General features: G+C 59.7%; 51 protein-coding genes and 1 pseudogene (2 of these 52 cut by a window edge). 19 read left to right on the top strand and 33 right to left on the bottom strand.

Annotated elements, in window-relative coordinates:
- Positions 1 to 639, top strand: the 3' end of a protein-coding gene (locus ACA061_RS11595; RefSeq protein ID WP_497301616.1) for an Orn/Lys/Arg family decarboxylase. Its footprint begins 1617 nt before the window's first position; the window shows 639 of its 2256 coding nt (coding positions 1618-2256); its start codon lies beyond the left edge, outside the window; the stop codon is at positions 637 to 639.
- 14 nt (positions 640 to 653) lie between these two features.
- Positions 654 to 1268 (top strand): GNAT family N-acetyltransferase, encoded by a 615-nt coding sequence (locus ACA061_RS11600; RefSeq protein WP_150595431.1) that lies wholly within the window; start codon positions 654 to 656, stop codon positions 1266 to 1268.
- Here the strand turns inward: ACA061_RS11600 and ACA061_RS11605 are convergent.
- The gene (locus ACA061_RS11605) at positions 1234 to 2127 is read right to left on the bottom strand and encodes a LysR family transcriptional regulator (RefSeq protein WP_150604969.1); all 894 of its coding nucleotides are present in this window, start codon (positions 2125 to 2127) and stop codon (positions 1234 to 1236) included. The genes ACA061_RS11600 and ACA061_RS11605 overlap by 35 nt on opposite strands.
- Positions 2128 to 2212: 85 nt before the next feature.
- Positions 2213 to 2449, bottom strand: a complete 237-nt coding sequence (locus ACA061_RS11610) for a hypothetical protein (RefSeq protein WP_150618188.1) — start codon at positions 2447 to 2449, stop codon at positions 2213 to 2215.
- A 181-nt stretch (positions 2450 to 2630) separates the two neighbouring features.
- Between ACA061_RS11610 and ACA061_RS11615 the strand changes: the two genes are divergently transcribed.
- Positions 2631 to 3188, top strand: a complete 558-nt coding sequence (locus ACA061_RS11615; protein WP_150604971.1) for an NADPH-dependent FMN reductase — start codon at positions 2631 to 2633, stop codon at positions 3186 to 3188.
- A 257-nt stretch (positions 3189 to 3445) separates the two neighbouring features.
- A complete protein-coding gene (locus ACA061_RS11620; RefSeq protein ID WP_210555175.1) occupies positions 3446 to 4729 on the top strand; it encodes an arsenic transporter in 1284 nt (427 codons plus the stop codon).
- Between the two features lie 109 nt (positions 4730 to 4838).
- Here ACA061_RS11620 and ACA061_RS11625 read toward each other — a convergent pair whose 3' ends face one another.
- Positions 4839 to 5789 (bottom strand): DUF1853 family protein, encoded by a 951-nt coding sequence (locus ACA061_RS11625; protein ID WP_497301618.1) that lies wholly within the window; start codon positions 5787 to 5789, stop codon positions 4839 to 4841.
- Positions 5790 to 5904: 115 nt separating this feature from the next.
- Between ACA061_RS11625 and ACA061_RS11630 the strand changes: the two genes are divergently transcribed.
- From ACA061_RS11630 to pepN, 6 genes are read left to right on the top strand one after another with little or no spacing between them, the layout of a single operon-like run.
- Positions 5905 to 6795 carry an NAD(+) kinase gene (locus ACA061_RS11630; RefSeq protein WP_042558815.1) on the top strand — a complete coding sequence of 297 codons (891 nt, stop codon included), beginning with the start codon at positions 5905 to 5907 and terminating at the stop codon, positions 6793 to 6795.
- Entirely contained in the window at positions 6792 to 7766 is a 975-nt protein-coding gene (locus tag ACA061_RS11635) for a metallophosphoesterase (RefSeq protein ID WP_191626503.1), read from the top strand. The genes ACA061_RS11630 and ACA061_RS11635 overlap by 4 nt, the downstream gene beginning before the upstream one ends.
- On the top strand, positions 7763 to 8632 hold the full coding sequence (locus tag ACA061_RS11640) for a rhomboid family intramembrane serine protease (RefSeq protein ID WP_150604976.1): 870 nt from the start codon (positions 7763 to 7765) through the stop codon (positions 8630 to 8632). The genes ACA061_RS11635 and ACA061_RS11640 overlap by 4 nt, the downstream gene beginning before the upstream one ends.
- 34 nt (positions 8633 to 8666) lie before the next feature.
- A complete protein-coding gene (locus ACA061_RS11645; RefSeq protein WP_042558818.1) occupies positions 8667 to 8927 on the top strand; it encodes a YeaC family protein in 261 nt (86 codons plus the stop codon).
- On the top strand, positions 8924 to 9754 hold the full coding sequence (locus ACA061_RS11650; protein ID WP_497301621.1) for a DUF2797 domain-containing protein: 831 nt from the start codon (positions 8924 to 8926) through the stop codon (positions 9752 to 9754). The genes ACA061_RS11645 and ACA061_RS11650 overlap by 4 nt, the downstream gene beginning before the upstream one ends.
- A gap of 10 nt (positions 9755 to 9764) precedes the next feature.
- The gene (gene pepN, locus ACA061_RS11655; protein ID WP_497301622.1) at positions 9765 to 12422 is read left to right on the top strand and encodes an aminopeptidase N; all 2658 of its coding nucleotides are present in this window, start codon (positions 9765 to 9767) and stop codon (positions 12420 to 12422) included.
- Between the two features lie 141 nt (positions 12423 to 12563).
- Here the strand turns inward: pepN and katG are convergent, their stop codons facing one another.
- The 7 genes from katG to ACA061_RS11690 form a co-directional block, all read right to left on the bottom strand.
- Complete coding sequence (katG, locus tag ACA061_RS11660; protein ID WP_497301623.1) at positions 12564 to 14834, bottom strand: catalase/peroxidase HPI; 2271 nt, start codon at positions 14832 to 14834, stop codon at positions 12564 to 12566.
- 271 nt (positions 14835 to 15105) lie between these two features.
- Positions 15106 to 17316, bottom strand: a complete 2211-nt coding sequence (locus ACA061_RS11665; RefSeq protein ID WP_497301624.1) for an LTA synthase family protein — start codon at positions 17314 to 17316, stop codon at positions 15106 to 15108.
- Between the two features lie 254 nt (positions 17317 to 17570).
- Positions 17571 to 17768, bottom strand: a complete 198-nt coding sequence (locus ACA061_RS11670) for a helix-turn-helix transcriptional regulator (protein ID WP_150595422.1) — start codon at positions 17766 to 17768, stop codon at positions 17571 to 17573.
- Positions 17765 to 18139 (bottom strand): hypothetical protein, encoded by a 375-nt coding sequence (locus tag ACA061_RS11675; RefSeq protein ID WP_210555182.1) that lies wholly within the window; start codon positions 18137 to 18139, stop codon positions 17765 to 17767. The genes ACA061_RS11670 and ACA061_RS11675 overlap by 4 nt, the downstream gene beginning before the upstream one ends.
- Positions 18140 to 18290: 151 nt before the next feature.
- Positions 18291 to 18770 carry a copper chaperone PCu(A)C gene (locus ACA061_RS11680; RefSeq protein WP_210555183.1) on the bottom strand — a complete coding sequence of 160 codons (480 nt, stop codon included), beginning with the start codon at positions 18768 to 18770 and terminating at the stop codon, positions 18291 to 18293.
- On the bottom strand, positions 18770 to 19375 hold the full coding sequence (locus tag ACA061_RS11685; protein ID WP_210555184.1) for an SCO family protein: 606 nt from the start codon (positions 19373 to 19375) through the stop codon (positions 18770 to 18772). The genes ACA061_RS11680 and ACA061_RS11685 overlap by 1 nt, the downstream gene beginning before the upstream one ends.
- A gap of 173 nt (positions 19376 to 19548) precedes the next feature.
- Positions 19549 to 21108 (bottom strand): sensor domain-containing diguanylate cyclase, encoded by a 1560-nt coding sequence (locus ACA061_RS11690; protein ID WP_210555185.1) that lies wholly within the window; start codon positions 21106 to 21108, stop codon positions 19549 to 19551.
- Positions 21109 to 21333: 225 nt separating this feature from the next.
- Here ACA061_RS11690 and ycaC point away from each other — a divergent pair, with 225 nt between their 5' ends.
- Positions 21334 to 21966 carry an isochorismate family cysteine hydrolase YcaC gene (ycaC, locus tag ACA061_RS11695; protein WP_042558826.1) on the top strand — a complete coding sequence of 211 codons (633 nt, stop codon included), beginning with the start codon at positions 21334 to 21336 and terminating at the stop codon, positions 21964 to 21966.
- Between the two features lie 363 nt (positions 21967 to 22329).
- Here the strand turns inward: ycaC and ACA061_RS11700 are convergent, their stop codons facing one another.
- The 3 genes from ACA061_RS11700 to ACA061_RS11710 are packed head-to-tail and all read right to left on the bottom strand — an operon-like array spanning position 22330 to position 25872.
- The gene (locus ACA061_RS11700) at positions 22330 to 23568 is read right to left on the bottom strand and encodes a nucleoside permease (protein ID WP_497301625.1); all 1239 of its coding nucleotides are present in this window, start codon (positions 23566 to 23568) and stop codon (positions 22330 to 22332) included.
- A 41-nt stretch (positions 23569 to 23609) separates the two neighbouring features.
- Positions 23610 to 24692 carry a sugar phosphate isomerase/epimerase family protein gene (locus tag ACA061_RS11705; protein WP_497301626.1) on the bottom strand — a complete coding sequence of 361 codons (1083 nt, stop codon included), beginning with the start codon at positions 24690 to 24692 and terminating at the stop codon, positions 23610 to 23612.
- Positions 24682 to 25872, bottom strand: coding sequence for a Gfo/Idh/MocA family protein (locus ACA061_RS11710; RefSeq protein WP_497301628.1), 1191 nt, complete (start codon positions 25870 to 25872; stop codon positions 24682 to 24684). Before ACA061_RS11710 ends, ACA061_RS11705 begins: the two co-directional genes overlap by 11 nt.
- 178 nt (positions 25873 to 26050) lie before the next feature.
- On the opposite strand from ACA061_RS11710, the gene ACA061_RS11715 reads away from it, so the two are divergent.
- Positions 26051 to 27055, top strand: a complete 1005-nt coding sequence (locus ACA061_RS11715; RefSeq protein WP_497301629.1) for a LacI family DNA-binding transcriptional regulator — start codon at positions 26051 to 26053, stop codon at positions 27053 to 27055.
- Here the strand turns inward: ACA061_RS11715 and ACA061_RS11720 are convergent.
- From ACA061_RS11720 to ACA061_RS11740, 5 genes are all read right to left on the bottom strand, one after another.
- The gene (locus ACA061_RS11720; protein ID WP_497301630.1) at positions 27052 to 27375 is read right to left on the bottom strand and encodes a hypothetical protein; all 324 of its coding nucleotides are present in this window, start codon (positions 27373 to 27375) and stop codon (positions 27052 to 27054) included. The genes ACA061_RS11715 and ACA061_RS11720 overlap by 4 nt on opposite strands.
- A 484-nt stretch (positions 27376 to 27859) precedes the next feature.
- Complete coding sequence (locus tag ACA061_RS11725) at positions 27860 to 30775, bottom strand: PAS domain-containing hybrid sensor histidine kinase/response regulator (protein ID WP_497301927.1); 2916 nt, start codon at positions 30773 to 30775, stop codon at positions 27860 to 27862.
- A gap of 173 nt (positions 30776 to 30948) precedes the next feature.
- Positions 30949 to 32487 carry a cryptochrome/photolyase family protein gene (locus tag ACA061_RS11730; RefSeq protein WP_497301632.1) on the bottom strand — a complete coding sequence of 513 codons (1539 nt, stop codon included), beginning with the start codon at positions 32485 to 32487 and terminating at the stop codon, positions 30949 to 30951.
- Positions 32488 to 32590: 103 nt separating this feature from the next.
- Positions 32591 to 33715, bottom strand: coding sequence for an alkene reductase (locus ACA061_RS11735; protein WP_497301633.1), 1125 nt, complete (start codon positions 33713 to 33715; stop codon positions 32591 to 32593).
- A 110-nt stretch (positions 33716 to 33825) separates the two neighbouring features.
- A complete protein-coding gene (locus ACA061_RS11740) occupies positions 33826 to 34503 on the bottom strand; it encodes a type 1 glutamine amidotransferase domain-containing protein (RefSeq protein WP_042558830.1) in 678 nt (225 codons plus the stop codon).
- A 209-nt stretch (positions 34504 to 34712) separates the two neighbouring features.
- Here ACA061_RS11740 and curR point away from each other — a divergent pair, with 209 nt between their 5' ends.
- Positions 34713 to 35297, top strand: coding sequence for a TetR family transcriptional repressor CurR (curR, locus tag ACA061_RS11745; RefSeq protein WP_210555193.1), 585 nt, complete (start codon positions 34713 to 34715; stop codon positions 35295 to 35297).
- Positions 35298 to 35354: 57 nt separating this feature from the next.
- On the opposite strand, the gene ACA061_RS11750 is transcribed toward curR, so the two are convergent.
- From ACA061_RS11750 to ACA061_RS11785, 8 genes are all read right to left on the bottom strand, one after another.
- The gene (locus ACA061_RS11750) at positions 35355 to 37790 is read right to left on the bottom strand and encodes a TonB-dependent siderophore receptor (protein ID WP_497301635.1); all 2436 of its coding nucleotides are present in this window, start codon (positions 37788 to 37790) and stop codon (positions 35355 to 35357) included.
- A 99-nt stretch (positions 37791 to 37889) separates the two neighbouring features.
- A complete protein-coding gene (locus ACA061_RS11755; protein ID WP_210555195.1) occupies positions 37890 to 38858 on the bottom strand; it encodes a FecR domain-containing protein in 969 nt (322 codons plus the stop codon).
- Positions 38855 to 39361 (bottom strand): sigma-70 family RNA polymerase sigma factor, encoded by a 507-nt coding sequence (locus tag ACA061_RS11760; RefSeq protein WP_210555196.1) that lies wholly within the window; start codon positions 39359 to 39361, stop codon positions 38855 to 38857. The genes ACA061_RS11755 and ACA061_RS11760 overlap by 4 nt, the downstream gene beginning before the upstream one ends.
- 96 nt (positions 39362 to 39457) lie before the next feature.
- On the bottom strand, positions 39458 to 40381 hold the full coding sequence (locus tag ACA061_RS11765; protein ID WP_150618210.1) for a LysR family transcriptional regulator: 924 nt from the start codon (positions 40379 to 40381) through the stop codon (positions 39458 to 39460).
- Between the two features lie 112 nt (positions 40382 to 40493).
- Positions 40494 to 41204 (bottom strand): SDR family NAD(P)-dependent oxidoreductase, encoded by a 711-nt coding sequence (locus ACA061_RS11770; RefSeq protein ID WP_042562036.1) that lies wholly within the window; start codon positions 41202 to 41204, stop codon positions 40494 to 40496.
- Between the two features lie 49 nt (positions 41205 to 41253).
- Positions 41254 to 41910, bottom strand: coding sequence for a DsbA family oxidoreductase (locus ACA061_RS11775; RefSeq protein ID WP_210701977.1), 657 nt, complete (start codon positions 41908 to 41910; stop codon positions 41254 to 41256).
- On the bottom strand, positions 41907 to 42122 hold the full coding sequence (locus tag ACA061_RS11780; protein WP_042558834.1) for a tautomerase family protein: 216 nt from the start codon (positions 42120 to 42122) through the stop codon (positions 41907 to 41909). Before ACA061_RS11780 ends, ACA061_RS11775 begins: the two co-directional genes overlap by 4 nt.
- A gap of 254 nt (positions 42123 to 42376) precedes the next feature.
- Positions 42377 to 43072, bottom strand: a complete 696-nt coding sequence (locus tag ACA061_RS11785) for a tRNA (adenine(22)-N(1))-methyltransferase (RefSeq protein ID WP_497301638.1) — start codon at positions 43070 to 43072, stop codon at positions 42377 to 42379.
- A 253-nt stretch (positions 43073 to 43325) separates the two neighbouring features.
- On the opposite strand from ACA061_RS11785, the gene ACA061_RS11790 reads away from it, so the two are divergent.
- Entirely contained in the window at positions 43326 to 44255 is a 930-nt protein-coding gene (locus tag ACA061_RS11790; RefSeq protein ID WP_210555199.1) for a Gfo/Idh/MocA family protein, read from the top strand.
- A gap of 425 nt (positions 44256 to 44680) precedes the next feature.
- Here ACA061_RS11790 and ACA061_RS11795 read toward each other — a convergent pair whose 3' ends face one another.
- The 5 genes from ACA061_RS11795 to ACA061_RS11815 form a co-directional block, all read right to left on the bottom strand.
- On the bottom strand, positions 44681 to 45946 hold the full coding sequence (locus ACA061_RS11795; RefSeq protein WP_497301639.1) for an NAD(P)/FAD-dependent oxidoreductase: 1266 nt from the start codon (positions 45944 to 45946) through the stop codon (positions 44681 to 44683).
- A complete protein-coding gene (locus tag ACA061_RS11800) occupies positions 45936 to 47528 on the bottom strand; it encodes an aldehyde dehydrogenase (NADP(+)) (RefSeq protein ID WP_497301640.1) in 1593 nt (530 codons plus the stop codon). Before ACA061_RS11800 ends, ACA061_RS11795 begins: the two co-directional genes overlap by 11 nt.
- 67 nt (positions 47529 to 47595) lie before the next feature.
- Positions 47596 to 48543, bottom strand: a complete 948-nt coding sequence (locus ACA061_RS11805; protein ID WP_497301641.1) for a dihydrodipicolinate synthase family protein — start codon at positions 48541 to 48543, stop codon at positions 47596 to 47598.
- A 55-nt stretch (positions 48544 to 48598) separates the two neighbouring features.
- A complete protein-coding gene (locus ACA061_RS11810; protein WP_497301643.1) occupies positions 48599 to 49525 on the bottom strand; it encodes a 4-hydroxyproline epimerase in 927 nt (308 codons plus the stop codon).
- A gap of 23 nt (positions 49526 to 49548) precedes the next feature.
- Positions 49549 to 51174 (bottom strand): APC family permease, encoded by a 1626-nt coding sequence (locus ACA061_RS11815; RefSeq protein WP_497301644.1) that lies wholly within the window; start codon positions 51172 to 51174, stop codon positions 49549 to 49551.
- A gap of 220 nt (positions 51175 to 51394) precedes the next feature.
- Here ACA061_RS11815 and ACA061_RS11820 point away from each other — a divergent pair, with 220 nt between their 5' ends.
- From ACA061_RS11820 to ACA061_RS11840, 5 genes and pseudogenes are all read left to right on the top strand, one after another.
- The gene (locus ACA061_RS11820) at positions 51395 to 52168 is read left to right on the top strand and encodes an AraC family transcriptional regulator (RefSeq protein ID WP_150605007.1); all 774 of its coding nucleotides are present in this window, start codon (positions 51395 to 51397) and stop codon (positions 52166 to 52168) included.
- 48 nt (positions 52169 to 52216) lie between these two features.
- A complete protein-coding gene (locus tag ACA061_RS11825; RefSeq protein WP_497301928.1) occupies positions 52217 to 52354 on the top strand; it encodes a helix-turn-helix domain-containing protein in 138 nt (45 codons plus the stop codon).
- Between the two features lie 48 nt (positions 52355 to 52402).
- Positions 52403 to 52540, top strand: a complete 138-nt coding sequence (locus ACA061_RS11830; protein WP_497301930.1) for a helix-turn-helix domain-containing protein — start codon at positions 52403 to 52405, stop codon at positions 52538 to 52540.
- 72 nt (positions 52541 to 52612) lie between these two features.
- Positions 52613 to 52726: pseudogene (locus tag ACA061_RS11835) on the top strand (helix-turn-helix domain-containing protein); the annotation flags it as partial.
- A 137-nt stretch (positions 52727 to 52863) separates the two neighbouring features.
- Entirely contained in the window at positions 52864 to 53151 is a 288-nt protein-coding gene (locus tag ACA061_RS11840) for a hypothetical protein (RefSeq protein WP_150595402.1), read from the top strand.
- A gap of 119 nt (positions 53152 to 53270) precedes the next feature.
- On the opposite strand, the gene ACA061_RS11845 is transcribed toward ACA061_RS11840, so the two are convergent.
- Together ACA061_RS11845 and ACA061_RS11850 are read right to left on the bottom strand one after the other, a co-directional pair.
- Positions 53271 to 54815 (bottom strand): methyltransferase regulatory domain-containing protein, encoded by a 1545-nt coding sequence (locus tag ACA061_RS11845; protein ID WP_497301645.1) that lies wholly within the window; start codon positions 54813 to 54815, stop codon positions 53271 to 53273.
- Positions 54816 to 55105: 290 nt separating this feature from the next.
- Positions 55106 to 57126, bottom strand: the 3' portion of a protein-coding gene (locus ACA061_RS11850; protein WP_150605009.1) for a DUF3772 domain-containing protein. It continues 361 nt past the right edge of the window; 2021 of the gene's 2382 nt are visible here — the last part of the coding sequence; the start codon falls outside the window, past its right edge; it ends in the stop codon at positions 55106 to 55108.

Consider the following 57126-nt stretch of genomic DNA (forward strand, 5'->3'; position numbering starts at 1 on the left):
GCGTTGAGCGAGAAGGGCATCCCGGCGGCGGTGGTCAGCAAGTTCCTCTGGGAGCGTGGGCTTGTGGTGGAGAAGACCGGGCTGTATTCGTTCCTGGTGTTGTTCTCAATGGGCATCACCAAAGGCAAATGGAGCACGTTGCTCACCGAGTTGCTGGAGTTCAAGCGCAGTTACGACGCTAACATCAGTCTGGCGACGTGTCTGCCGTGTGTCGCCCAGGAAGACACCGCGCGCTATCGCGGCATGGGCCTGCGGGATCTGTGTGATCAATTGCACGCCTGTTATCGCAGCAATGCCACCGCCAAACATCTCAAGCGCATGTACACGGTGCTGCCGGAAATCGCCATGAAGCCGGCCCACGCTTACGATCATCTGGTGCGCGGTGAAGTCGAGGCGGTGCCGATCGACGAGCTGGAAGGGCGGATTGCCGCCGTGATGCTGGTGCCGTATCCGCCGGGAATCCCGTTGATCATGCCCGGTGAGCGCTTTACCGAGTCGACGCGCTCGATCATCGATTACCTGAAATTTGCCCGCACGTTTGATAGCAGCTTCCAGGGTTTTGTAGCTGATGTGCATGGACTGCAACATGAAGATGAAGGCAATGGGCGACACTACACCGTCGATTGCGTCAAGGAATGAGGAGCTTTGCGAGCATGCAACCGGTCATGAATCCAAAACACCCAGGGCTGTCGGTGCGGGTTGCCGATGAAGGTTTTGCGCCTTATATCTGGGGCAGCGACTTCAGTTTTGAAGTCGCAGCGTATGGTGCCGCTGTAATCGGCAAACCCGTCGAACAGTGGCGTGTGACGCCCATCGTGCCGTACCGCAAGTGCTACGGCATTGATCCCGAGGAGTTCAGCAGCTTTCACAAAGCTGCCGACAGCGCGATATTCATGGCCTACCTCGATGATGAGCCGGTGGGCCATCTGGTGATCAGCACCAACTGGAACGGCTTTGCCCATATCGATGAACTGGCGGTGCACGCACCAGCCCGTCGCCATGGCGTGGCCAAGGCTTTGCTGGATGTGGCGCAGTTCTGGAGTCGCAAGAAGAAGCTGCCGGGGATCATGCTGGAAACCCAGAACAACAACCTCGGTGCCTGTCGGCTGTATGAGCGTTGCGGGTATGTGATTGGCGGCGTCGACCAGTTGCGCTATCGCGGTATTGATCCGAACACCGCAGAAGAGGCGCTGTTCTGGTATCGATTGTTCGATAACCCGCTGGAAAATCCGCTCAGCTCGACAACATCGCCTCGGCTTGTTCCGTGATGATCGCCAGTAACGTCTGAATCGTCGATGACGGTGCGACGTGTTTGAAGGTCAGGGCGTAGAGGCTGATCGGCACGGCAGGCGAGAGCGGGCAGACATCCAGCCCGGCCGCGCGCGCACCGAGCGCGGTAAACGGGTCGACGATGGCCAGCCCTTCGCCAGCCTCGACCATGCTGCGCATCATCTGGTGGGTTTGTACGCGGGTCTGGATACTCGGCGCCGGACGCACGGCCTGGAGTTTGTGATCCAGCGCCGGGCTCAGCGGGTCCTGACCGTCGAGGCCGACCATCGCCTGGCCTGCCAGATCCTGTAGGGAAATGTACTTTTGTCGGGGTTGCAGCCAGCCGTGCGGCGCGAGCAGTTGCAGCTTGCTGTGGGCCAGTGGCTGGCAATGAATGTCTGGATGTTCGGGATCGTGCAGGCTCAAGCCGAGATCGCTTTCGCGCAGCAGCAGACTGCGGACGATGTCGCGGGTCGGTGCGCTGAGCAGGCTGCACGGCGCGTCTGGCACGCGTCGGCGCAGGGCGGCGAGGCTGTGCGGGAGTAATTGTTGCGCCAGCGGCGGGGTGCCGATGATGCGCAGCGGCGGTGCGAGGTATTGCTTGAGGCTGCTGGCCAGACGTTGCACTGGTTCCAGCGCTTCATAGACGTGGGCGATTTCCACTTGCAACGCCCGCGCCTCGGGCGTCGATTGCAGGCGCCCGCGAACGCTGGCGAACAGCATGAACCCCAACTGACTCTCGGCTTCGCGCAAACGCTCTTCGACTTCGGTCACCGGCAACTGCAGCCATTCGGCGGCGGTGCCCAGGTGACCAGTCTGCAAGAGCGCCTGAATCACTTCGATATGGCGTAAACGCATGCGTGAAGTCCATGTTCAGCAGGTGGGGTCAGAGGCTGAATCCTACCCCAAGTCTGCGCATATGACTTCTGCTCATAACGCACGGTTATGAAGCGACGATTGGCTCAGGTTCGCGGGTCAGGATAATGCCTGACTGAACCAGCTTGAATTCGGCGTCATCAAGTTTCTCGATGCGATCGCCAATCGCCAATTTGTAGGTGGTGACGGGCTCCGTGCCGGTGATTCCGTCCGCAGACGGGGTGGATTCCTGGAACTCATGCACGGAATAAACGCGGCCTTCCGCATCTCTTGCATGGAACTGACCGACGAGTACTGCTGCCATCTGCTTAGAACCTCTGGAGATAAATCGCTTGATTTGCGGCTTGGTAGACCGTCATCAAGTGCTGTAAGTTTTCCTACAGGAAAAAAATAATCAGCAGGCGGGAATTTCCCTCCTCTGCTGGTGAAATCGTCATCGGATCATCTATAACTAGTGGCTCCCCCACTGACAGTCGAGAGTTTCCATGAGCAATGTCTACAACGTCGCGGTAGTGGTTGGTAGCCTGCGCAAAGCTTCGATCAATCGCAAGGTCGCTTTGGCACTGGCTGAGCTGGCGCCAGCGAACCTCAAGCTTGAGATTATCGAGATTGGCGACCTGCCACTGTACAACGAAGACATCGACGGTGATTCACCGCCCGCAGCCTACAGCACTTTCCGTGAAAAAGTGGGTTCATCCGACGCGTTGTTGTTTGTGACGCCGGAGTACAACCGTTCCGTGCCGGCTCCGCTGAAGAATGCCATCGATGTCGGCTCGCGGCCTTACGGCAAGAGCGCTTGGAGCGGCAAGCCGGGCGCGGTGATCAGCGTATCGCCGGGGGCTATCGGTGGTTTTGGCGCGAACCAGCACCTGCGCCAGTCGTTTGTGTTTCTTGATGTGCACTGCATGCAGCAACCGGAAGCCTATTTGGGTGGCGCGGGTTCGGCTTTTGACGAGGCGGGCAAGCTGAGTGAAACGGTGAAGCCGTTCCTGCAAAAATTCATTGATGCCTATGGGCAGTTTGTCGAACAACACAAGAAGTAAGCCAGGACCGAGAACCCCTGTGGCGAGGGGATTTATCCCCGATGGGTTGCGAAGCGACCCCCAGCATTCCTCAGTCATACCTGTTTGCAGGTTTGACGACTGCTTCGCAGCCGATCGGGGATAAATCCCCTCGCCACAGATTATTTTCAACTCTGCCTATTTCTTGACTGCACAACATTGCTCGCCACAGGGATCTTCTTTCCACAAGTCGGTGTATTGTTCGCGCCTCCTTTTTCCCTTTCTGAAGGTTGCTGTAGATGCTCGCTGCGTCACTGATTTTCCTGCTGACTATTACCCTCGTGATCTGGCAACCCAAAGGCCTCGGCGTCGGCTGGAGTGCGACGTTGGGCGCGGTGCTGGCGTTGATCTTTGGGGTGGTGCACCTGAGTGATATCCCGCTGGTGTGGCAAATCATCTGGAACGCCACCGGCACTTTTGTCGCGCTGATCATCATCAGCCTGCTGCTCGATGAGGCCGGTTTTTTCAATTGGGCCGCGTTGCACGTGGCGCGCTGGGGGCGGGGCAGTGGGCGCAAGCTGTTTGCCTTCATGGTGCTGCTCGGCGCGCTGGTGTCGGCGCTGTTCGCCAATGATGGGGCGGCGTTGATTCTCACGCCGATTGTCATTTCCATGCTGCTGGCGCTGCGGTTTTCACCGGCAGCGACCCTGGCGTTCGTCATGGGCGCAGGGTTTATTGCCGACACCGCAAGCCTGCCGCTGGTGGTGTCGAACCTGGTCAACATCGTCTCCGCTGACTTCTTCAACATCGGCTTCAACCGCTATGCGGCGGTGATGGTGCCGGTGAACTTCGTCAGTGTGGCCGCGACGCTGGGCATGCTGATGTGGTTTTTCCGTCGCGATATTCCGGCGGCTTACGACCCCGAACAGCTCGAGCGTCCAGAAACCGCGATCCACGACAAAGCCACGTTTTACGCCGGTTGGGCGGTGTTGGCGATATTGCTGATCGGCTGTTTCGCGCTGGAGCCGCTGGGCATTCCGATCAGTGCGATTTCCGCTGTCTGCGCGGCGCTGCTGCTGGCGATCGCCGCCCGTGGTCACAAGATTTCCACACGCAAAGTGGTGAAAGACGCGCCGTGGCAGATCGTGATTTTCTCGCTGGGCATGTATCTGGTGGTCTACGGCCTGCGCAATGCCGGATTGACCGGGTATCTGGCCGGTTGGCTCGATGTCTTCGCCGGTCATGGCGTGTGGGGCGCGGCGTTCGGGACTGGTGTGCTGACGGCAGTGCTGTCATCGATCATGAACAACATGCCGACGGTGCTGATCGGGCTCTTGTCGATTGATGCCAGTCAGGCGAGCGGAGTGGTCAAGGAGGCGATGATCTACGCCAACGTGATCGGCAGCGACCTGGGGCCGAAGATCACACCGATTGGCAGTCTGGCCACTTTGCTGTGGCTGCATGTGCTGGAGCGCAAGGGGATCCGGATTGGCTGGGGGTATTACTTCCGGGTGGGGATTGTGCTGACGGTGCCGGTGTTGTTGGTGACGTTGGCGGCGTTGGCTTTGCGCTTATCCCTCTGACCGGGTTGACCCAATCGCTGGCAAGCCAGCTCCCACAGGTTCTGTGTGCACCACGAAACCTGTGGGAGCTGGCTTGCCAGCGATGGGGCCAGTATGAACACCACAAATCTCAGGATTGGCCCGGAACATTCGGCCACAGGTCGGACACCAGAAACAGCCGCTCCGCCTCTTCCCATTCCCCTCGCGCATTCTCGGTCAGGCGCACCATCAGTTGCGCTGGCGCCAAGGGTTCCAGCGCCTCGAGCCACATTTGCAAATGCTCCCGGCTCCAGGTCTGATCCGCCGGGTAATGCGCCGGTGCCAGCCAGGCATGGCGGGGCAGGGGTTGCCAACGTCCCGGCGGACGCTGCGCCAGGAATGCCGGCCAGTCTTTCTGATGCAACCAGCTGCCACGCAAATGCTGCGGATGCGCGCCATTCGGTGATTGCGACTTGCCGGGCCACGGGTAAAGCAGATAGCCGCCCAGCCACAGTTGTGCACTGAACGCCTCGATATCCAGAGCAGCCAGGGTTTCGCGGCTTTCCGGGCGCGCCGAAATCGGCAGTTGATGTTCAGCCAAGTGCGCCAGTTTACGATCCAGTCGATCATGGCAACCCGGCCCCAGCCATTGCACCGGATCGTGGCCGTCGCCATTTTGCGGGCCGAGGTAGAGCTTGATCGCCAGTTCCAGGTGATGCACGCCGTCGCGGTCACGCAGCAGCATGTCCAACTCGCCAAGGGTATGGCCCTCGCGGCGGATCGGCAGATTGGCCGCGATCAATTCAATGCCCGGCGCATGCTGCACGGCAAACTGCCACAGCCGCTCGTAATACAAACCCAGGCGCCGCGTGCGTGCCTGGGACAACCAGTGCAGCAAACCGTAGCTGTCGCGATCGAGCTGACGCAGCCATTGCTCCAGTCGCTCGGGATCACTGACCCAATCGCTGCCCGCCAGCGGATGGCGCTGCGGCCACGGTGTGGTCGCGAGCATCGGCGGGGCGAGGATCACCCACGCCAGGTCGCGCACTTCCGGATGGCGTAATTGGTGAGGCAACTGCAGCAAGTCGGGAAATAGGATCATCTTGCGAGCATAGCCTTAAACACGCGCCCACCCCTGAGGCTGAAAGGATTTTGTCTAACGGCGGCTTTCGCCCATAATCGGGTTTTTCGCGTTTTCGATTGTCCGCAGAGGTCCCATGGAGCAATTTCGTAATATCGGCATCATCGGTCGCCTGGGCAGTTCCCAGGTGCTGGATACCGTCCGCCGACTGAAACGGTTTCTGCTCGATCGTCACCTGCATGTGATCCTCGAAGACACCATCGCCGAAGTCCTGCCGGGGCATGGCCTGCAAACGTCGTCGCGCAAGATGCTCGGTGAAGTCTGCGACATGGTCATCGTTGTCGGCGGCGACGGTAGCCTGCTCGGCGCCGCCCGGGCGCTGGCCAAACACAATACGCCGGTGCTGGGGATCAACCGTGGCAGCCTCGGGTTTCTTACCGACATTCGCCCGGATGAGCTGGAAGTCGAAGTCGCGAAAGTGCTCGACGGCCATTACCTGGTGGAAAACCGCTTTCTGCTGCAAGCCGAAGTTCGCCGCCACGGCGAGGCCATCGGGCAGGGCGACGCGCTCAACGATGTGGTGCTGCACCCCGGCAAGTCGACGCGGATGATCGAGTTCGAGTTGTACATCGACGGCCAGTTCGTTTGCAGCCAAAAGGCCGACGGCCTGATCGTCGCCACGCCGACCGGCTCCACTGCATATGCGCTGTCTGCCGGTGGCCCGATCATGCATCCCAAGCTCGACGCCATTGTGATCGTGCCGATGTACCCCCATATGTTGTCCAGCAGGCCAATTGTGGTCGATGGCAACAGTGAGCTGAAAATCGTCGTGTCCAAAGATATGCAGATCTACCCGCAAGTCTCCTGCGACGGGCAGAACCACTTTACCTGCGCGCCGGGCGACACCATCACCGTCAGCAAAAAAGCGCAAAAGCTGCGGCTGATTCACCCGCTCGACCACAACTACTACGAAGTCTGCCGGACCAAGCTCGGCTGGGGCAGCAAGTTGGGTGGTGGAGGCGACTGATGCTCGATCCCGCGCGCAGTTATGACTTGATTGGTGACGTGCACGGATGCGCGCAGACCCTCGAACACTTGCTTGATCGCCTCGGCTATCACAAGCAGGGCGGGGTCTGGCGGCATCCATCGCGCATGGCCGTGTTCGTCGGCGACATCATCGACCGTGGGCCGCGGATTCGCGAGGCGCTGCACATCGTCCACGACATGGTCGAGGCCGGTCAGGCCTTGTGCATCATGGGCAACCACGAATTCAACGCTCTGGGCTGGAGCACCCCGGCGCCACCGGGCAGCGGCAAGCAGTTTGTGCGCGAGCACACGCCGCGCCATGCGCGCCTGCTGCATGAAACCCTGACGCAATTCGAAGGCCATCCGGGCGACTGGCATGACTTCCAGCAGTGGTTCTATCAACTGCCGCTGTTCGTCGATGCCGGGCGTTTTCGCGTGGTGCACGCCTGTTGGGATGCCGGCCTGATAGAGCCGTTGCGCGCGCTGTTCCCCGATGGCTGCATTGATGAACACTTCCTCCAGGCGTCGGCAGTGCCGGGCAGTTTCGCCTGCACCGTGTTCGACCGTTTGCTGCGCGGCACCGACATGCGCCTGCCCGATGGCCAGACCATGACCAGTGGCGACGGTCTGGTGCGTTCGTTCTTCCGCACCAAGTTCTGGGAAGACGATCCGAAAACCTACGGCGACATTGTCTTCCAGCCCGATGCACTGCCGGAACCGGTGGCGCAAACCCCGCTGACTTCAAGCGAAAAGAATTCCCTGCTGCGCTACGGCGTCGATGAGCCGTTGCTGTTCGTCGGCCACTATTGGCGCAGCGGCAAACCGGCGCCGATCCGCCCGAACCTCGCCTGCCTGGATTACAGCGCGGTGCTCTACGGCAAACTCGTCGCCTATCGTCTGGATCAGGAAACACGTCTGGATCCGCATAAATTTGTCTGGGTCGATGTCGAGCGGCCGGAGGTCCTGCAATGAGTTCGGTAGCGGTATTGCGTCTGCCCCTGGCGGTGGATCTGAGCGGTTTCGTCACGCTGTTGCAACGCATGCAAGTGCCCCATCGAGTCAGTGAAGAGGCGGGCGAGCAGGTGCTGTGGGCGCCTGCGGAGATCAGCGACGACGTGCGTTCGCTGTACGAGCGTTTTCCCGCTGGCGATCCCGATCAGCAGCTGGATATCCCGGTTACGCAGACTTTCAAACGCCCCGGTTTTGCCGAGCAACTGAAGCATGCCAAAGCCACCGGGTTCATCCTGCTGCTGAGCCTGATAGTCGGCGGCCTGACCTTCCTCGGCGAAAATCTGGAAACCCTTCGCTGGCTGACCTTTCTCGATTTTCGCGTAATCGGCGAGTACATCCATTTCACGCCATTGGCCGATAGCCTCGCGGCGGGGCAGTGGTGGCGTCTGGTCACGCCGATGCTGATTCACTTTGGCATCCTGCACCTGGCCATGAACGGCATGTGGTACTGGGAGCTGGGGCGGCGTATCGAATCGCGTCAGGGCAGCATCAACCTGATCGGCCTGACCTTATTGTTCAGCCTCGTTTCCAACTACGCGCAATTTGTCTGGAGCGGCCCGACCTTGTTCGGCGGTCTGTCCGGCGTGCTTTACGGCTTGCTCGGGCATTGCTGGATCTTCCAGTTGCTGGCGCCGAACCCGGCTTATCGGCTGCCGCGCGGCGTGTTGGTGATGATGCTGGTGTGGCTGGTGGTGTGCATGTCCGGGCTGATCTCGATGATCGGTTTCGGCGAAATCGCCAACGCCGCGCATGTCAGCGGGTTACTCATCGGATGCTTCACCGGTTTGTTGGGTGGTTTGTATAACCGCCGTAAACTGGCCATCTAATTTTAGTTTGTAGATAAAGAGCACGGAGACCCAGATGTCCTCTTTTAACGACATGATCAAGAACATCACCCCGGACATCTACGAGAGCCTGAAACTGGCCGTGGAAATCGGCAAGTGGGCCGACGGTGGCAAGCTCACCGCCGAACAGCGCGAGTTGTCGTTGCAGGCGATGATCGCCTGGGAAATCCAGAACCTGCCTGAAGACCAGCGCACCGGTTACATGGGCCCGCAAGAATGTGCGTCGAAGTCGATCGAAGTGCCGAACATCCTGTTCAAGTCGGATGCCATCCATTGATCGAGATTGGCCGCGGTGCAATCAGCAAAATGTCGGCACGCCTTGACGGGCCGAACGTGCAATACGCGTTTCGTCTGGATGATGTCGAGGTGCCGGTCAACCCGTTGATCGGCACGACTGTGCGTCTGGAATACCTGGGGGCGATCCACTGCACCCATTGCGGGCGCAAGACCAAAACCAGTTTCAGTCAGGGGTATTGCTACCCGTGCATGACCAAACTGGCGCAGTGCGACCTGTGCATCATGAGTCCGGAGCGTTGCCACTTTGATGCGGGCACCTGCCGGGATCCGGTGTGGGGCCAGCAGTTTTGCATGACCGACCACGTGGTCTATCTGGCCAATTCGTCGGGGATCAAGGTCGGCATCACCCGTGCAACCCAATTGCCGACGCGCTGGCTTGATCAGGGCGCCAGTCAGGCATTGCCGATCATGCGCGTGTCTACGCGCCAGCAGTCGGGCTTCGTTGAAGACCTGTTCCGCAGTCAGGTGGCGGACAAGACCAACTGGCGTGCGCTGCTCAAGGGCGATGCGGTGTCCGTGGATCTGGCGCAGGTGCGTGATCAGTTGTTTGAAAGCTGCGCCGAAGGTTTGCAAGCCTTGCAGGAGCGATTCGGCCTACAAGCCATTCAGACGATTGCCGATGTAGAACCTCTCGAAATCCGCTATCCGGTCGAGCAATACCCGGCCAAAATCGTCAGCTTCAACCTGGACAAGAGCCCGATTGCCGAAGGCACGCTGCTGGGGATCAAGGGCCAGTACCTGATCTTCGACACCGGCGTGATCAATATTCGCAAGTACACGGCTTATCAACTCGCCGTGCATCAATAAGGATTCCAGCATGCGCACCGAACAACCGAAGATGATTTACCTCAAGGACTATCAGGCGCCCGAGTACCTGATCGACGAAACGCACCTGACCTTCGAGTTGTTCGAGGACCACAGCCTGGTCCATGCGCAACTGGTGATGCGCCGCAACCCGGCGCGTGGCGCGGGTCTGCCGCCGCTGGTGCTTGATGGCCAGCAACTGGAATTGCTGTCGGTGACGCTGTCTGATCAGGAACTGAGTGCCGATGCTTATCAACTCAGCGAAAACAACCTGACCCTGCAACCGACCAGCGAAACCTTCACGGTCGACACCAGCGTCAGGATCCACCCGGAAACCAACACGGCGCTCGAAGGCCTGTACAAGTCCGGCACGATGTTCTGTACCCAATGCGAGGCCGAAGGCTTCCGCAAAATCACCTATTACCTCGACCGCCCGGACGTGATGAGCAAATTCACCACCACCGTGGTGGCCGAACAGCACAGCTATCCGGTGCTGCTGTCCAACGGCAACCCGATTGCCTCGGGCCCCGGCGAAGACGGCCGGCACTGGGCAACGTGGGAAGATCCGTTCATGAAACCGGCGTACCTGTTCGCGCTGGTGGCCGGTGACTTGTGGTGCGTTGAAGACACTTTCACCACCATGACCGAGCGCGAAGTCGCTCTGCGCATCTATGTCGAACCGGAAAACATCGACAAGTGCCAGCACGCCATGAACAGCCTGAAGAAGTCGATGCGCTGGGACGAAGAGGTCTACGGTCGCGAGTACGATCTGGACATCTTCATGATCGTCGCCGTCAACGACTTCAACATGGGCGCCATGGAGAACAAGGGCCTCAACATCTTCAACTCCAGCGCCGTGCTGGCCCGCGCCGAAACCGCCACCGACGCCGCACACCAGCGGGTCGAGGCGATCGTCGCCCACGAATACTTTCACAACTGGTCGGGCAACCGCGTGACCTGCCGCGATTGGTTCCAGCTGTCGCTCAAGGAAGGCTTCACCGTATTCCGCGATTCCGGCTTCTCGGCCGACATGAACTCGGCCACGGTCAAGCGCATTCAGGATGTCGCCTACCTGCGCACCCACCAGTTTGCTGAAGACGCCGGCCCAATGGCCCACGCCGTGCGCCCGGACAGCTTCATCGAGATTTCCAACTTCTACACCCTGACCGTGTACGAAAAGGGTTCGGAAGTGGTCGGCATGATCCACACCCTGTTGGGCGCCGAGGGCTTCCGCAAGGGCAGCGATCTGTACTTCGACCGCCACGATGGCCAAGCCGTGACCTGCGATGACTTCATCAAGGCCATGGAAGACGCCAACGGTGTCGACCTGACCCAGTTCAAACGCTGGTACAGCCAGGCTGGCACACCGCGTCTGGCAGTGAGCGAGTCTTACGATGCTGCAGCGAAAACCTACAGCCTGACCTTCCGCCAAAGCTGCCCGGAAACCCCGGACAAAGTGGAAAAACTGCCGTTCGTGATCCCCGTTGAATTGGGCCTGCTCGACAGCAAAGGCAACGAGATTGCCCTGCGTCTGGCCGGTGAAGCGTCGGCCCAAGGCACCACCCGCGTGATCTCGGTGACCGAGGCTGAGCAGACGTTTACCTTCGTCGATATCGCTGAACAGCCGCTGCCATCCTTGCTGCGTGGTTTCTCTGCGCCGGTGAAACTGAGCTTCCCGTACAACCGCGATCAACTGATGTTCCTGATGCAGCACGACAGCGACGGTTTCAACCGCTGGGATGCCGGCCAGCAACTGTCGGTACAGGTGCTACAAGAACTGATCGGCCAGCAGCAGAAGGGCGAAAACCTGAAGCTCGATCCGCGTCTGGTATCGGCACTGCGCACCGTGCTGTCCGATGAATCGCTGGATCAGGCGATGGTTGCCGAGATGCTCTCGCTGCCGGGTGAGGCGTACCTGACTGAAATCAGCGAAGTCGCAGACGTTGATGCCATCCATATCGCCCGTGAATTTGCCCGCAAGCAACTGGCTGAAGGTTTGTTCGAGGCGCTGTGGCTGCGTTATCAGGCCAACCGCGACCTGTCGAAGAAAACCCCGTACGTGGCCGAGGCCGAGCACTTTGCCCGTCGTGCACTGCAGAACATCGCGCTGTCGTACTTGATGCTCAGCGGCAAGCCGGAAGTGCTGGCGGCGGCGCTGGAGCAATTCGAAACGGCCGACAACATGACCGAGCGCCTGACCGCGCTGGCCGTATTGGTCAACTCGCCGTTCGATGAGCAGAAAGACCTGGCGCTGGCGAGTTTCGCCGAGCATTTCAAGGACAATCCGCTGGTCATGGATCAGTGGTTCAGCGTGCAGGCCGGCAGCACGTTGCCGGGCGGTCTTGCGCGGGTAAAAGCGCTGATGCAGCACCCTGCGTTCAACATCAAGAACCCGAACAAGGTGCGTGCGCTGGTGGGGGCTTTTGCCGGGCAGAACCTGATCAACTTCCACGCGGCGGACGGCTCCGGTTATCGCTTCCTCGCGGATCTGGTGATCGAGCTGAACGGCTTCAACCCACAAATCGCCTCGCGCCAACTGGCACCGCTGACGCGCTGGCGCAAATACGACACTGCGCGGCAGGCATTGATGAAAGGGGAGCTGGAGCGGATTCTGGCTTCCGGGTCGCTGTCGAGTGATGTGTATGAAGTGGTGAGCAAGAGCTTGGCGTAACGCTCGCCTAATCAATATCTTCGGCAAACACAAAACCCTGTAGGAGCTGCGGCACGCTGCGATCTTTTGATCTGATCTTTAAATCAACATCAAAAGATCGCAGCGTGCCGCAGCTCCTACAGGGGTTTTGCGTTTTGTCAGTTACTTCACATCGAACCGATCCAGATTCATCACCTTCGTCCACGCTGCGACGAAGTCTTTGACGAACTGCTCCTTCGCATCCGCACTCGCATACACCTCCGCGACCGCCCGCAATATCGCGTTGGAACCAAACACCAGATCAACCCGCGTTGCCGTCCATTTCACGCTACCGTTTTTACGGTCGCGGCCTTCAAACTCTTCCGCGTCCGGTGAGGTCGGCTTCCACTCCACGCCCATGTCCAGCAGGTTGGTGAAGAAGTCGTTGGTCAGCGCTTCGGTCTGGCTGGTGAACACGCCATGGCGGGTTTGCCCGACGTTAGTGTTCAGCACCCGCAGCCCACCGAGCAGCACGGTCATTTCCGGCGCGGTCAGGGTGAGCAATTGCGCCTTGTCGATCAGCAGTGCCTCGGCCGCTACGGTGTATTTACCCTTGCTGTAATTGCGGAAGCCATCGGCAATCGGCTCGAGAAAACCGAACGACTCGACATCGGTTTGCTCCTGAGTCGCATCCGCACGCCCCGGGGTAAATGGCACGGTGACCGAGTGGCCGGCATTTTTCGCCGCTTGCTCGACCCCGGCATTGCCCGCCAGCACAATCAGGTCGGCCAGCGAAACGTTCTTGCCGGTTGCGCCGCCATTGAACTCGCCCTGAATGCCTTCAAGGGTTTGCAGGACCTTGGCCAGTTGCTCAGGCTGGTTGGCTTGCCAGAACTTCTGCGGTGCCAGACGCAGGCGACCACCGTTGGCACCACCGCGTTTGTCCGAGCCACGGAACGTCGACGCCGCCGCCCATGCGGTCGACACCAGTTGCGAAACAGATAGGCCCGAGGCCAGCACTTTGCTTTTCAGCGTGGCCACATCGTTATCGTCGATTAGCGGATGAGTGACCTCGGGAATCGGGTCTTGCCACAGCAGCTCTTCATTCGGCAGTTCCGGGCCGAGGTAGCGTGACAGCGGGCCCATGTCGCGGTGGATCAACTTGTACCAGGCGCGGGCAAATGCATCGGCCAACTGATCGGGATTGGCCAGGAAACGCCGGGAGATCTGCTCGTAAGCCGGATCGAAGCGCAGTGCCAGGTCAGACGTCAGCATGGTCGGGTCGATACGCTTGTTCGGGTCATGGGCATGGGGAATGGTGCCGGCGCCCGCACCGTTCTTCGGTTTCCACTGGTGCGCGCCGGCCGGGCTTTTGGTCAGTTCCCACTCAAAGCCGAACAGGTTTTCCAGGTAGTTGTTGCTCCATTGGGTCGGCGTGGTGGTCCAGGTCACTTCGAGGCCACTGGTGATGGTGTCAGCGCCCTTGCCGGTGCCGAAGCTGTTCCTCCAGCCCAGCCCTTGTTCTTCCAGCCCGGCGGCTTCCGGTTCAGCACCGACGTTATCGGCAGGGCCGGCGCCGTGGGTTTTGCCGAAGGCGTGGCCGCCGGCGATCAGCGCCACGGTCTCTTCATCGTTCATGGCCATGCGGCCGAAGGTTTCGCGAATGTCGCGGGCCGACGCTACGGGGTCTGGATTGCCCTCGGGGCCTTCCGGGTTCACATAAATAAGACCCATCTGCACGGCGGCGAGCGGGTTTTCCAGATTGCGTTCGCCCTGATCGGTGCGGCTTTCTTCTTTGCCGTGCAAATCCGGCTCGGCGACCAGCGTACCGTCACCAGGCTCCTGCATCGGTTCCTTGCTTTTGCCGTAACGGCTGTCGCCGCCCAGCCATTCATTTTCCGAGCCCCAGTACACGTCTTCATCCGGTTCCCAGACGTCCGCGCGACCACCGGAGAAACCGAAGGTCTTGAAGCCCATGGATTCCAGCGCGACGTTACCGGTGAGGACAATCAAGTCAGCCCAGGAAATATTGCGACCATATTTCTGTTTGATCGGCCACAACAGGCGCCGGGCCTTGTCGAGGCTGACGTTGTCCGGCCAGCTATTGAGCGGGGCAAAACGTTGCTGGCCGGAGCCGGCGCCACCGCGGCCATCCGCGGTGCGATAGGTGCCGGCGCTGTGCCAGGCCATGCGCACGAAGAGCGGGCCATAGTGGCCAAAGTCTGCCGGCCACCAGTCCTGTGAGTCGGTCATCAGTGCGCGCAGGTCTTGTTTCAGTGCCTGGAAGTCCAGGCTTTTGAAGGCGTTGGCGTAGTCGAAGTCCTTGCCCAGCGGATCGGACTTGGGCGAGTGCTGGCTCAGGATCTTCAGGTTGAGTTGATTCGGCCACCAGTCACGGTTCGTCGTACCACCACCGGCGGCGTGGTTGAACGGGCATTTCGATTCGTTTGCCATGTTCGGGTCCTTATCAGGTCTGCGACGGCCGGCTCGTGCCGACTTCGGACTTGTAAGGCTAGACCCGAGTTGGCGAGTCAGCTAATAGCCCGACTGATGGGCGCTGATAGGCAGAACCTTTTACCGCAGATGTTGCTGCAAAACCCTCACTCGCCATAGCGCATAACCCCCTGTAGGAGCTGCCGAAGGCTGCGATCTTTTGACGTTGGCCTTTAAAAAAGCAAGATCAAAAGATCGCAGCCTGCGGCAGCTCTTACACGGGATTGCGCAGTCAACTCGACTGCGCGGCCTCGTCCTCAAGCACGTCGTCGAGAATGTCCTCTTGCCCCGGCACTTCAGTGATCACACTGAAATCCGTTACCTCCACCGCGCCCAGTCCATAGCCCAGCAAATGGAACGAGAACGCCTTGCGCTGTTGCGGGTTATCAAAGCTGAAATCCATCTCCAGCGGTTGATCCGCCGTGGCGACCATTTCTGCCGGCAATCCCAGTTGCACGTCCTGCTCGAACTCCTTGGCCTTGAGCTGAATGTACGCAGCCTGTTGCGGATCGACAGAGCGTACGGTCAGGCGCACGCGGGTGTGCGAGCCCTTGGGCATTTCCAGGTATTGCGCGCCGATCAGGTTGTCGGCCCAGTCGTCCTTGATCTGCGCTTGCAGGGGGATGACGTTGGTGCTGCCGAACTGATAGCGATGGTTGAGCGGGGTGCGCAGCAGCGACAGGTCGAGCGCCGTGGCGCGGGCGGCGATTTGCCGGGCGCGCTGGCCGCTGTAGCTGCCCTTGAAGGTGGCGCTCTCGGCGATGAAACCGGCGCTTTCGTAGTAGCGGCAGCGGCGCGGCATGTCACATTCGGAGAAGATGCCCTGGCCGTTGTGATAGCGCAGTTTGCCGTTGGTGAACGACATGATTTCGCGACCGGAATCGTAGTCGCGAAACAGCGAGCGACCGCTTAGCGCGGTCGGCACCGGCAGGTCGAAGTAGTCAAGGATCGACGTGCTCAGATCAACATGGCCATAGACCCCGGCATTCAGTCGCGGCAGTTGTGCCTGCTCCGGCGCCAGCGTCAGGTTGAAGCCCCACGACGAGGCCAGACGTACACCGTCGATGCCGTGGGATTCATCCGAAGTGATCACCACCAGCGTGTCTTTGAGCACACCTTGTTGTTCAAGACCTTTGAGGAATTCATCCAGCGCATCGTCCAGGTATCCGACGGCGGCTTGCTTGGGTGTCTCGTAGCGCTCCAGATATTCGTCCGGCGCGGAGTAGGGTTGATGCGTGCCCACCGTCAACAACGTCAGCATCCACGGCTGTTTCTGCTTGTTCAGTTGGCCGACATAATCCAGCGCACCCTCGAAGAACGCCTTGTCATCCTTGCCCCACGGAAACTCCAGATAGTTGGCATTGGTGAACCATTCCAGGCCATGCGTCGCATCGAAACCGATGTGCGGCATGATCTTGTCTTTGGCCATGAAGCGCAGGCCGGCGCCTTGCAGATAGTGGGTGCTGAAGCCATGTTCGCGCAGCTGCGCCGGCAGGCACGCCTGATTGCGCTCGGTGAGGGTGAGCATTTCCACGCCTTTGGGCGTGCCGTTGTTGAGTTTGTCGTAATCGCCACAGAGCATCGCGTACAGACCGCGAATGGTCTGGTGCGTGTGCAGAACGTAATCCGGAGTGTTCATGCCGCGCTCGGCCCAACGGCTGAGGTTGGGCATCAGGTCTTCCTGATAATGGCTGCCGATGGCTTCGCGATTGGCGCGGACGTAAGCGCCGGGAATGCCTTCCAGGGCAATGACCAACACGTTGCGCGCCTGCCCCGGCGCGGCCAGCAGTTTTTGACCATTGAGGTCGACGTCGGTGAGCCCGGCCATGGCCGGCGCGACTTCCTCGACATCGCCGTCCAGCCATTCCTCGGCGTGTATCTGCAGGTCAGCCACTTCGGTGGCGAGCAATTGATGCGGCAGGTTGTACGCGCGCCACGGATCGTCTTCGCTCGGCCACAGGTTCTGCGCGCCCCAGTGCGCGGCAAATAGCACCAAAGGCGCGCTCCAGACCCCGCGGGGCAGGGGTGGGCGGACAATGCCGCGACCGGTGAACTGCGTCAGCAGCCAGAATGCCAAGGCCAGCAGCAACGTGATGCCCAGCGCCGGGTGCGCCAAACCACCACCAGTTGAGTTTTCGACAAATTGCGGATCAATCAGGTAATGCAGATCGGAAGGACTCGGCAAACGGCCAACGGCGCTGACCAACTCAGCCGTTGCCACCGCCAACAGCGCCCAGAACACCAGCACCGGCAGCGCCAGCCACCACGCTCGGCGATGCAGCAGAATCACCAGCAGACTGCCAATGGCCAGATCCGACAAATAGCCCAGCGGTGTCGACCAGCCGAGCGCCGCGCGCAGGCACACCGGCACAATCAGTACCAGCAGAATCAGAGAGAACAGGCGGGCATGCGGCTGCCGCAACCAGCGAAAAAGAGCGCTCACAAAAAAAGACCTTCCAGTCATTAAATCGTCAAAAAAGTGTGGGCGATGATACCAAGGGTCAGCGGTCTGATCGCCTTTTAAAACTTGAAGGTGATCCGATGTCGGGCGGACTTGTCAGCGTGGGCACTGGGCTAGGGCCCAGTCAGGGGTGGGTGTTTGACAATTAACCGGGATATGGCTGGCGAACCGGTGCCGGCGGTTTTTTGTTTCAGGCTGTTTAACCGAAACTGGAATCCGCCTGCACCGACTTTTGCTCAGTTCAAGCCATCATCAAAAATGCTTTCAATCGACAGCTCAAACGCCCGGGCGATCTGAAACGCCAGCGGCAGGCTCGGATCGTAGCGTTCGTTTTCGATGGCGTTGATCGTCTGGCGTGACACGTTGAGCCTTTCAGCCAGATCGACCTGTGACCATTTGCGCTCGGCGCGCAGTGCCTTGAGGCGGTTTTTCATTGGTAGCGGCGTCGGGCGATTTGCAGGCCGAGGATCCACATCGCGCCCATCACTGGCCACACGCAAGTCCATGGAATGTGCGGCGCGCCGACGTTTTCCAGAAAACCGTAGCTGAAGGTCAGCAGTGCTGAAGCGGCAAACGCGAAGCCCAGCGCTTCGAACTGGATGCGCAGATGCATTTCATCCATGCGGCGCATGTTGCGCACGATGGCCCAGCACATCAAACCTGCCGGCAGGATCGGCGTCAACGCGACAGCTGAGCGCAGAATAATGTTGGCATCCATCAGGTATTGCGAGGCAACCAGTGAGGCGACCAACGCCACCGTGTAAAGGATGAGTGCTGCGCCCATTTCCAGGTAATACCGGTTCATGCTTACTTCCTATGTAAAAGACCCTTTACATAGTCGCGAAAGATTTTCCTCATGTAAAGCCTGCTTTCCACAAAAGCCGATTTCCCAAACCCAAAAAGGGGCGGCCTGATCAACGATCAGGCCGCCCCTTTTTTGTTACCGCTCCGTCAGATCAATGCATCTTGCTGTGATCGTGACCTTCCATGCTGGTCAGCGAACGCACGCTGGCCTTCACTTCAACGGTTTCTTTTTCGCCCTTGGCGTTTTCCACGGTCAGGGTCAGCGGCACGGATTCGCCTTCTTTCAACTGACCGGTCAGGCCCATCAGCATGACGTGGTAACCGTTTGGATCAAGCTTGACGGCTTTACCTGCCGGCAGGTCGACCGATTTGACCGGGCCCATGCTCATGACGTCGTTCTTCATGCTCATTTCGTGGATTTGCACGTCTTTGGCCACTGGCGTCGCAACGCTGAGCAGCTTGCTGTCGCTGTCGGCGGTGACGATCATGAATGCGCCGCTGGCGGATTGGGTCGGCACGGTTGCACGTACCCATGCATCGTCAACCTTGGTCTGTGCAGAGACCTGGAAGGCCAGGCCCAGCAGGGACAGACCGAGTACCGCGCGTTTGATGTTGTTCAGAAACGGTTGCATCAGCAAACCTCCATAACGGTAAGCAAATCTTCCGTGCATTCTTCTGCCGAAAGCGAGGTGGACAGACCCAGGCGCAGTTCGCCGCGCGAGTCGAAGACGTAACTGGTGGAAGTGTGCGAGATGGTGTAGGTGTCGCCGGCCGGCACCTTCTCGAAGAACACGTCGAATTCCTTGGCCGTGGCCTTGGTTTCCTCAAGCGTACCGTACAGCGCGACGAAGGTCGGGTCGAAGGCTTTGACGTAGGCGTCGAGGATTTGCGGCGTGTCGCGCTCAGGGTCGAGGGTGATGAAAATCACCTGCAAGCGATCGCCGTCCTTGCCCATCAGTTTCTTGATTTTTGCCGCGCGGGCCAGGGTGGTCGGGCAGACCGCCGGGCACTGGGTGAAGCCGAAGAACACCATCGGCATCAGGCCGCGGAAGCTCGACAGGGTCATGGTGTCGCCGTCGGTGTCCTTCAGTTTGAAGGTGCGGCCCATGATCTTGTTACTCAGATCCTTGCCGTACTTGTACGACAGTTGGCCGCGGGTGTCGCAGCCGGCGAGCAGGCCGAGCCCGAGTACGCCCATTCCCGCAAGTACCTTGCGGCGAGTCAACAAAGCCGTCATCTAATACCGCCTTTTGCAGCCCGTCAGTCGGCAGGACTGGCGAGGGGTTAACCGTAAAAGCGGCGCATGATACCAAACTGAACCGGCCAGTCGGTTTTCGATCGGCTGACAGGGTGTCGCAGGGCGACAAAAGGTGTAAGAAAAAGTGACCAGTGCGAGCGACGAAGGTGTTATCAGCTCATCACCGCCGAACTCGAACACCAACGGTTGCGCCCCTGTTGCTTGGCCTCATAGAGACGGGTGTCGGCCGCTTTCAACAACGAGGCCGGCGTGACCGTATCGTCGACAGGATGACGCGTGGTGATGCCAGCACTGGCCGTGACGTACCCCAGAGGATGCCCGGCGTGCGCAAGCTTCAGCGCACGAATACTCTGCAAAATGTCCTCAGTGACCTGAATCGCCCCGGCGCTATCGGTGTTGGGCAATAACACGGTGAACTCTTCGCCGCCGTAACGTACGGCCAGGTCACCCGGGCGTTTGACCGCTTGCTGGATCGCCTGGCCGACCGCGCTCAGGCAATCATCACCCGCCGCATGTCCGTATTGGTCGTTGTAGCGTTTGAAGTGGTCGACATCGAGCATGATCAACGACAGCGCCGAACCCTGGCGACGGGCCAATCGAATTTCATCGGCCAGCGAATTATCCAGGCGTCGACGGTTGCCGAGCCCGGTCAGGGCGTCAGTCAACGCCATGTCGCGCATGGTCTGATGGGCGTGGCGGATTTGTCGTTCCATCGCCATACGCTGGCGCAACTGGCTGAGGACGATGAGGCCGAAACAGCTCAGCACCAGAATCAGAAACACCAGCACGAAGCCGTTCTTCAGCAAATCCTGCTGCCAGGGTTCGATGATCGAATCACGCGACAGACCGGCCTCAACCACCAGTGGGTAGGTGGTGAGGGCACGATAGCCATACAAGCGCTCGGTGTCGTCGACGACGGCGCGCACTTGCGCGATGCCTGAGTTGGAGTTGGGTAAATAGGTCTTGAAGATCTCGCTGTTGGCCAGGCTCTTGCCGATCACCGAGGCGATGAACGGGCGGCGCACGAGGATGGTGCCGTCGCGCCTGGCCAGCACCAGCGCGCCTTTGTCATCGATGCGAAAGTCACCGTAGTAATCGACGAAATAGCTGACCTTGACCGTGCCCAGCAACACGCCGGCGAACGAGCCATCGGCATTGTTCAGCCGGCGTGATATGGGAATGATCAGGTCTTTTGTGGAGCGGCTCTCGACCACATCGCCGATGCGCACATGGCGATCTTCATGGGTGCGGTGGTACTGGAAATAATCACGGTCGGCGTTGTTCGCGGTCTCGGGCGTCACCTCCTTGTCGGTGACGATCCACTGTCCATCAGGACCGTAGATAAACAAGCCGTGCAGCTGCGGCATGATTGTCGATTGCTGCACCAACAATTTGTGAATGCGCGGGACATCGAGGTTTTGCAGGCCATCACCCTCGATCCGCTCACTCAGGGCGGCGGTCAGCACGTCCATCTGGCGGATGGTGTCTTCGGCATGCTGGGCCGTGGCGCGGGCGAGGTTGGTCACCGAGTTGCGCGCAGAATCGAAGGCTGCACGGTAGTCGCGCCAAGTTCGCCAGCTCTCGACCGCCAAAAAGGCCATGACCACTACCAGCATGAAACTCACCGTCAGGCGGAACGTCGATCCGGCGCGCACGGCTTTCAGGGATGCGGGGTTGTCTGTGTTCGGCTCTGGCGAGTGGCGTCCGAGCATGAACATCTCCTTGGGTTTATTGCACACGTGAAGCTGGTAACAGTATGACAAGGATCGCCGGGAAGGTCGGGATGCCAGCGAAATCCGTGATCAGTGTCGCGTGATTGTCCTGTTCAAGTTGACGGTTAAACGCTTTTCAGCCGATTTATCCAGCGCTGGAGTGTCAGTAATCTGAGCCCATCTTGAACGCAACAAGAACTTCCCCAACTAAAAAGGACTGCACAGATGAACACGCCAACCTACAACCGCCTCAACAAAGACGACGCCGTAGTACTGCTGGTTGACCACCAGACCGGTTTGATTTCTCTGGTGCAGGACTTCTCGCCGAACGAATTCAAGAACAACGTTCTGGCGTTGGCCGATCTGGCGAAATTCTTCGAACTGCCGACCATCCTCACCACCAGTTTCGAACAAGGCCCGAACGGCCCATTGGTACCGGAACTGAAAGAGATGTTCCCGGACGCGCCCTACATCGCCCGTCCAGGCCAGATCAACGCCTGGGACAACGAAGACTTCGTCAAGGCGATCAAAGCTACAGGCCGCAAGCAGATCATCATTGCCGGCGTGGTCACCGATGTTTGTGTGGCGTTCCCGACACTGTCAGCCCTGGCCGAAGGCTTTGATGTGTTCGTGGTCACCGATGCCTCCGGCACCTTCAACACCACTGTGCAACAAGCCGCATGGAGCCGCATGACCCAAGCCGGCGCACAAATGATGAACTGGTTCTCGGTAGCCTGTGAGCTGCACCGCGACTGGCGCAACGACATCGAAGGGCTGGGTAATCTGCTGTCGCAGCGTATTCCGAACTATCGCAACTTGATGAATGGTTATGCGGCGCTGACGGCGCAGCAAAAGTAAGCTGGCACTGTCACAACTCGAAAAGCCTGCCCTGAAAAGCAGGCTTTCGTTCGTTCAACTGAACACGCACCATCCTGTAGGAGCATTCGAGTGCAACGAGGCTGCGATCTTTTGATCCTGTTGTTTGAAATCAAGATCAAAAGATCGCAGCGTGCCGCAGCTCCTACAGGGGGCGGTAGGGTCTAGATGGGACGCTGACTAACCAAAAGCCTGCCCTCAAAAGCACGCTTTTGTTTGTTCAACTGACACATCATTCTGTAGGAGCATTCGAGTGCAACGAGGCTGCGATCTTTTGATCCTGTTGTTTGAAATCAAGATCAAAAGATCGCAGCGTGCCGCAGCTCCTACAGGGGGCGGTAGTGCTTAGACGGGTGAGGGGATCACAGCCTTGTCGCTGTCTCGTCCTTTGAACGTCATCCAGAAAAGCAGCATTACCGCAACCGAGAAACCGGCTGGAAATAGCCAGATGCTGCGCCAGTCATGCCCGTTTGCTGAGGCAAAGTGGTCGGTGATCTGGCCGGCGATCCAGAAGCCGATCAGCATGCCCAAACCGTAAGTCGCCAGGGTAATCAAGCCTTGAGCCGAGCTGCGAAAGCGCTCGGGGGCTTTGGCGTCGGTGTAGATTTGCCCGCAGACGAAGAAAAAGTCGTAGCAAACGCCGTGCAGCGCAATGCCGATGAGCAGCATGAATGCTTGATCACCGTTGTCGCCGAAGGCAAACAGCACGTATCGCAACGCCCAGGCCAGCATGCCGACCAGCAACGCAATCTTGATGCCGAAGCGCTGAATGAACAGCGGCAGAAGCAGCATGAACAGCACTTCGGACACTTGCCCGATGGCCATCTTCGCCGTCGGATTGGTAACACCGATTTCGGCAAGAAACGGGTTGGCATTCTGGTAATAAAACGCCAGAGGAATACAGATCAGAATGGACGCGAGGAAGAACACCAGATAGCTGCGATCTTTGAGCAGACTCAACGCATCGACACCCAGCATCTGCTTCAGGCTTGCCGGGCCGGCAGTGGATTTCAGCGGTGCGGTATTCGGCAGGCTGAAGCTGTAGAGCCCCAACACCAGCGACACTACGGCAGACATCAGGAAGGTGTTGCGCAAGCCGCCCGCCGCGATGGCTTGTTGGGAGTCCCAGGCAAAACCAAAGCTGATCACGATGCCGGCGACAATCCAGCCGACGGTGCCCCAGACGCGTATGCGCGAAAACTCCAGGGCCGGGTCTTTGATTTGTCGGAACGCCACCGCATTGACCAAGGCCAGCGTCGGCATGTAGACCATCATGTAGGCCAGCACATAGGGATAAAAATCGCTGAAATCTGGCGCCCGATAGAGCTGGAACAACAGCACCGCGCCGATCAGATGCAGCACCGCCAGGATGCGTTCGGCGTTGAAGAATCGATCGGCAATCAGGCCAATGACGAAGGGCGCAATGATCGCACCCCACGACTGGGTCGAGAACGCCATCCCCACCTGTCCACCGCTGGCCGCCAGCGTGGTGGTGAGGAAGGTGCCGAGGGTGACGAACCAGCCACCCCAGATAAAAAACTGCAAAAACATCATCACGCTGAGTCGCGCATTCATTACGTTCATTTCAATCACCGTATTATTTTTATGTCGGTAACAGCGGTAAATCAGTGGTCGTGAAGCCCCAACAAACGTCGGTTGGATTGCGCGTCAGCGCTCACGCTGGCGAAGTCGTCGAACGCCTTGCGGGTCTTGGTGATCATGTGTTGTTCGATGAAGGCGGCGCCTTCGGCAGCGCCTTGCGCGGCATCTTTCAGACAGCATTCCCACTCGAGCACGGCCCAGCCGTTGAAGTCGTATTGGGTCAACTTGCTGAAGATCGATTTGAAGTCGATCTGGCCGTCGCCCAGCGAGCGGAATCGACCCGGGCGATCAACCCAGCCTTGATAGCCACCGTAAACTCCGGAACGCGCGTCGGCGCGGAACTCGGCGTCCTTCACATGGAACATGCGGATGCGCTCGTGGTAGCGATCGATGAATCCCAGGTAATCCATCTGCTGTAACAGCAAGTGGCTCGGGTCATACAGAATCGCGGCGCGCGGATGATGATTCACCGCCTCAAGAAAACGCTCGAAAGAGGCGCCGTCGTGCAGGTCTTCGCCGGGATGGATTTCGTAACACAGGTCTACACCGGCCTCGTCGAAACAGTCGAGTATCGGCAGCCAGCGCTCGGCCAATTCGGCAAAGCCTTGCTCGACCAGTCCGGCAGGGCGTTGCGGCCACGGGTAGACATACGGCCAGAGCAGGGCGCCGGAAAAAGTTGCATGGGCAGTCAGCCCAAGTCGCTGACTGGCGCGTGCTGCGAGCTTCAATTGATTGATCGCCCACTCCGTGCGCGCGTGCGGCTTGCCGCGCAAATCCTCTGGGGCGAAGTCGTCGAAGAGGCTGTCGAACGCCGGATGCACCGCGACCAGTTGCCCTTGCAGATGGGTCGACAGCTCGCTGATCACCACGCAGGCCTTGGCGCAAGTTGCGATAAGTTCGTCGCAGTAATCCTGACTGTCGGCGGCGCGATCAAGATCAATGAAACGCGTGCCAAGGGTCGGCAACTGGATGGCCTTGTAGCCTTGCGAGGCCGCCCATTGCGCAATGTTGGCGAGGGAGTCGAAGGGCGCTTCGTCAGAGATGAACTGCGCGAGAAAGATGCCCGGGCCGCGCATGCCGCCAGGGTTTGTTTGATCAGTTGTCATTGGCGGATGCTCCGATTGACTGGCGAGGTATTTCGCTCCACTTGGCATCACCGCGATGGTTGGCGATAGCGGTTTCGATGAAGGCCATGCCGCGCAGGCCGGCTTCTATGCCGGGCACGCCGGGCGCATCAGGGCCGCTCGCGCCCTGGAGAATGGCCTGTGCGAGGTCGCCGTAAAGATTGGCCATGGCCTCCAGATAACCTTCCGGGTGCCCGGCGGGCAGACGCATGCGCCGGGTCGCTGCTTCACATAACCACGGTTGGCCGAGGCCGGATCGCAGCACGCGCATGGGTTCGTTCAATGGTCGGTGGGTCAGACTGGCGGGCTCTTCCTGACGCCACTCCAAACCACCCTTGTCGCCATACAGACGAATTTTCAGCGGATTCTCTTCACCGGCGCAGACCTGACTGGCGATCAACACGCCGCTGGCACCGTCGGCCATTTTGAACAGCATGGCGGCGTCGTCATCCAGTTGGCGGCTGCTGAAGTGCGAGCCAAGCATCGCGCTGATGAACTGGATGGGCTGACCGGCGACAAACTCCGCCAGGGAAAACGCGTGAGTGCCGATGTCACCGATGCAGCCGCCGATGCCCGATTGTTCAGGGTTGTCGCGCCAGTCGGCCTGCTTGTTGCCTTGGCCGGCGACGTCGCTGCTGAGCCAGCCTTGCGGGTATTCGACGAGGACTTTGCGCAAGCGCCCGATAACGCCGCTGGCGACCATTTCCCGGGCCTGCCAGACCATCGCGTAACCCAGATAGGTGTGCGCCAGCGCGTAGATTCGCTGACTGCTGCAGACGACGCCTTCGAGCGCCTGCACTTCGGCCAGATTGAGCGCTGCAGGCTTCTCGCTGAAGACATGGAAACCGGCGCTCAACGCTGCGCTGGCGATAGGGGCGTGCAAGTGATTAGGCGTGACGATCACCAGCAGCTCCATGCGCTGATCGGGCGGCAGCCGGGATTCGGCGGCGAGCATGTCTTGCCAGGCGTCGTAACAGCGTTGCGCAGGCAGACCCAATACGGCGCCGCTGCGCTGATTGTTCTGCGCGTCTCGGCTGAACGCACCGCAGACCAGTTCAAAGCGTCCATCGAGGCCGGCTGCCTGCCGGTGTGCCTGAGCGATGAAAGCGCCTTCACCCCCACCGACGAAGCCCATTCTTATTTTTCGAGCAGCAGCAATCATGGCAATTGTCTCTGTGGATAGTGCATCAGTCGTCTATGATGTAACCGGTTACATCGTGGGCGAAATCTAGGCTCGAAATGCACGGCTGTCAAACCATCTCGGACGAATGTCGGCGTTTCGGAGGGCGGCGCGGTGCGGTAAGCTCGGCGGCCGATTTGATTGAAAGAGCGAGGCAGACTTGTCCAATATCCGCGAAGTGGCACGGCTGGCGGGCGTTTCGGTGGCAACAGTGTCAAGAACACTGAAGTCGCCGGAGCGCGTACTGCCTGACACCCGCGATCGGGTCATGGCTGCCGTCGAACAGGCCGGATATCGCCCGAATCTGATGGCGGTGCAGTTCCGCTCACGCAGAACCGGGAACCTGGTGATTCTGGTCCCGACCATCGCCAACACATTTTTCGCCCGAGTCATCAGCGGTGCGCAAAAGGCTGCGCAAGCCGCCGGCTACAGACTGTTGCTGTGCGATACCCAGGGCCGCGAAGCACTCGAACGCCAGTTCGCTGATCTGGTGTATGCCCATCAAGCGGATGGCGTGATTCAGCTGCGTGCCTTCGACCCCTTCGAAGGCTCCACTTCGGGGAAGGATCTGCCACCGATCGTCAATGCGTGCGAAGTGATCCAGCAAGGCCGTCATCCGACAATCAGCCTCGACAATGTCGCGGCCGCCAAGGCGATGACCGAGCATTTGATCGCGCTGGGGCATCGGCGCATCGGCCTGATCAAAGGGTCGAAAGGCAGCCCGCTGACGCGAGATCGTCTGGCGGGATACGAACAGGCGATACGCCAAGCGGGTCTTGCGCTGGACGACACGCTGGTTTGTCACGGCGATTTCAGTTTGGCTGCGGGCTATGCCGGCGCCGGAAAAATGCTCGCTCTCGACGACCGGCCGACCGCGCTGTTTTGTGAAAATGACGAGATGGCGATTGGTGCGTTGAAGCGCATCAAGGAGCAGGGGTTGCGCGTCCCGGAGGATATTTCGCTGGCGGGATTCGATGACATCCCGATGGCGGCTTACTGCGATCCGCCGCTGACAACCATCTCCCAACCGGCGGAAGTGTTTGGCGAGAAAGCCGTCGAAATGCTGATTGCGCTGATCGAGAAACAGCCGTTGCCTGCTCGACATGTGGTGTTGCCGTTTCAGCTGACGCCACGTGACAGCACGGCGCGATTTGAAATGGCTTAGTCGCCTTCCAGTTTCAACGATTGATACCACTCGGCATACGGCGTGTTGCTCACTTTATACCGGTTGTAATCCGCACTGCCGTCCTCCCACCAGACCGGGCCACGCTCGCCCAGTGCCACTTTGGCGGCGTGCACATGTGCCCTTGCTGCTTTCAATTTTTGCGGGTCATCCAGCAACTTTGCCGCTTTGACTTCGCGTCGTGCTGTCATCAAGTCGTCGACCAGATGCTGGCGCTTTTGCGGGTCCAGCGCCGGGTTGCTGCACCGCCAAAGCTGTTCTTTGACCACGAAATAACGGCCGTCAGGCGTGGTTGGGTGCATCTGTGAGCCCCTCTCATTTTAAATATTGATAGCCGAGCTAACGGCAGTTCAACGGCATAAATACGCTCAGTCAATCGGCTGCGTTAAATCGGGGCTGGCACAGGCAAAACATCCAGTGACTGATCCACCGCTATCGCCAGCAGGCTGGCTCCTACAGGAAATCTGCAAGGGTCGAAAATGTGTGGGCACCGCAGCTCCCACCAGGTTTTGTGGTGTTCACAAGATTAATGCCCCCACCGAACAATGTAGGAGTGAGCCTGCTCGCGAAGGCGTCGACACGGTCAAAACATCCGATAACTGTTCCACCGCTATCGCCAGCAAGCTCGCTCCCACAGGTTTGTGCGTCGCTTACAGATCTTCGGCCAGCACACAAACCTGTAGGAGCATTCGAGTGCAACGAGGCTGCGATCTTTTGATTGTGATTTTTACAATCAAGATCAAAAGATCGCAGTGTGCCGCAGCTCCTACAGGGGCCGGTTGCGGTTTACGGCGTTGTCGCTTCGGACAGCAAATTGCTGACCCGCGAAACCAGGGTGTCGACTGCAAAAGGCTTGGTCAGCACTTGCATGCCCGGTCCGAGTTGAGCGCTGCCGATAACGGCGTTTTCGGCGTAGCCGGTGATGAATAGGGTTTTCAGTTTCGGGCGGATTTCCCGGCCCGCATCGGCCATTTGCCGGCCGTTCATGCCGCCCGGCAAGCCGACATCGGTGATGAGCAGGTCGATCTGCGCGTTGGAGCGCAGTACCTCAAGGCCCTCAACGCTGTCAGCCGCATCCAGCACTGTGTAGCCAAGTTCGCAGAGCACGTCTTTGAGCAGCATCCGCACGGTGGGTTCGTCGTCGACGATGAGGATAGTCTCGCCTGCTTTTACCAGCGGTGTTGTCGTGCTGCGGGTGGCGTCGTAATTTTGTTTGGCTTCGCCGCGATAGCGTGGCAGGTAGATGCACATCGTGGTGCCTTGGCCGACTTGTGAATGCACGCGCACCTGGCCACCGGATTGTTTGGTGAAGCCGTAGATCATCGACAACCCAAGCCCCGTACCCTGGCCGAGCGGTTTGGTGGTGAAAAACGGGTCGAAGGCCTTGGCGATGACTTCCGCGCTCATGCCGGTGCCGGTGTCGGTGACGCAGAGGCAAAGGTACTCGCCCTCGGGAATGTCCAGTGTGTGGACCGACTCGATGGTCACGGCGCGGTTGGCGGTTTCCACCGTGATGCTGCCGCCATCTGGCATGGCATCGCGGGCGTTGATGCACAGATTCAGCAGAGCGTTTTCCAACTGGCTGGCATCGACCAGCGCCGGCCAAAGATCGGGTGCCACCAACGTCTTCAAGCGAATGCTCGGGCCGACGGTGCGCTGGATCAGCTCGGTTATGCCGACAATCAGCGTGTTGACGTCCGTTGGCCGCGGATCGAGGGTCTGGCGTCGAGAGAACGCCAGCAGTCGATGGGTAAGCGCCGCCGCACGTTTTGTCGCGCCTTGGGCGGTCACCAGATATTTGTCGACGTCCTTGATACGACCCTGAGCGATGCGTTTTTCCATCAGCTCCAGGGCGGCGGAAATGCCGGCCAGCAGGTTGTTGAAGTCATGGGCCAGGCCGCCGGTCAGTTGCCCGACGGCTTCCATTTTCTGAGATTGCCGCAGCTTTTCCTCGGCTTGCATGAGATCGGCAGTGCGCGCGATTACACGTTGTTCCAGGGTGTCGTTGAGCGCGCGCAGTGCCGCGTTGGCCCGATCGCGCTCGGCCTCGACACTGCGCCGCTCTTCCACATCGATCAGCACGCCGGGGAAGCGCAGCGCCGTACCGTCGTCGGCGCACTCGACGCGCCCGTTGGCCTCGAGCCAGTTGTATTTTCCATCGGCGTCGCGCACCCGGTACTGATGGGAATAGGCGCCGCCGCGAGCAATCGCTTCGTTGATCGCACCGATGAGTCCTTCGCGGTCGTCGGGGTGAACGGTCGTCACCACTTGTTCCAGGCTCAGACCGGTGCGGCCCAAAGCAGGATCGAGATTGAACACCTTGGCGAAGGCTTCATCCACGGTAAAGCTATCGGTCGGCAGGTCCCAGTGCCAGGTGCCGATAATGGCGCCGGCGGCGAGGGCGAGTTGTACGCGCTCGACGTTTTCACGCGCGAGCGCTTCGCTGATGCGCAGGCGCTCTTCGGCGTCGCGTCGTTCGGTGACGTCATTGAAGAGGATCGCGATTTGCCGGTCGGCCGGGTCGCCGACTCGTACGGCACGCACGTCGAACCAGCGCTCAAAGGTGTTGGCGTAATTTTCGAAGTTCGCCGGCTCGCCCGTCTTGGCCACGTGCCCGTAGGTCTCGAACCAGAACTTTTCCAGATTGGGGGCAAACTCGGTCACCCATTTACCACGCAGATTGACCCCGCATTGACGTTCGAACGCCGGATTAGCCTCGACGAAGTAGTAATCCACCGGAAGATCGTCGGCGTCGAATTTGACGTTGACGATGGCGAATGCGGCTTCGATGGTTTCCAGAATGGTGCTGAAGCGTTCTTCGCTCAGGCGCAGCGCCGTTTCGGCACTGCGCGAGCGCGTCAGATCAAGCATCGCGCCGATCATGCGCTCGGCGCGGCCGTCGGCATTGCGGATCAAGTGTCCGCGGTCGAGCACTTCGGCGTAGGAACCGTCCTGGCAGCGGAAGCGATATTCGGCGCTCCAGGTCGATCCGCTGCCGTCGATGGCAGAGCGAATCGAGGCTTCGACGCGTTCGCGATCCTGCGGGTGGATCTGGGCAAGGCGCCAGTCACTCGTCGGCTCGATGGCTGCTGAAGGGAACCCATAAGCCTGCTGCAAGGCTTCGTTCCAGACAATCTGCCGGGTCTGCAGATCCCAGTCCCAGACCGCGTCGCGTGTTGCCTTGAGCGCCAGGCGATAGCGCTCTTGCGATTCGAAAAGCGCACGGCCGGCGAGATGCTCCTGGGTGCGGTCACGAAGGATTTTCACGAAGCCCAGATGGGATTGATCGTCAGCATAGAGCGGCATCAGTTCGCCCGACGCCCAGAACAATTTGCCGTCCTTGCGCAGGTGCCAGCGTTCATCTGAGGCGCGTCCTTCAAGCAGAGCGCGCTGCATTTCCAGTTCAACACGGCCGGAGGCGCGATCGGCTGGTGTGAAAAAACTCGCAGCACTCTGGCCGAGCATTTCCTCGGCGGTCCAGCCCATGACATTGACGGCGCCGGCGTTCCATTCGGTGATAATGCCCCGCGGGTCGGTGGCGACCATGGCGAAATCGATCGCGCACTCGAAGATTGCCCGCTGGCGCGCTTCACTGGCGGCGAGCGCCGCTCGGCTGGCGGCCAGTTGCGCGGCGATATCGTGCTGTACGTCGCTGATGAGTGTTTGTCCTGCGCCGGTTTCGAGCGCCTGGCGCAGACGCATGACCTCTGACTCAAGCGCTTCGCGGGTAAGATGTTTCAGGATTTTCACCACTCACGCCTGATGATTATTGTGGCCCGGGCTCGTTCAACGTATTGCAAACGAACACTACGGGTCACCCATTGACACGGCGCGCCCTGCATAAGTTGCAGCCTTGAAGGGCGGCGCTTGCGGATCTACAACGAATGGCCGTTATCCAGCTGGTCGAGCAGCATTTGCCCGCGCTGCCAAAGGGCCTGCTGTTTGGCTTCAGGCATGCGGTCGAGGTTTTTGTAGAGCATGCCCATGCGTTGATTGCTGCGCAGGAGATTGCCGTGGCGCATCAGAAAATGCCAGTACAGCGAATTGAACGGGCAGGCGTCGTCAGTGGTGCTTTCACTGACCTTGTAAGCGCAATCGCGACAGTAATCGGACATTCGCTTGATGTACTGGCCGCTGGCACAGTAAGGCTTGGAGCCCAGGTATCCGCCATCGGCGTGCATGACCATGCCCAGGGTGTTGGGCAACTCGACCCAGTCGAACGCGTCCATGTAAATGGCCAGATACCACTCGCAGATCTCGCTCGGCGCGATGCCGGCCAGCAAGGCGAAATTGCCGGTGACCATGAGCCGCTGGATGTGGTGGGCATAAGCATGTTTGAGGCTTTGACCAATGGCCTGGCGCATGCAGTTCATCTGCGTTTCGCCGGTCCAGTAGAACTCCGGCAATGGCCTGCTGTTACCGAATGAATTGCCTTCGGCGTAGTCAGGCATTTTCAGCCAGTAAACCCCGCGCACATATTCCCGCCAGCCGATCAGTTGCCGAATGAAACCTTCGGCGGCGTTCAGGGCAACGCTGCCCGCCCAATAGGCCGACTCGACGTCGCTGCACAGTTGCCGCAGATCGAGCAAACCGATGTTGAGCGCCGCACTGATGCGCGCATGGAACAGAAACGGCTCGTCGCTGGCCATGGCGTCCTGATAATCACCAAAACCGGCCAGACCGAAATCCAGAAAGTATTGCCACAGCGCTTGAGCGTCGGCGTGGGTCACCGGGTAGTTGAAGGTATCGAGAGCGCCGTAGTGACTGGCGAAGTGATCGCGCACCAACGCGAGGACTTCCTGAGTGACCGGGTCTGCGCTGAAGCTGAGCGGGTAGGGTGCCTTTACGCCTTTGGGCAGTGACTTGCGGTTGTCGGCGTCAAAATTCCACGCGCCACCCACCGGCGTGCCGTCGCCATTGAGCAACAGCCTGCTTTTGCGGCGCATCTCGCGGTAGAAGAACTCCATGCGCAGCTGTTTTTTACCGGCCGCCCACTCGGCGAATTCGGCGCGGGTGCAGAGAAAACGGCTGTCACTGTGCCAATGGATGGGCAAACCACAATCGCGCAGCGAATGCTCCAGACGCCAGTCGCCGCATTCGGTCAGGTGCAACTCGTTCGGCTTTAGAAGCGCATGCCAGCGCTGCAACTCACTCGGCACAGCGCCGGTGTTTTGCGGATCGTCGAGCCGGACGTACTGCACCTGAAAGCCTTGCTCCTGCAACGCCTGCGCAAAATGACGCATGGCGCTGAACACCAGGACGATTTTCTGCGGATGGTGAGGAACGTGGCTGGCTTCCTCCATCACCTCGACCAACAGGACGGTATCGCGTTCGCGATCAAGCCCCTGCAAAGAGGCGAGATCGAAAGACAACTGGTCACCGAGGACCAGGCACAATCGGTTAACAGTCTTCATTCGAACGCAATCAGCCTGATGAGAGGCAATAGAGGTAGCCAGTGGTTGGGAAGTCCTTGCTCAGATAGTTGTACGGAAATTTAGTTTTGTATAGGTTTTTCTGCTAGCCGGGGTACACCGGATAATCGATATAACCTTCAGCGCTGCCGCCATACACCGTGGCCGGGTTCAGTGCATTCAGCGGCCAGTCGTTGGCGATTCGCGCAGGCAGATCCGGATTGGCCATGAACGGTCGACCGAAAGCGACAAAGTCAGCGAGGCCGGAATCGAGCAGCCGCGCACCGGATTCGGCGTTGTAGCGCCCGGCGTAGATGATCGCGCCGCTGAAGGTGTCGCGCACCGCTTGGCGGAAGGTTTGCGGCATTGCTGGCGCATCGTCCCAATCGGCTTCGGCGATGGACAGATAAGCAATGCCGACGTCCTCCAGCACCTTGATCGCTTCTATATAAGTGGTGTGCGGATCTTCCTCGACCAGGCCCAGGTACGTGCGCGCCTCATCGGTGGTGGTGAACAGCGGGGCGAAGCGCACGCCGACCTTCTCCTTGCCAATGCACTCGGCGACGCCCGCCACCACTTCGCGCAGAAAACCCAGGCGATTGTGCAGCGAACCACCGTATTGATCGGTACGCAGATTGCTGTGGGCGGAGATGAACTGGTTGACCAGATAGCCATTGGCGCAGTGCAGTTCGATGCCGTCGAAACCGGCCTCCATCGCATTGCGTGCTGCCTGGATATAGAGCTGGATCAGCTCCTGAACTTCTTCAGTGCTCAACGCGCGCGGTGCGGACGGCGGCACCAGTTCGCCTTTGCCTGGTGCGGTTTCGATGAACACACTGACCCGGTCGGTCGCCACGGCGGAAGCCGAGACCGGTGCTGCACCGCCAGGTTGCAACGCGCTGTGCGACACACGGCCGACGTGCCAGAGCTGGGCGAAAATCACCCCGTCGACGGCATGCACGGCATCGGTGACTTTGCGCCATCCGGCAATTTGCTCGGGCGTGTGAATGCCCGGTGTCCAGGCATAACCCTGGCCCCGCGGTTCGATCTGCGTGCCTTCGGTCACCAGCAAACCTGCGCCTGCGCGCTGCTGGTAATACTCGGCCATCAATTCATTGGCGATGTTGCCCGGCTGGGTACTGCGCTGGCGGGTGAGGGGCGGCAGGACGATGCGGTTTTTCAGGGTGTGCAGGCCCAATTTGGCGGGGGAGAAATAACTGCTGTTGTTCATGGATTACCTTTTTCACTGGTTTATTAGACCAGTCAACTATTGATTGAGCGTAAAAAAAACGCCGTGTGGCACGCACACGGCGTTCGGAGGACTTTTCCCGAAGGGGCTTATCAGCCGAGCATCTTCAGCAACTTCTCGGCGACCGCTGCGGAGCTGGCAGGGTTCTGGCCAGTGACCAATTGCCCGTCAGCCACCACATGCACTTGCCAGTCGGCGACCTTGGAGTAGTAACCGCCAAGACGCTGGAACTCGTCTTCGATCAGGAACGGCACGACATCGGTCAAACCGACCGCGGCCTCTTCGGCATTAGTGAAACCGGTGACCTGGCGATGCTGGATCAGCGGTTTGCCTTCAGCATTCAACACGTGGCGCAGTACGCCCGGTGCGTGGCAAACGAAACCGTGCGGCTTGTTGCTGCGGTCGAAGGCTTCGATCAGAGCGATCGACTGCTTGTCTTCGGCCAGATCCCACAATGGGCCGTGGCCACCTGGGTAGAACACCGCATCGAAATCATCCGCCCGAACATCCGCCAGACGCCCGGTGTTGGCCAGTGCCTGTTGGGCGGCCGGGTCATTGCGAAAGCGATCGGTCTCGGCGGTCTGTGCGTCTGGCTCGTCGCTTTTCGGATCGAGCGGTGGCTGGCCACCGGCCGGGGACACCAGGGTGACGTCGGCACCGGCATCCTTGAAGGCGTAGTAAGGAGCAGCGAACTCTTCGAGCCAGAAGCCGGTTTTCTTGCCGGTGTCGCCAAGTTGATCGTGCGAAGTCAGAACCATCAAGATTTTCATAAAGCACCCTTGGTTGATCAGGTGGCGTCGCTGCGCAACGGATTTGCGAAACGCCGACACCGGGAGATGAGTTGTCGGAGCGCAGCATAGATGCCAATTAGACCAGTCGTCTAGTAATTTTTTCTGCGCAGGTTTTTCACTGACAGATATGGCAAACTTCCGTTCCACTGAAATATACGACTGGTCTATTGTCTGGTAATTTGCGCCCCATGAAACCGACCTACGACGACACCCGCCAACACTTGCTCGATACCGGCCACCGAATGATGGCCGAGAAGGGCTTCACCAGTGTCGGCCTCAATGAAATCCTGCAAACCGCCGGCGTGCCCAAGGGCTCGTTCTATCACTACTTCAAATCCAAAGAGCTCTATGGCCAGGCCTTGCTCGAGGATTACTTTGTTGGCTACCTCGCCGACATGGAGCGACGCCTGACGTTGCCGGGGCTGACCGCTTATGAGCGATTGATGGATTACTGGCTGGGCTGGCAGAACCGCTGCACGCTCGAAGGCCACGGCGATGAGTGTCTGGTGGTGAAACTCAGCGCCGAAGTCGCCGATCTGTCCGAATCGATGCGCCTCACCTTGCGTGATGGCGCCGAACAAGTGGTGTCGCGCATTACCCTGTGCATCGAGCAGGGGCAGGCTGAAAACAGCCTTCCTCAGGGCAATGCCCGGCGGTTGGCGGAAACCCTGTACCAGATGTGGTTGGGTGCCAGCCTGCTGAACAAGTTGCAGCGCACCGGGCAGTCGCTGAATACGTCGATGGCGACTACGCAACAACTGCTCAGCGTTTGATCCTTGAATTGACCGGCCGGAGCCGAACTCCGGCAGGTCAACGCCGAGTGCTACGGTTCAGAACTCGGGGGTGTACTTGACGCTGAACATCACGTTGCGCGGGTCGCCGAAGTTGTTGTTGCCATTGAGCTGATTGTAGGCGGCGGTGTAGTAGCGCTTGTCGAACAGGTTGTTGGCGTTCACCGCAAGGCCAATTTCGTTGCTCAACTGGTAACCGAGACGGGCGCTCCACACCGTGTAACCGGCGACGTCGTAAGTGTGTTCGTAGCCAAGCGTATGGCTTTGGGTGGTGAAGCCCAGGCCAGTGCTGACACGGTTCCAGTCGCCGCTGAACTGGTAGTCACCCCAAACCCGCAGCATGTGTTTCGGCGTCCAGGTGCTGAAGGTTTTGCCTTTTTCAGTCGGGTCGTCGAGGTACTTGGTGGTGTTGTAGGTGTAGCCGGCGAACAGTTGCAGGCCAGTCAGCACTTCGCCGCTGATCTCGGCTTCGATACCCTGGCTGCGAACTTTCCCGGCGGCCGTCGAGCAATACCAGTCGTCGCAGACCATGCCAGAAGCCAGGTCGTTGACTGCACGGTTTTCCTGGTCATAACGGAACACCGCCAACGACGTGTTGACCCGGCCGTCCATCAATTCGCCCTTGAGACCCACCTCGTAATTGCTGCCGATCACCGGTTTGAGCACGGAACCGTTAGCGTTGCGATTGGTTTGGGGTTCGAACACGTCGGTATAGCTGGCGTACACCGCCCACTCGCGGCTCAAGTCGTAGACGATGCCCGCGTAAGGCGTGACTTCGCCGGTCTCGTTCGCGGTGCTTTGCGGTTCCTCGACAGCGACGTCACTGAACGCCATTTGCGTCCATGACTTGTAGCTGTAGTCGTACCAACTGACGCGCGAACCCAGCACCAGCGTGAGAGATTCGACCGGTTTGACCCGCCAACTGCCGTAAAGGCCTTTTTGACGAATGTCGTATTCGCTCGGCGTTGCCCGGCCACCCGGGGTATTGAGCAAACCTTCGTAGCTGATTTCGGGACGGTCGTGGTTGATGTCGAAAATCGTGTCGCTGCTGTTGTTGAAGGTGCGGGCGAATTTATCGTCGGAGGTGAACTTGGCGTAGTTGCCGCCGAGCATCACTTCATGCTCCATCGACAGCGCTTCGAAATGCCCGGTGAGGTTCATGTCCAGACCGAGTTTGTTTGCGTCGAAATCCGTGACGAAATCGGCGTATTGCAAACCGCTGCCATCAGCTTGCACCCCGGCGCCGCTGGTTTGCGTGCGCTGGTTTTTCGACTTGTTGGTCTCGGTCATGCGCACGGCACCGACCTTGACGGACCAGTCGTCGTTGAAGCGGTGTTCCAGATCGGCGTAAACGGTCGTGACATCAATGTCGGCATGGTTCCAGCGTGCACCACCGTAGGTGGAACGCGGCACGTTGAGCGGCTTGCCGTCGGCGTAACGAGGCAGGCCGCGGATCATTGGCCGTGATTCGCCATCCGAATGGCTGACCGCCACGCCGAGCGTGGTGTCATCGCTGACGTCGAAGTCCAGAGCGCCGTACAGCGAGTGAGTTTTGCTCCATTCGTAATCGACGAATGAATGGCTCTGATCTTCATCGGCGACAAAACGCCCGCGCACCGTGCCGGTCGAGTTCAACGGTCCGCCGGCATCCAGTTGCAAGCCGTAGTGATCCCACGAACCCGCCTTGCCGGTGACGGTTACGGTCGGGGTGTTCTGGCCGCGCTTGCGCACCAGATTGATCGCGCCACCGGGGCTGCCGGCGCCTTGCAGCAGGCCCGACGCGCCGCGCAGCACTTCCATGCGATCAAAGAAAATCAGGTCCTGCGTTGCCCAGTTGCCCAGCGCATAGGTATTGCGCGGGATCGGCACGCCGTCGTACTGCCAGTCGTCGATCTGAAAACCGCGTGAGGTGAGGATCATGCCTTTGCCCACGCCCTGAAGGCCGACCAGACCGGTGGTTTTATTGGCGGCGTCCTTGAGATCGGTGAGGTCCTGATCATCCATTTGTTTGCGGGTCATGACGGTGACCGACTGCGGAATTTCCTTGAGCGTGTGTGTGCCTTTGCCAATGGTCACCGCCCGCGCGGCATAGGAGCCCGATCCCTCGGTGGTGGCGTCGTTGCTGCGCTCGACAATGTTGGTGGCCCCCAGTTGCAGCGCTGCGCTGTTGTCAGTCACCGGTTCGACGCTGAAGTTGCCTTGCCCCGTGACGCGCAGTTGCAAGCCGCTGCCCGACAGCGCCTTTTGCAGCGCTTGTTCGGCGGGCATCCGGCCTATCACTGCCGGTGCCTGTTTGCCCTGCACCAGCGCAGGCTCCAGCGAAATGATCTGGCCGCTCTGGCCGGCAATCGCATTGAGCGTATTGGCAAGGGCGCCGGCCGGCAAGTTGAAGCTCAGCTCTTGCGCCAGCGCTGAGCTTGCCAGAGTCGCGAGGGCAACGGCGAAGGGAAGGGTACGGGGCCACGTGTTGAGCACAACATTCTCCTGTTTGTTTTGAAGTGTCAGGAGATAGGTGGGATGAGAAATGAAAACCGGACACAAACGAGAACGATTTTCAAAAAAAATGTTCGCCCATCACTTTTTACTGATCAGGGTCAGCCAAGGGCCGTAGCGATCCACGCGAATCGGCAGGGTTTCGGCCAAGGCGCTGAAGGTGCGCTCGGCGTCATCCAGCGGGAATACGCCCTGCACCCGCAAGCCGCGAATATCCGGGGCCAGGCGTACGAACCCACGATGGTAAGGTCGCAGCGCAGCGACCACTTCTGCCAGTGATTCATCCAGTACATTCAACTTGCCGCTCAACCAGTCGGCGCGCCGACGTTCATCGCCGCTGGCCAGCGTGATGCCACGCGAGGAGAGGACCGCCGCCTGACCTTCCTTGACGATTTGCGTTGTGCCGTTGAACAAACGGGCTTCAACCGAATGCTGCAACACCACGAGGCGACTGGCGTCCGGTTCCTGGGCCACCAGAAAACGCGTGCCCAGTGCACGCATTTCGCCTTCGGCGGTGCGCACGACCAAGGGCCGACGAGCATCTGGCGCGACATCAATTACCAATTCACCATGACGCAGGATGATCACGCGTTGCGCGTCATCGAAGCGCAGATCCACCGCACTGTCGGCGTTCAGGCTCAGGCGACTGCCATCGGCCAGGTTGAAGTGCTGCCGCTGGCCGCGCCCGGTGTGCAGGTCCGCCAGCAGCGTTTCACCCAAGCGGGTTTTGCTGCCCAGCAGCAGACCACCGCCGAGCAGCCCGAGACCGGCGATGACGCGCAAGGCATCACGCCGCGAAGCCTGCGGCTGCAACAGAATCTGCCGGGCTTCACCGGCCTGGCCGGGCACGCGTCGATCCAGTGCGCGAACCGTGTTGAACGAACCGCCGAGGCGTTCCTGCAAGGTGTCCCATGCCTGTCTGTGCGCAGAATCCATTGCCAGCCAGGCGTTGAAGCGTTCGTTGAGCGCAGTGTCAGGCGTGCCGGCGCGAAGCTTGACCATCCAGTCGATGGCTTGCTCGCTGACAGGGTCGAGGCGGGTTTTGCTCACGGTGCCATCTCGCACAAATAGCATTGGCGCAACGCCTGTTTCATGTAGCGACTGACAGTGCGCTCCGACAGCCCGAGTTTCTGCGCAATCGCCACGTAACTCAGGCCGTCCAGTTGGCTGTAGAGGAAGGTGGTTTTGACGATCAACGGCAAACCGTCGATGGCGCGGTCGATCGCGACAAGGGCTTCGATCAATTGCAGTTGTTCTTCAGGGGAGGGCGCCAATGCTTCAGGCAGAGCGGACAACCGCTCAAGGTAGGCCAGTTCCAGCTTGCGCCGACGATGACGATCAAAGATCAGCCGGCGCGCGATGGTCGACAGGTAAGCACGCGGTTGCTCGATGCTGTCCGGATCAACGCGTGCCGCCATCAGCTGGCAAAACGTATCGGCGGCGGTGTCCTCGGCGTCCGCGTGGTTGCGCACATGACGATTGATGTGCTGCAACAACCATCGATGATGATCACTGAAAAAGTATCCCAGCTTGCTGGACGGAGGAGATTGCACTGGTGAGCTTTCCAGATGTTAGTGAGAATCTCTCTCAATACTACCTGTGTGGCCAGAGCCAGTGCAATCAGTCTGTAGCGCCCGGCGCATTCACCGCTAAAGCGCCGCCCATTGATCGCGGTATTGCAGCAGAAAATCGACGAAGGCGCGCACGTGTTGGGGCACGTAGCGCCCGTGCGGATACAGCAAGGTGTAAGGCCTGGAACGACCTTTATAGGGCTGCAGGACCTCGACGAGGCGGCCGTCCGCCAATTCCTGTTCGACAATGAATTTGTAGGTCTGGAACACCCCGGCACCATGCTTGGCCAGCGTCACGCCTCCGAGCACATCGTCAGAGCAGGAATAACCGCCGTCCGAAATAATCTCGCGATCGCTGCCATTTTCCTGAAACAGCCAAGAAATCCGCCGTCCGCTGCTGGGCAGTTCGAACTGGATGCACTCGTGTTCCGCCAGATCCTCCAGCGTCTGCGGCGTACCGGCCTTGCGCAGATACTCGGGCGAGGCGACCACCACCAGTTTGGCGTCCTCTAAAAGGCGCGCAATCATCGTCGAGTCGGGTTGGGCGCGCACGCGGATCGCCAAGTCGTAGCCCTCCGCGACGAAGTCGATGTTGCGATTACCCAAGTGGATATCGACGGTGACGTCGGGGTGCAGCGCACGAAACTTTGGCAGCAGCGGCAGGATGCGGTGATGCCCGTAAGTGGTCGGCAGGCTGATGCGCAATCGTCCTGAGGTACTTGTCTGTGCGCCCATGACCTCTTGTTGAGCTTCGACCAGTTGGGTCAGCGCCTGGCTGCACTGGACGAAGAAGTTTCTACCGGCTTCGGTCAAGCGAATGCTGCGCGTGGTTCGCGCGAAGAGCCGAGCACCGAGCCGTTGTTCCAGACGCAGAATCGACCGGCTCACCGCTGCCGGTGTCACCCCGGCGAGCTGCGCAGCCGCGGTGAAGCTGCCCGCCTCGGCGGCGAGGCAAAAGAGTTCGATACTGCCTAACTGCAAGTCTTCAAAGTGGCGCTTCATAATCGATTACACCGAGGCTCAACGGATATTTCATCCCGGTATTTACCACAACAAACGGCACCGCCGGTATAGACCGACGGTGCCGTTTGTTGTGGCAAGGACAGCGGCTGGATCAATGACCCGCGCTCTGGCCGCCGTCGACGTGCAGGATCTCGCCCGTGACAAAGTTCGCGTTATCCAGATAGAGGATCGCTTGCACGATGTCATCAATCTCGCCCATATGGCCAACCGGGTGGAGATTGCCCAGCGCTTCGTGGGTTTCCACGCCGTGCATTGGCGTCTTGATGATGCCCGGCGAAACCGCGTTGACCCGAATGCCGCGCTTGGCGTACTCGATGGCCAGCGATTTGGTTGCCGCGTTGATGCCACCCTTGGTCAGCGAAGCCAGCACCGAAGGCACGCCGTCAATCGCGTGGTCGACCAAGCTGGTGGTGACGCTGACGACGTGGCCGCTACGGTTTTTTTCCATTTCGGCAATGGCCAGTTGGGTGATGTAGAAGAAGCCGCTCATGTTGGTCGCCACGACCTGGGCGTAATCTTCTTTGCTGTAATCGGTGAACGGCTTGGCGACGAAGATGCCCGCGTTGTTGACCAGTGTGTCGATGCGACCAAAGCGTGCAACGGCTTCACGGATAACCCGCTCGGCGGTTTGCGGATCAGCGATGTCGCCAGCGACGGTCAGAATATCCGGGTCCGACGACGGTTTGACGGAGCGAGACGTCGCGACAACCTGATACCCGCGATCGCGAAAACCCTTGACCAGGCCAGCGCCAATGCCTTGCGAGGCGCCGGTAACCACTACAACTTTATTGGAAGTGCTCATGATGAATTCCTCATTGAATCGATAGGGATTGGGTAGAAAAATCTGCAAATCAGGCCTGAGAGGTCTCTCGTGCCGCCTGCCGTAACGCTTGCTGGTATTCGGCGACCGAGTGCGATCCGGACATCAGTTCTCGGTCATTGAGCACCATTGCCGGGACCGAGTTGATGCCTCGCGCCTGGTAAAACTGCTGAAGCTCGCGGACCTCCTGACTGAACTCGCCGCTCGCCAATACTTCTTGCGCACGCCGGGTGTCGAGACCGACTTCGCCCGCCAGATTCACCAGCGTTTGCGCGTCATCCGGGTTCTTGCCGTCGGTGAAGTAGGCTCGCAACAGAGCTTTCTTCAGTGCGCGTTGACGGCCTTCGATGTGTGCCCAAAACAACAGGCGATGCGCATTGAACGTGTTGAAAAAATGACTGCGTTTTTCCAGATCGAAAGTGAACCCGATGTCTTTGCCGCGTTGAATGATCATCGCGTTGCGCTCTGCCACTTGCTGAGCGCTACGGCCATATTTGCGCATCATGTGCTCGACGGCGTGTTCACCGGCGGCCGGCATATCCGGGTTCAGTTCGAACGGTTTGTAGGTCAGTTCAACATCGATCTCACCGGCCAGATTCGCAATCGCTTGCTCAAGTGCCGTAGCGCCCAAGGCGCACCATGGGCAGACCACATCCGAGACAAAGTCGATTTTTACCGTGCGGCTCATGACTGTTCGTCCGCTAGCTGCTGGCGGTACTCGGTGGTGGTGATACCGGCGTAACCCCAGTTATCCGTGTCGACTTCTTCAATCACGATGTGCGTGAGTTTTGGGTCCTTGTTGAGTACTCGCTCCATCGTCTCGGTGATCTCTTTGATCACCTGGGCTTTTTGCTCGCGAGTGACGCCGTCACGGGTGATGCGTACGCTGATGAAAGGCATTGGAGTAACTCCATTAGCCAGCCTGTCGGGATGATGGGCTGCTGTTGGAGTGAACTTTAAGAAGTGGCGCGTGATTGATAAATACGCCTTGAGGTACTTCATTTGTGATGTGGTGTATCAAATCGAAAGGAGCGAACCCTGCGGGATTCTTCCACTGAGGGCGATGGCGGGGGGAGTCATTCAGTAGCCGTGGTCGCAACGGTTAGGCGCCCAGGATTGGAGCGAAGCGATCAGTGCTGTCAGGCGTCCGTCATTCAAGCCAATAAATCGGTGATCCATTGCGCTTGTTGCGTGATCTCTTGCACTTTCGCTTCGGGTAATGCGTGCCGCGCTCGGGCGAACTGGCTCAGGGTCTTTTGTTTCTCGCGAAGGATGCGCTGCCACTTGCTCAGAAACGCCGGGCTGCGCGCCTGCATCTGCAGTGGCCCGAAGTACAATTCTGGCCCCGTGTAGGCGACGGGGTCTGCACGCTCGGCCACAATGATTTCGTAGTAGAAGCGGTTCTCCCACAGCAGTTCTTCGCAGAGGATGCGGTAGCCGTTATCCATCAGCCATTGGCGCAGGGGTTGCTCGCCGCCGTTGGGTTGCAGGATCAGGCGTTCGGTGCCGCTAAGCTGCGCTTTGCCGCTGTCGAGAATGTCGCGGATGGTTTCGCCGCCCATGCCGCAAATGCTGATCGCGGTGATTCCATCGCCAGGCTCGATTGCCGCCAGGCCGCTGGCATGACGCACGGTGATGTGCTGTTCAAGATCGTTCTCGCGCACCGTGCGTTCAGCCGAGCGGAACGGCGTCAACGCCACTTCGCCAGCCACTGCCGCTGCAATCACGCCACGGCGCATCAGCGCCACCGGCAGATAGCCGTGATCCGAGCCGATATCGGCCAGTCGCGCGCCGGCGGGCACGTGCGCCGCCACGCGTTCCAGGCGCATGGACAATGTGTGTTCGTTCAACGACAACCCCTGTTCAACACTGACCTGCGGCACTGATGGCCGCAAAAGGGGTGCGACTTTGTCGAGCTACGCGTTGCCTGTCAAATCCCGGCGACAGGGGCCACGTTGCGACCCGGACGTGAAGTCGTGAATTACCGAGCAATGCTTGCCTGATCCTGTGCGTCGTTGTGACGTTGCACCGACAGACGGGCGCGGCGTTTGCGGGTAATCTTCCGGCTCGCTGACTAAAACAAGACAAAAACAGGAGTCATTGATGCAACCGATCCGTCTCGGTCTGGTGGGCTACGGCAAGATTGCCCAGGATCAACATGTCCCGGCGATCAACGCCAATCCCGCATTCCAGTTGGTGTCTGTCGCCACACAGGGCAAGCCTTGCGCCGGCGTGGAGAATTTCCAGTCCCTGAGCGAGTTGCTCGCCAACGGCCCGCAAGTTGATGCGATCGCGTTCTGCACGCCACCCCAAGGGCGCTTTGCCTTGGTGCAAGAGGCGCTGGCTGCCGGCAAACATGTGCTGGTGGAAAAGCCGCCGTGCGCCACATTAGGTGAGGCCATGGCGTTGGTCAGCCTGGCCGGGCAGCAAGGCGTCAGCGCGTTGTTCGCCTGGCATTCGCGCTACGCCCCCGGCATTGCCGCCGCCCGCGAGTGGCTCGCCACGCGCACTCTGCAAAGCGTGCAGATCGACTGGAAGGAAGACGTGCGCAAATGGCACCCCGGCCAGACCTGGATCTGGCAACCGGGCGGTTTGGGCGTATTCGATCCGGGCATCAATGCTTTGTCGATTGCCACGCACTTGCTGGCGCTACCGTTATTTGTCGAGTCCGCCGAACTGCGCGTTCCCGAAAACTGCCAGTCACCGATTGCCGCGTCGATCAAAATGTCAGACGCGCGCCACCTCGATGTACGCGCCGAATTCGACTTCGACCACGGCCACGACGAACTCTGGAGCATCGAGATCCGTTGCGCCGAAGGGGTGTTGCGACTGGACAACGGCGGCGCATTGTTGAGCATTGACGGCGTGCGCCAGCCCGTTTCGGAGGAGGGTGAATACGCGGCGGTGTATCGGCACTTCCAGCAACTGATCGGTGACAAGAGCAGCGACCTCGACCTGCAACCGCTGCGGTTGGTGGCGGATAGTTTCTTCGTCGGCAGTCGCGTCTCAGTCGCCCCGTTCTACGACGCATAACTCCTGTAGGAGCTGCCGAAGGCTGCGATCTTTTGATCTTTCATTCCATCAGGCTTGCTGTGGACTGAACAAAAAAACCGCCATCCCGGATGATCGGGACGGCGGTTTTTTCATGTCAGACGAAATGGTGATTTCCGCCCCTCACACAAGTCATTGTGGCAAGGGGCTTTAGCGAAACGTCGCACCGCCCCGATGGCTACGCGGCAGACCCAAATCAGCAGCTCCGGTACAACCGATGAAACCCCATTGTGGCGAGGGGATTTATCCCCGATGGGCTGCGCAGCAGCCCCAAAACCAGTCACCGCGAACTTGCAGGAATACCGCATGCTCGGGTTTTACGACTGCTGCGCAGCTGATCGGGGCGGTGGGACGTTTCGCTAAATCCCCTCACCACGGCGACGCGCTTCAGCGCATTTGACGCGAGATCAGAAGCGCGCCAGTCGATAGGCCTCGGTGCCTGGCAGGTCTTGCGGCGATTTTGTGGTTACCGCCCCCACCATCCCCACAATCATCTCCGCCGTCACCGCCGCCTGCGTCAGCCCCAAATGTTGATGCCCGAACGCAAGCAGCACCTTGCCACCGCACACCTGATCAATCACCGGAAGCGAATCCGGCAATGACGGTCTGAAGCCCATCCACGGTGTCGCCGCTTCAGCACTCAGATCTTTGCGGAACAGCCCCTGGCTCAACCGATGCAACTGCCACGCGCGTTCCATCTTCGGCGGCTGTTCAAGGCCTGCGAACTCAACTGTACCGGCCAGCCGCAGTCCCTCGGACATCGGCGTCATGATGAACTTGCGTTCCATGGAGGTGACGGGGAAGGGCAGTCGGCCGTGTTCCTGGGGCAGCATCAAGTGATAACCGCGTTCGGTGTCCAGCGGCACGGTTTTACCGGTCAACGCGGCCGTGAGTTTGGCCGAGTGCGCGCCGCAGGCGATCAAGACGCGGCTCGCGGTCACACCACCGTTTCCGGTGATCAGTGAAACGCCGTGCTCCTGAACATATCCGCCCTGAACCTGCTGCTTCACAAAACGCACGCCGCTGGTCTTGGCTGCGTTGACCAACTCGCAAACCACGCGATAAGGATCAATGAAATGCCCGGTGCGCGGAAAGAACAGACCACCCTTTATCTGCTCGCTGAGTTGCGGTGCGGTGTCGCGAATCGCATCTGCCTGCCAGAAATCGACGGGTACCTGCTGCTGATGCAAGCGTGTCTGAAGCGCTTCGATGGCCTGAAGTGAATCCGCACGTTCGAATACCAGCAGTGAGCCTTCGACTTTAAGCAGGTCGGGACGCTCGATATCGCTGAGTAACCGTTGCCAGGCATCGAGGCTGCCTTCGTTGAGCGCACGCAAACCGGCGACGGTTTTCTGAAAGGGCTCCGAGCGCAGATTCAATAACAACCGTGTGAACCAGGGCAGGGCGCGGGGCAGGTATTTCCAGTCCAGGCGCAACGGCCCCATCGGGTCCATCAACATGGCCGGCAGGCGCTTGAGTATCGACAGGTCGGCAATCGGAAACACTTGTTCGGTCGCCAGATGCCCGGCATTGCCGAACGATGCGCCGTGGCCCGGTTCCTGTTGGTCGATGACGACAACTCGCAAACCCTGGCGAGCCAGACGCAATGCGCAGGCAACGCCGATGATCCCGGCGCCGACCACGGCGATATCATGCGAGGCGTTATTGGGCATTGTTCTGCGCTTCCCTTTGCCCGTCGAGCAACCGTCGCAACCCCAGCGGATTGGCCTGTTTCAGCGCGCCAGGCAGCAAGCTGTCCGGGAAGTCCTGATAACAGACCGGGCGCAGGAACCGCTGGATCGCTGCGGTGCCGACCGACGTTGTGCGCGAGTCGGACGTGGCTGGAAACGGTCCGCCGTGAACCATCGCCTCACACACCTCGACGCCGGTAGGCCAGCCATTGACCAGCAAGCGACCGGCCTTGCGCTCCAGTGTCGGCAACAATGCGTGGGCCTGCTCAAGGTCTGCGTCGTCAAGGTGCAACGTGGTGGTGAGTTGGCCTTCCAGGCGTTCGATCACTTGACGGATTTCATCGTCATCGCTGCATTGCACAACCAGCGACGCCGCGCCAAACACCTCTGCCTGAAGGCTGTGATCGGCCAGAAAATCCCTTGCCTGAGTGACGAACAGCCGGGCCTGACACTGATTTGGTCCTGTGCTCATCTGACCCTCAGCGCACAGTTGCGCGCGCGGGTTTTCAATTAACGCATTCACGCCAGCCTCATAGGCATTGAAGATCCCGGGCGTCAGCATCGTTTGCGCCGGGCTGTGTCGTAACCGTTCGGCAGCGGCCGCGATAAAGCTGTCCAGCGCGGGGCCCTTACGCGCAATCACCAGCCCGGGATTGGTACAGAATTGCCCGGCCCCTAGCGTCAGCGAAGCAACAAAACCTTCTGCAAGAGCTGGCGCGCGATTGTGCAACGCCGCCGCAAACAGCAACACCGGATTGATCGAACTCATTTCCGCATACACCGGAATCGGCTCCGGCCTTGCCTGCGCCGCTTGAACCAGCGCCAGACCACCGCTGCGCGAACCGGTAAAACCCACGGCTTTGATGCGGGGATCGGTGACCAGCGCAATGCCCACTTCGCGCCCGGAACCGTACAGCAACGAGAACACGCCCGGCGGCAGACCACAGGCTTTTACCGCCCGCGCCAGCGCATGGCCGATCAACTCACTGGTGCCTGGATGCGCGCTGTGCGCCTTGACGATGACCGGGCAACCGGCGGCCAGTGCCGAAGCCGTGTCACCGCCGGCGACGGAGAACGCCAGCGGAAAATTGCTCGCGCCAAACACCACCACCGGGCCCAGCGGTACCTGACGTTGCCGTAGATCCGAACGCGGCAGCGGCTGACGTTGCGGTTGTGCGGTATCGACGCGCACGTCCAGCCATTCAGCGTTGCGCACCGTGCGCGCAAACAGACGCAGTTGCTGACAAGTACGCCCGCGTTCGCCGAGCAGACGCGCCCGGGGCAGACCGGTTTCAGCGGCGGCGCGGTCGATCAGTTCATCGCCAAGGGCTTCGATTTCGTCGGCAATGGCTTCAAGAAATTCGCTGCGGGCATCCAGCGTTGTTTCGCGATAGCTGTCCAGCGCCGCCCAGGCCAAGGCACAGGCCTGTTCGACATGCGCGGCCGATCCGCCGGCATAGGCAGGTTCCAGCACGGTATTGGTGGCCGGGTCGATCCCGTGAATGGCTTCACGATTGCCCGCAATACGTTGCTGCCCGATCAGCATGTTGCCCGTCAGAGTCATGGTGTCTTCCTGATGAGAAAAAAGCGCCCGCCGCAAAAACCGGCGGGCGAGAAAGCAAAGCCTGGGGTCAGGCGAAGTTCTGCTCTGCTGACCAGTTTTCGTACCAGTGGCGGAACAGCGCGTACTGGTTTTCTGCATAGCGGCGCTGGGAGTCGCTCAACGCATCGGTGTCGTTGAAATGCAGGGAGTATTCCTTGTCGCCGTTGAGCACCATCAGGTGTTTGTAATACAGCACCAGATCACAGCCCTCGTCGAACGACGACAGCACTGCCAGTGCCGATTCCAGCTCCCGCGCCTGACGCCGCGCCTTGGCATCCCCCTTCGCCGCTTGCTTGCTCAGGGCCACCAGTTGCAGCACTTCGCGGGGCAGGGCATTGCCGATGCCAGTGATCGCGCCGGTGGCGTTGCAGTTGACGAAGCCATGCACCACTTGGGTGTCGACGCCGACCATCAGGGTCACTCCGTCATCCTTGGAGGTGATGTTCTCGGCGGCGTAACGCAAGTCGGCGCCGCCGCCGAACTCCTTGAAGCCGATCAGGTTCGGGTACTCGCGGCGCAGTTCGAAGAACAGATCAGCGCGGGTGGCAAAGCCGTAGTAGGGGCTGTTGTAGATCACCGCCGGCAAGTTCGGCGCCGCTTGCAGAATCGCGGCGAAGTGAGCCTTTTGCGCGGCGGCCGAAGCGCCTCGCGACAGCACGCGTGGAATCACCATCAAGCCTTGCGCACCGACTTTTGCCGCGTGGGCTGCATGGGCAACGGCTTCACGGGTATTCACCGCGCCGGTGCCGACAATCGTCGGGATGCCCGCGGCCACCAGCCGCGCCACGCCTTCCTGGCGCTCGGCTTCGGTCAGCAGCGGCCAGTCGCCCATGGAACCGCAGTACACGACAGCGCTCATGCCGATATCGATCAACTCGCGACCCTTGGCCACCAGTGCGTCGAAATCCGGTTTGCGCTGGGCGGTGCACGGGGTCATCAGGGCCGGCATGCAACCGGTGAAGATGTTGTCGCTCATTGTTTTAACTCCTTGGCACATCATTCGGATGGGTTTGAAAAGTCGACGCGGTGGCTCAGATGCCCCACGCGAACGGGTCTGTTTCGTCGATCAGCAGCGTGCTGTCGGCGGTCATGTAAGCGCGGCCGGTGATGTACGGGCGAACGCGTTCGCCTTGCCATTCAAAGCGGCCTTCGAACTGGCTGCCGGTGATGCTCGCCTGCACCCAGCGCTCGCCGGGCTGCAACTTGTCGTCGGCGGCCAGGCACGCGAGTTTGGCGCTGGTGCCGGTGCCGCAAGGGGAGCGGTCATAGGCTTTGCCGGGGCACATGACGAAGTTGCGGCTGTCGGCGTCGGGGTCATCGGCGAACAGTTCGATGTGGTCGATCACGGCCCCGTCTTCGCCATAAATGCCCTGATCTTCGAGAGCCTTGAGCATCGCCCAGGTGTAGGCGGTGAGGTGCTCGACGTTGTCCATCGACAGGTTCTGGCCGTGTTCGGACACCAGGAAAAACCAGTTGCCGCCATAGGCGATGTCGCCAGTCACGCGGCCGAAACCGGGCACGTCCACCGGCACCTGTTTGCGGTAGCGGTAAGACGGCACGTTGCCCAGCGTCACCATGCCGTCTTCATGCAGCGTCGCGCTGACTGGGCCAACGGGCGTATCGATCTTGTGCACGCCCGCAGTGATCTGCCCCAGGTACTGCAACGAGTTGATCAGGCCAATGGTGCCGTGGCCGCACATGCCGAGATAACCGGCGTTGTTGAAGAAGATCACGCCGCAGGTGGCGTCCGCCGACACCGGCGCGCAATACAGCGCGCCGACCAGCACATCGTTGCCGCGCGGTTCCAGCAGGCAGGCGCGGCGCCACTGATCATGCTGATTGCGCAGGGCATCGCGTTTTTCCGCCATGGTGCTGCCGGGCAATTCGGGGAAACCGTTCATCACCAGACGCGTGGGCTCACCACCCGTGTGGGAATCGATAACGTGTACTCGTTTCATAAAAGGTGCCCCTTTGGCTGATTTCAGTAGGCGCCAGCAGGGCGCGCGTTCACGGTGGTGGCGGCGGAGGCGACTTCGCTTTCTTCATCGTCCTCTTCAAGACGCAGCAGGTGTGCCGGCACGCCCGTGGCGGCGCCCCAGTAGTAAATACCGGTGGCACACGCGGCCACGACGATTGTGTCGAAAGGGTGGGCGAGAATGCCCAGGCCGCCGAAGGTGCCGAGCTTCGACAGCACGATGGTGATGGCGTAGAAGGCGATCAGCCACGCCGAAGAACGAACCTGGCGGGCCAGGCTCAGGTGCGCGGTTGGCACGAAGCGGCCGCACATCAGGTATACGACAAACATCAGGATTTGCAGGCCAAGCAGCCACGAAACGGTGTTCCAGCCAGACCAGTAGACAATCAGCGCAGCGATGATGAACGACACCGGCCCGAGCACACTCATGTACTTGACCCGGAACGGTCGTGGCATGTCCGGCGCATTGCGCCGCAGCGCCGCCACCGTTACCGGCGCCACGGCGTAGCTCAACACCAATGCGGCGGAGACCACGTTGATCAACGCTTCCCACGACGGGAACGGCAGGGTCCAGAACACCGACAGCGCAAACGTCAGCCACAGCGCCGGGCGCGGAATACCGGACTTTTCATCGATGTGGGTGAAGACTTTGAAAAATGTACCGGTCTGCGCCCAGCCGTAGATCACCCGAGGCGTTGCGTTCATGTAGATGTTGCCGCAGCCGCTCGGCGAGATCACCGCGTCGGCCACGACCAGATAGGCCAACCAGCCCACGCCCAGTGCCAGCGCGATGTCGCGATACGGCAGGGCAAATTCCTTGCTGACACCGGCCCAGCCGTTGGCCAGCATTTCTGTCGGAATGCTGCCCAGGAAAGCCATTTGCAGCAGTACGTAAATCAGGGTCGACAGCAGTACAGAGAGGATCAGTGCGATGGGAATCGTGCGCTGTGGATTCTTCACTTCACTGGCTACCGAGATGATCGGAGTCAGCCCCAGATAAGCAAAAATGATCCCGCCCGCCGAGACTGCCATCTCCACCCCCGACAGGCCGAAAGGCGCAAAACCCTGTACCTGAAAGTTCTCCGGTTTGAAGAAAGTGAACAGCACGCCGATCACCAGCAGCGGCACGATGAACTTGAAAATACTCACCAGATTATTGGCCTTGGCGAAGGTCTTCACGCTGCGATAGTTGAGCACGAAGAACAGGCAGAGCAGACCAAACTGCACCAGCCAGCCGAGCAAGGTCGGATCACCGCTGCCGCTTTTGGTCAGGCCGGGAAACCACGCCGCGGCGTATTGGCGCGAGGCAACCACCTCGATCGCCACCAGACTGGAAAACGCGATCAGGGTGATGAAGCCCATCAGGTAACCGAGCAGCGGCCCGTGGGAGTAAACCGGATAACGCACCACGCCGCCGGCGCGGGGCAGTGCGGCGCCGAGTTCGCAATAAACGATGCCCAGCAGCAACACGGCGAAGCCGCCCAGCAGCCAGGAAAAAATCCCCGCCGGCCCGGCGATGGCGGACACATGACTGGCGGCGAACAACCAGCCCGAGCCGAAAATCGCACCGAGGCCGATAAACGTGAGATCAATCAGTGATAGCTGTTTTTTGAACTTGCCTTGACCAGACATGGCGTTGCCTTCTTGTGAGTTATTGGATAGGCAGTTGTGTCACTGGGACGGCCAGACTTTGAACTCATCGGCGTTTGCGCGATTGATGTTTTGCGGCGGGATCGATGACGAAATCGGCACAGTTGCGCCCATGCACTGCGTCACTCGACACGACGCAAACGTTGCTGCAATCTGCATGCGACTGCCCAATGGCCGACCTGTGAACAGGGAGAAACCTTCGATGCACAACGCGTTTTCAATTCTGTGCCAGGACGGTCAAGGCAATCGCCCGCAAACGCTGGAAGCGCTCTTGGCCGGCGCGGCGCCGCTGTTGCCGATGCTCGACCTGATTCCCAATGCGGCGATTTTCATCAAGGACGTTCAGGCTCGCTACGTGCTGGCCAACCGCACGCTGGTGCAGCGTTGTGGCTTGAAGGATCTGCGGCCAATGCTCGGCAAAACCAGCGCACAGGTCTTTCCGGCGCAACTGGGGCCGGGCTACACGGAACAGGATCGCAAAGTGCTGGAGGAGGGCTTCGTGCTGGAGGATCAGCTCGAGTTGCATCTGTACGGCAGCCGCGAACCGGGTTGGTGCCTGACCCATAAACACCCGTTGTACAACGGCGACGGCGCGATCATCGGTTTGGCCGGGATCTCGGTCGATTTGCAGTCGGCCAGCGAAACCCATCCGGCCTTCCAGCGACTGGCCGCAGTCGACGAGCACATCCGCAAGCACTTCAATCGGCGCGTTACGCTGGGCGAACTCACTCGCATTGCGGGCATTTCAGTGGCGCAACTGGAGCGCTACTGCAAACGGGTATTCCACCTGACGCCACGACAGATGATCCAGAAAGTGCGGCTTGAACACGCCCATCGACTGTTGCATACCGACCTGCCGATCACCGAAGTTGCATTGCAATGTGGCTACACCGATCACAGCGCCTTCACCCGCCAGTTCAAGGCTTCGACCGGTTTCACCCCGCGCCAGTACCGCCAGGCCACAACCTCGGTGTAGGAGCTGCCGAAGGCTGCGATCTTTTGATTCTGTTTTTACAGTCAAGAGATCGCAGCCTTCGGCAGCTCCTACACCGAGGTTGCATTGCAATGTGGCTACACCGATCACAGCGCCTTCACCCGCCAGTTCAAGGCTTCGACCGGTTTCACCCCGCGCCAGTATCGCCAGGCCACAACCTCCGTGTAGGAGCTGCCGAAGGCTGCGATCTTTTGATTCTGTTTTTACAGTCAAGAGATCGCAGCCTTCGGCAGCGCCTACACCGAGGCCGCATTGCAATGTGGCTACACCGATCACAGCGCCTTCACCCGCCAGTTCAAGGCTTCGACCGGCTTCACCCCGCGCCAGTATCGCCAGGCCACAACCTCCGTGTAGGAGCTGCCGAAGGCTGCGATCTTTTGATTCTGTTTTTACAGTCAAGAGATCGCAGCCTTCGGCAGCGCCTACACCGAGGTTGCATTGCAATGTGGCTACACCGATCACAGCGCCTTCACCCGCCAGTTCAAGGCTTCGACCGGTTTCACCCCGCGCCAGTACCGCCAGGCCACAACCTCCGTGTAGGAGCTGCCGAAGGCTGCGATCTTTTGATTCTGTTTTTACAGTCAAGAGATCGCAGCCTTCGGCAGCTCCTACAATGGGGCGCGTTCAGTGCAGCTAGACTGAATGAGTCATAACTCTCATGCGACAGGAGTAACGCGATGATCGGAACACCTCGGCACCGATGCTCGCAGTGGCTCTTGCCTGCGCTCATTGTTTTCAGCCTGACGCTGAGCGCCGGCTGCTCGAACCGCAAACACTATCCGCCCTCAGGCGTGGGCGACAGTTGCTACGCCAAGGCGTTGCCGACGGTGGGCGAGGGCGGTCTGGCGTGGGGCTCAAGCCTGAACATGGCGCGGCAGAAATCCATGAACAACTGCATTCGCTATGCCGGGCGCTCAGGCGGCACGCCGAATACTTGTCAGGTGGTGTTGGCAAAGTGCAAATGATTTGAGCTGCGAAGAAGCTAATGCGGTTGCCGCGAATGAAACCGAGCCTGTAGTGACAAAAAAAACCGGCCTCTTCAGCCGGTTTTTTCATGAGCGATACTTTTGCGCGCGTGTGCCTGTCAGACGATGTTCAACGCTCTGAGAATCACCAGTTTGTTACTGGCAAACACTTGGGCACTCAGCGTCAGTTCAGCGATGTTCTCTTGGGCGCTGGCCAGCGGCTGGCCGTCCCTGACGAGGACTTCGCCTTGTTCACCGAGGATGGCCCACGCCAGTTGTGCCCATTCGGCGGGTTGTTCCTGGCCATGCTTGATCGATATCAGGAAGAGCTGTTCGAAACGGCTGACGGTGATGCCGCCGCCGGTCACCGGGCTGGCCAACACCTGGATCTTGTCGTTCAGCAGCGAGCGTTTGCACAGTTCCAGGTTCAGGTCGTTGCAACGCGCCTGCACGCCTTTCTCGGCGGCTTCGCTCTGGCACGGTGCCACGGCATTCATGCCGATCAGTACGTTCAGCGCCTGCAGCACATCGTCAGAAGCCAGCGAGGACGCGGCGGCTGACAACTGGCGCAAGGTTTTCGGGGCATAGTCGTTGGCTGCCAGCGCTTCAAGTACCGGGCCGTAGATCTCCGTCTGCAGCGAGGCTTCACCCGCAGGGCCGCGAACGTGGACAGGTACGCTCTCTGGCGCTTGCAGCAGGATGAATCGGGTATTGAACAATGTCTGGCGCTGCTCTGCAGTGGACAGCCGGGTGGCGCCGCGCACGTAGAGATCACGACGGAAACTCTGATTGACGAAATAGTCACGCGCCTGTTCGCGCATGATCGGATGCTCGATCCCTTCCAGGAAATCCATGCCTTCGGGTCTGAGGTTGAGCGGGTCGACCGAGTCCAGCGGCACAGCGGTGGTGACGTAGTCGAGTTTGGCGGGGGCCATGGCGTCGACCACGTCAGTGAAATACATGCAATCCCAGCTGCGATTGAAGTATTCATGGGCGATGTACTGGCGATTCTGCCCCTTGATGCTCTGAAGTTTGGTATCCAGATTCGGCGCTGCGCTGGCGTAGTTGGGATTGGCGGCCAACAGCGCTTCAGAGAATTGCAGAGCGGCGTCAATACGCTGATCCGGGCCGGCAGAGGCAGACTTGGTGAAGCGATCATGCAGGCTGAACAGGTTGCGCAGTGGCGCTGCAGGCGACCAGCCGGGGAAGCAGTTGTAGCTGACGTACAGCATTCCACCCGGTTTCAGATGGCGACGGGCAAACTCGACGATCAGTTGCTGGTTGTCGCGACTGACCCAGGTCCAGATGCCATGCAGGCTGATGCTGTCGAATTGCGGCAAGTCATCGCGGGCCAGCAGTTGCGCGAAGCTGTCGTCATACAGCCGCGCGTTGCTGTTCCAGTCGCTGGCGAGCGTGCTGGCAAAGGCGGCCTGAGACGGTGTGAAGTCTGTACCCACATAGGAACCGGGGTTGGCGGCGGCATGGATATTGATCGAAACGCCTTGGCCGAAGCCCAGTTCGCAATGATGGCTTTCGCTCGATTCCAGGCTGGCAAAGCCGCGCAGCAACAAGCAATAACGCTGGAAGACAGGATTGATTTCCCGGCTATAGCTGTAGGTGTAGCCTTCGTCGGTGAAATACCCTTCGTTCCAGGTGTCGCTCATGTTCGTGTCCTAATATTTCGTGACTGAAAGGCTGGTTTTATAAGGGCTGGTGATTACGGGCCACAAGGACAAAATGCGCGTGAGTATTTCTATTCGTGTCCGCATTGTGGCGAGGATTCATCCCCCGATGGACTGCGGAGCAGGCCCCAGTCTCTAAATGGCCTCATCGCGAGCAGGCTCACTCCTACAGTGATCGGCGTCAGGTAAAGATTCTTTAGACACCCGGCAACCTGTGGGAGCTGGCTTGCCAGCGATAGCGGCGCATCAGCCAGCGAAAATATCGAATCTGATCAAGCACTCGACGCCGGCTTCGCCAGCGCAATCCCCGCCGCGCCCAACCGCTTGAGCACCTCGAACAGCAAATCACTCTTGGTCACCCCGACAATCCTCGGGCTGCCCACATACCCCGTTACCGTCAACGTAATCCCGTCCGGCGATAAATGGCTGAAGCGCACAAACGGCGCCGGCTTGTCGAGGATGTTTTCGTTCTCGCGGTAGGTGTTGAGAAGAAGCTCTTTGACCTCCTCGGGATCGATATCCAGCGGAAACATCAACTCCAGCGATGCCACGCCCTGGGCACTGCCACCGAGGGTGACGTTGCGCAGGTTCTGCGAGATCAGTTGCGAGTTGGGCACGATCACGATCGAGCGGTCGCTGAGCTGGATTTCCGTGGCGCGCACATTGATCCGGCGGATGTCGCCCTCGACGCCGCTGATGCTGATCAGATCGCCAACCTTCACCGGGCGCTCGGTGAGCAGAATCAGGCCCGAGACGAAGTTCTTCACGATCTCCTGCAAACCGAAACCGATGCCCACCGACAGTGCGCTGACAATCCACGCCAGATTGGTCCACTGCACGCCGAGCGACGACAGCGTCAGCAAGATCACCAGCGCGTAACCGATATTGGAAAACAGCGTGCTCAGCGATGCGCACATGCCCGGATCCATGTCGGTCTTGGGCAGGAACTCGTTGTCGAGCCAGCGGCGCAGGGCACGGATCAACCAGATGCCGATCAGCAGTGCCAACACGGCATTGAGCAGATGACCGGGGACAATGTTCAGCTTGCGCAATCCGGCGCCGCCGAGGATTGCCATGATGTTGCTCATCAGTTGTCCGAACGTAGTGCCAATGCCGCCGACAAACAGCGAAATAACCGCAAACAGTAACAGCATGGCGCGGCTGAAGCCGGACAGCACAATCGCGATCTGATCCAGCCGTCGATCCCCCATCCCGAACAGATGCTTGAGCGCTTTGCCGCTCGAATGCCTGGGCGAAAACGCGTACTCGCAACCGTCCTTGACCACTTGAATCAGCATGTAGAAGCCCGACAGCACGATATATGCCCACACCAGCTCATACGTGACAAAACGTGCCAACGACACGTAACCGGTCAGCAGTGCGATCGTTGAGACAAACATCGAAATACTCGCCGCCGTGTAAATTACCCCGGCAAATGTACTGCCCGCTTGTGGATCGTTGGCGGCGATCAACACCTTGCGCACTTTGCCGACGCGCAACAGCATCGTCACGATAATCGCCATGACCACTATGGAGATCACCCCACGCCCGGCCAGCACGATCTGGCTGCTCATGGCCGTAGCGTTGCCGACCAGCACCAGCGTCACCAACACCAGCAATGTGCAGGACAAGATGCGCGGATAAGGCTTCAGCGCCAGCGCCACTTCATCGGCAATCGCTGGCAAACGCCACGACGGATGCTCCGTTGCCAACAGCGCGCGGCTCAAACCTGTGATCAGCACACAGGCATAGACGACTTTCTCGAACTCTTCGGAGAACGTTGTCAGCACTGGCACCAACGGCGCGTGCCGAGTCAGGGCGTAGAACATCAAATGCAGGGCGAGGGCGGTGGTGGCGATCGTCGCCAGCGCCGTTGCAAACGCCAGTGCACTGCGGCGCAAGCGCCCCTCGGGCATGCGATGAATACAAGCCCACGTCAGCCCTCGCTCGGCCAATCGCCGTCCGACCGTCCACACCAGCCATGCCAGCAACATCAGCACCAGCGTGAAAAAGTACTCACCCGGCGCCCATACCGTCGCCCAGATTTTGCGGATCTGGTCGGAGAAATAATTGAAACGCTGGGCATCACTCTCTGAAGGATTGACCAGCGGCGCCCAGAAATCCGGATTCAGCACACTCAGTGTGCGCAGCGTCAATTCGCTCTCAAGCAACGTGCGGCGGATACCGGCGATCTGCGTGATCAAATCCGCCGCATTCTGTTTCAACGCCGCCAGACTCTTCAGCGTGCCATCGACCTTGTTCTTCTGCTCCGTCAGCGCCGCCCGCTGCGCGA

The sequence above is a fragment of the Pseudomonas sp. LBUM1668 genome, assembly GCF_059695715.1.

Excerpts from the sequence above, each read along its gene's own strand:
- ACA061_RS11600 (WP_150595431.1), top strand. The coding sequence starts at position 654 with ATGCAACCGGTCATGAATCCAAAACACCCAGGGCTGTCGGTGCGGGTT.
- ACA061_RS11605 (WP_150604969.1), bottom strand. The coding sequence starts at position 2,127 with ATGCGTTTACGCCATATCGAAGTGATTCAGGCGCTCTTGCAGACTGGT.
- ACA061_RS11610 (WP_150618188.1), bottom strand. The coding sequence starts at position 2,449 with ATGGCAGCAGTACTCGTCGGTCAGTTCCATGCAAGAGATGCGGAAGGC.
- ACA061_RS11615 (WP_150604971.1), top strand. The coding sequence starts at position 2,631 with ATGAGCAATGTCTACAACGTCGCGGTAGTGGTTGGTAGCCTGCGCAAA.
- ACA061_RS11620 (WP_210555175.1), top strand. The coding sequence starts at position 3,446 with ATGCTCGCTGCGTCACTGATTTTCCTGCTGACTATTACCCTCGTGATC.
- ACA061_RS11625 (WP_497301618.1), bottom strand. The coding sequence starts at position 5,789 with ATGATCCTATTTCCCGACTTGCTGCAGTTGCCTCACCAATTACGCCAT.
- ACA061_RS11630 (WP_042558815.1), top strand. The coding sequence starts at position 5,905 with ATGGAGCAATTTCGTAATATCGGCATCATCGGTCGCCTGGGCAGTTCC.
- ACA061_RS11640 (WP_150604976.1), top strand. The coding sequence starts at position 7,763 with ATGAGTTCGGTAGCGGTATTGCGTCTGCCCCTGGCGGTGGATCTGAGC.
- ACA061_RS11645 (WP_042558818.1), top strand. The coding sequence starts at position 8,667 with ATGTCCTCTTTTAACGACATGATCAAGAACATCACCCCGGACATCTAC.
- pepN (WP_497301622.1), top strand. The coding sequence starts at position 9,765 with ATGCGCACCGAACAACCGAAGATGATTTACCTCAAGGACTATCAGGCG.
- katG (WP_497301623.1), bottom strand. The coding sequence starts at position 14,834 with ATGGCAAACGAATCGAAATGCCCGTTCAACCACGCCGCCGGTGGTGGT.
- ACA061_RS11670 (WP_150595422.1), bottom strand. The coding sequence starts at position 17,768 with ATGAAAAACCGCCTCAAGGCACTGCGCGCCGAGCGCAAATGGTCACAG.
- ACA061_RS11675 (WP_210555182.1), bottom strand. The coding sequence starts at position 18,139 with ATGAACCGGTATTACCTGGAAATGGGCGCAGCACTCATCCTTTACACG.
- ACA061_RS11680 (WP_210555183.1), bottom strand. The coding sequence starts at position 18,770 with ATGCAACCGTTTCTGAACAACATCAAACGCGCGGTACTCGGTCTGTCC.
- ACA061_RS11685 (WP_210555184.1), bottom strand. The coding sequence starts at position 19,375 with ATGACGGCTTTGTTGACTCGCCGCAAGGTACTTGCGGGAATGGGCGTA.
- ACA061_RS11690 (WP_210555185.1), bottom strand. The coding sequence starts at position 21,108 with ATGCTCGGACGCCACTCGCCAGAGCCGAACACAGACAACCCCGCATCC.
- ycaC (WP_042558826.1), top strand. The coding sequence starts at position 21,334 with ATGAACACGCCAACCTACAACCGCCTCAACAAAGACGACGCCGTAGTA.
- ACA061_RS11700 (WP_497301625.1), bottom strand. The coding sequence starts at position 23,568 with ATGAACGTAATGAATGCGCGACTCAGCGTGATGATGTTTTTGCAGTTT.
- ACA061_RS11705 (WP_497301626.1), bottom strand. The coding sequence starts at position 24,692 with ATGACAACTGATCAAACAAACCCTGGCGGCATGCGCGGCCCGGGCATC.
- ACA061_RS11710 (WP_497301628.1), bottom strand. The coding sequence starts at position 25,872 with ATGATTGCTGCTGCTCGAAAAATAAGAATGGGCTTCGTCGGTGGGGGT.
- ACA061_RS11720 (WP_497301630.1), bottom strand. The coding sequence starts at position 27,375 with ATGCACCCAACCACGCCTGACGGCCGTTATTTCGTGGTCAAAGAACAG.
- ACA061_RS11725 (WP_497301927.1), bottom strand. The coding sequence starts at position 30,775 with ATGCGTCTGCGCCAGGCGCTCGAAACCGGCGCAGGACAAACACTCATC.
- ACA061_RS11730 (WP_497301632.1), bottom strand. The coding sequence starts at position 32,487 with ATGAAGACTGTTAACCGATTGTGCCTGGTCCTCGGTGACCAGTTGTCT.
- ACA061_RS11735 (WP_497301633.1), bottom strand. The coding sequence starts at position 33,715 with ATGAACAACAGCAGTTATTTCTCCCCCGCCAAATTGGGCCTGCACACC.
- ACA061_RS11740 (WP_042558830.1), bottom strand. The coding sequence starts at position 34,503 with ATGAAAATCTTGATGGTTCTGACTTCGCACGATCAACTTGGCGACACC.
- curR (WP_210555193.1), top strand. The coding sequence starts at position 34,713 with ATGAAACCGACCTACGACGACACCCGCCAACACTTGCTCGATACCGGC.
- ACA061_RS11765 (WP_150618210.1), bottom strand. The coding sequence starts at position 40,381 with ATGAAGCGCCACTTTGAAGACTTGCAGTTAGGCAGTATCGAACTCTTT.
- ACA061_RS11770 (WP_042562036.1), bottom strand. The coding sequence starts at position 41,204 with ATGAGCACTTCCAATAAAGTTGTAGTGGTTACCGGCGCCTCGCAAGGC.
- ACA061_RS11775 (WP_210701977.1), bottom strand. The coding sequence starts at position 41,910 with ATGAGCCGCACGGTAAAAATCGACTTTGTCTCGGATGTGGTCTGCCCA.
- ACA061_RS11780 (WP_042558834.1), bottom strand. The coding sequence starts at position 42,122 with ATGCCTTTCATCAGCGTACGCATCACCCGTGACGGCGTCACTCGCGAG.
- ACA061_RS11790 (WP_210555199.1), top strand. The coding sequence starts at position 43,326 with ATGCAACCGATCCGTCTCGGTCTGGTGGGCTACGGCAAGATTGCCCAG.
- ACA061_RS11795 (WP_497301639.1), bottom strand. The coding sequence starts at position 45,946 with ATGCCCAATAACGCCTCGCATGATATCGCCGTGGTCGGCGCCGGGATC.
- ACA061_RS11800 (WP_497301640.1), bottom strand. The coding sequence starts at position 47,528 with ATGACTCTGACGGGCAACATGCTGATCGGGCAGCAACGTATTGCGGGC.
- ACA061_RS11805 (WP_497301641.1), bottom strand. The coding sequence starts at position 48,543 with ATGAGCGACAACATCTTCACCGGTTGCATGCCGGCCCTGATGACCCCG.
- ACA061_RS11810 (WP_497301643.1), bottom strand. The coding sequence starts at position 49,525 with ATGAAACGAGTACACGTTATCGATTCCCACACGGGTGGTGAGCCCACG.
- ACA061_RS11815 (WP_497301644.1), bottom strand. The coding sequence starts at position 51,174 with ATGTCTGGTCAAGGCAAGTTCAAAAAACAGCTATCACTGATTGATCTC.
- ACA061_RS11820 (WP_150605007.1), top strand. The coding sequence starts at position 51,395 with ATGCACAACGCGTTTTCAATTCTGTGCCAGGACGGTCAAGGCAATCGC.
- ACA061_RS11840 (WP_150595402.1), top strand. The coding sequence starts at position 52,864 with ATGATCGGAACACCTCGGCACCGATGCTCGCAGTGGCTCTTGCCTGCG.
- ACA061_RS11845 (WP_497301645.1), bottom strand. The coding sequence starts at position 54,815 with ATGAGCGACACCTGGAACGAAGGGTATTTCACCGACGAAGGCTACACC.